The sequence below is a fragment of the Janthinobacterium sp. 344 genome, from assembly GCF_900112025.1.
Classification (GTDB): Bacteria; Pseudomonadota; Gammaproteobacteria; order Burkholderiales; family Burkholderiaceae_D; genus Janthinobacterium.
Genome location: NZ_FOKL01000012.1, coordinates 1 through 57,671, shown reverse-complemented (window position 1 = coordinate 57,671; position 57,671 = coordinate 1). Strand labels below are relative to the sequence as shown.

Annotated in this window: 48 protein-coding genes and 2 rRNA genes (1 of these 50 running past the window's edge); 10 read left to right on the top strand and 40 right to left on the bottom strand. The window is 63.4% G+C overall.

The features are described 5' to 3' along the window. The 4 genes from BM193_RS25000 to BM193_RS24985 all read right to left on the bottom strand — a co-directional run. A protein-coding gene (locus tag BM193_RS25000; RefSeq protein ID WP_092802953.1) for an amino acid permease crosses the window boundary here: on the bottom strand, positions 1-883 show its 5' portion. It extends 548 nt beyond the left edge of the window; only the first 883 of its 1,431 coding nucleotides appear in the window; it begins with the start codon at positions 881-883; its stop codon lies beyond the left edge, outside the window. A 115-nt stretch (positions 884-998) separates the two neighbouring features. Beyond that, positions 999-1,457: a RidA family protein gene (locus tag BM193_RS24995; RefSeq protein WP_092802956.1), complete on the bottom strand. Its 459-nt coding sequence runs from the start codon at positions 1,455-1,457 to the stop codon at positions 999-1,001. Between the two features lie 255 nt (positions 1,458-1,712). Continuing rightward, the gene (locus BM193_RS24990) at positions 1,713-3,296 is read right to left on the bottom strand and encodes an ABC-F family ATP-binding cassette domain-containing protein (RefSeq protein WP_092802959.1); all 1,584 of its coding nucleotides are present in this window, start codon (positions 3,294-3,296) and stop codon (positions 1,713-1,715) included. Positions 3,297-3,458: 162 nt separating this feature from the next. Then, positions 3,459-4,571, bottom strand: coding sequence for an NADH:flavin oxidoreductase/NADH oxidase (locus tag BM193_RS24985; RefSeq protein WP_092802962.1), 1,113 nt, complete (start codon positions 4,569-4,571; stop codon positions 3,459-3,461). Between the two features lie 166 nt (positions 4,572-4,737). On the opposite strand from BM193_RS24985, the gene BM193_RS24980 reads away from it, so the two are divergent. Further along, entirely contained in the window at positions 4,738-5,289 is a 552-nt protein-coding gene (locus tag BM193_RS24980; protein ID WP_092802965.1) for a glycine zipper 2TM domain-containing protein, read from the top strand. Positions 5,290-5,295: 6 nt separating this feature from the next. Here BM193_RS24980 and BM193_RS24975 read toward each other — a convergent pair whose 3' ends face one another. From BM193_RS24975 to BM193_RS24935, 9 genes are all read right to left on the bottom strand, one after another. Further along, on the bottom strand, positions 5,296-5,805 hold the full coding sequence (locus tag BM193_RS24975; RefSeq protein WP_092802968.1) for a DUF1993 domain-containing protein: 510 nt from the start codon (positions 5,803-5,805) through the stop codon (positions 5,296-5,298). A 137-nt stretch (positions 5,806-5,942) separates the two neighbouring features. Continuing rightward, complete coding sequence (locus BM193_RS24970; RefSeq protein ID WP_092802972.1) at positions 5,943-6,962, bottom strand: succinylglutamate desuccinylase; 1,020 nt, start codon at positions 6,960-6,962, stop codon at positions 5,943-5,945. After that, positions 6,962-11,674, bottom strand: a complete 4,713-nt coding sequence (locus tag BM193_RS24965; protein WP_092802975.1) for an NAD-glutamate dehydrogenase domain-containing protein — start codon at positions 11,672-11,674, stop codon at positions 6,962-6,964. Before BM193_RS24965 ends, BM193_RS24970 begins: the two co-directional genes overlap by 1 nt. Before the next feature lie 152 nt (positions 11,675-11,826). Then, positions 11,827-13,167 carry an N-succinylarginine dihydrolase gene (gene astB, locus BM193_RS24960; protein ID WP_092802978.1) on the bottom strand — a complete coding sequence of 447 codons (1,341 nt, stop codon included), beginning with the start codon at positions 13,165-13,167 and terminating at the stop codon, positions 11,827-11,829. A 25-nt stretch (positions 13,168-13,192) separates the two neighbouring features. Beyond that, positions 13,193-14,689, bottom strand: a complete 1,497-nt coding sequence (gene astD / locus BM193_RS24955) for a succinylglutamate-semialdehyde dehydrogenase (RefSeq protein ID WP_092802981.1) — start codon at positions 14,687-14,689, stop codon at positions 13,193-13,195. Further along, positions 14,682-15,734: an arginine N-succinyltransferase gene (gene astA / locus BM193_RS24950; protein WP_092802984.1), complete on the bottom strand. Its 1,053-nt coding sequence runs from the start codon at positions 15,732-15,734 to the stop codon at positions 14,682-14,684. The genes astD and astA overlap by 8 nt, the downstream gene beginning before the upstream one ends. 13 nt (positions 15,735-15,747) lie before the next feature. Next, positions 15,748-16,779, bottom strand: a complete 1,032-nt coding sequence (locus tag BM193_RS24945; RefSeq protein WP_092802987.1) for an arginine N-succinyltransferase — start codon at positions 16,777-16,779, stop codon at positions 15,748-15,750. A gap of 94 nt (positions 16,780-16,873) precedes the next feature. Then, the gene (gene astC / locus BM193_RS24940; RefSeq protein ID WP_092802990.1) at positions 16,874-18,115 is read right to left on the bottom strand and encodes an acetylornithine/succinylornithine family transaminase; all 1,242 of its coding nucleotides are present in this window, start codon (positions 18,113-18,115) and stop codon (positions 16,874-16,876) included. A gap of 140 nt (positions 18,116-18,255) precedes the next feature. Beyond that, positions 18,256-19,200, bottom strand: a complete 945-nt coding sequence (locus BM193_RS24935; protein ID WP_092802993.1) for a GlxA family transcriptional regulator — start codon at positions 19,198-19,200, stop codon at positions 18,256-18,258. A 131-nt stretch (positions 19,201-19,331) separates the two neighbouring features. Between BM193_RS24935 and BM193_RS24930 the strand changes: the two genes are divergently transcribed. The 3 genes from BM193_RS24930 to BM193_RS24920 all read left to right on the top strand — a co-directional run bounded on the left by BM193_RS24930 (position 19,332) and on the right by BM193_RS24920 (position 21,223). After that, positions 19,332-19,808, top strand: coding sequence for a MarR family winged helix-turn-helix transcriptional regulator (locus BM193_RS24930; protein WP_175533421.1), 477 nt, complete (start codon positions 19,332-19,334; stop codon positions 19,806-19,808). Further along, positions 19,805-20,089, top strand: a complete 285-nt coding sequence (locus tag BM193_RS24925; RefSeq protein WP_034778933.1) for a hypothetical protein — start codon at positions 19,805-19,807, stop codon at positions 20,087-20,089. Before BM193_RS24930 ends, BM193_RS24925 begins: the two co-directional genes overlap by 4 nt. A gap of 285 nt (positions 20,090-20,374) precedes the next feature. After that, positions 20,375-21,223, top strand: coding sequence for an HDOD domain-containing protein (locus tag BM193_RS24920; protein ID WP_092802996.1), 849 nt, complete (start codon positions 20,375-20,377; stop codon positions 21,221-21,223). 141 nt (positions 21,224-21,364) lie between these two features. Here BM193_RS24920 and BM193_RS24915 read toward each other — a convergent pair whose 3' ends face one another. The 8 genes from BM193_RS24915 to queA all read right to left on the bottom strand — a co-directional run bounded on the left by BM193_RS24915 (position 21,365) and on the right by queA (position 29,391). Next, complete coding sequence (locus BM193_RS24915) at positions 21,365-21,991, bottom strand: glutathione S-transferase family protein (protein WP_092802999.1); 627 nt, start codon at positions 21,989-21,991, stop codon at positions 21,365-21,367. Between the two features lie 74 nt (positions 21,992-22,065). After that, a complete protein-coding gene (locus BM193_RS24910) occupies positions 22,066-22,767 on the bottom strand; it encodes a helix-turn-helix transcriptional regulator (RefSeq protein WP_175533413.1) in 702 nt (233 codons plus the stop codon). Next, entirely contained in the window at positions 22,764-23,486 is a 723-nt protein-coding gene (locus BM193_RS24905) for a hypothetical protein (protein ID WP_217649400.1), read from the bottom strand. Before BM193_RS24905 ends, BM193_RS24910 begins: the two co-directional genes overlap by 4 nt. Positions 23,487-23,586: 100 nt before the next feature. Further along, complete coding sequence (gene secF / locus BM193_RS24900; RefSeq protein WP_092803005.1) at positions 23,587-24,609, bottom strand: protein translocase subunit SecF; 1,023 nt, start codon at positions 24,607-24,609, stop codon at positions 23,587-23,589. A 103-nt stretch (positions 24,610-24,712) separates the two neighbouring features. Continuing rightward, the gene (gene secD, locus BM193_RS24895; protein WP_092803008.1) at positions 24,713-26,578 is read right to left on the bottom strand and encodes a protein translocase subunit SecD; all 1,866 of its coding nucleotides are present in this window, start codon (positions 26,576-26,578) and stop codon (positions 24,713-24,715) included. A gap of 91 nt (positions 26,579-26,669) precedes the next feature. Continuing rightward, entirely contained in the window at positions 26,670-26,999 is a 330-nt protein-coding gene (yajC, locus tag BM193_RS24890; RefSeq protein ID WP_092803011.1) for a preprotein translocase subunit YajC, read from the bottom strand. A 195-nt stretch (positions 27,000-27,194) separates the two neighbouring features. Beyond that, entirely contained in the window at positions 27,195-28,334 is a 1,140-nt protein-coding gene (gene tgt / locus BM193_RS24885; protein ID WP_092803014.1) for a tRNA guanosine(34) transglycosylase Tgt, read from the bottom strand. 1 nt (position 28,335) lies between these two features. Further along, entirely contained in the window at positions 28,336-29,391 is a 1,056-nt protein-coding gene (queA, locus tag BM193_RS24880; protein ID WP_092803017.1) for a tRNA preQ1(34) S-adenosylmethionine ribosyltransferase-isomerase QueA, read from the bottom strand. A 199-nt stretch (positions 29,392-29,590) separates the two neighbouring features. On the opposite strand from queA, the gene recG reads away from it, so the two are divergent. Further along, positions 29,591-31,693, top strand: a complete 2,103-nt coding sequence (gene recG / locus BM193_RS24875) for an ATP-dependent DNA helicase RecG (RefSeq protein ID WP_092803019.1) — start codon at positions 29,591-29,593, stop codon at positions 31,691-31,693. Positions 31,694-31,704: 11 nt separating this feature from the next. Here the strand turns inward: recG and BM193_RS29315 are convergent, their stop codons facing one another. The 11 genes from BM193_RS29315 to BM193_RS24825 all read right to left on the bottom strand — a co-directional run bounded on the left by BM193_RS29315 (position 31,705) and on the right by BM193_RS24825 (position 42,886). Then, a complete protein-coding gene (locus tag BM193_RS29315) occupies positions 31,705-31,830 on the bottom strand; it encodes a hypothetical protein (RefSeq protein WP_257620246.1) in 126 nt (41 codons plus the stop codon). Then, on the bottom strand, positions 31,830-33,044 hold the full coding sequence (locus BM193_RS24870; protein ID WP_092803022.1) for an MFS transporter: 1,215 nt from the start codon (positions 33,042-33,044) through the stop codon (positions 31,830-31,832). Before BM193_RS24870 ends, BM193_RS29315 begins: the two co-directional genes overlap by 1 nt. A gap of 11 nt (positions 33,045-33,055) precedes the next feature. Further along, positions 33,056-34,057, bottom strand: coding sequence for a Gfo/Idh/MocA family protein (locus BM193_RS24865; protein ID WP_092803025.1), 1,002 nt, complete (start codon positions 34,055-34,057; stop codon positions 33,056-33,058). Further along, the gene (locus BM193_RS24860; RefSeq protein WP_092803029.1) at positions 34,050-34,898 is read right to left on the bottom strand and encodes a DUF3025 domain-containing protein; all 849 of its coding nucleotides are present in this window, start codon (positions 34,896-34,898) and stop codon (positions 34,050-34,052) included. The genes BM193_RS24865 and BM193_RS24860 overlap by 8 nt, the downstream gene beginning before the upstream one ends. 7 nt (positions 34,899-34,905) lie before the next feature. Next, positions 34,906-35,958 carry a dihydroorotase gene (gene pyrC / locus BM193_RS24855; RefSeq protein ID WP_092803032.1) on the bottom strand — a complete coding sequence of 351 codons (1,053 nt, stop codon included), beginning with the start codon at positions 35,956-35,958 and terminating at the stop codon, positions 34,906-34,908. Between the two features lie 149 nt (positions 35,959-36,107). Then, the gene (locus BM193_RS24850) at positions 36,108-37,556 is read right to left on the bottom strand and encodes an amidohydrolase family protein (RefSeq protein WP_254786409.1); all 1,449 of its coding nucleotides are present in this window, start codon (positions 37,554-37,556) and stop codon (positions 36,108-36,110) included. Positions 37,557-37,594: 38 nt separating this feature from the next. Further along, positions 37,595-38,320, bottom strand: a complete 726-nt coding sequence (locus tag BM193_RS24845) for an amino acid ABC transporter ATP-binding protein (protein ID WP_092803038.1) — start codon at positions 38,318-38,320, stop codon at positions 37,595-37,597. 19 nt (positions 38,321-38,339) lie between these two features. Then, entirely contained in the window at positions 38,340-39,032 is a 693-nt protein-coding gene (locus BM193_RS24840) for an amino acid ABC transporter permease (RefSeq protein WP_092803041.1), read from the bottom strand. A gap of 1 nt (position 39,033) precedes the next feature. Next, a complete protein-coding gene (locus BM193_RS24835; protein WP_092803044.1) occupies positions 39,034-39,783 on the bottom strand; it encodes an amino acid ABC transporter permease in 750 nt (249 codons plus the stop codon). Between the two features lie 100 nt (positions 39,784-39,883). After that, the gene (locus BM193_RS24830) at positions 39,884-40,840 is read right to left on the bottom strand and encodes an amino acid ABC transporter substrate-binding protein (RefSeq protein ID WP_092803047.1); all 957 of its coding nucleotides are present in this window, start codon (positions 40,838-40,840) and stop codon (positions 39,884-39,886) included. A 195-nt stretch (positions 40,841-41,035) separates the two neighbouring features. Further along, positions 41,036-42,886 (bottom strand): ABCB family ABC transporter ATP-binding protein/permease, encoded by a 1,851-nt coding sequence (locus tag BM193_RS24825; protein ID WP_092803118.1) that lies wholly within the window; start codon positions 42,884-42,886, stop codon positions 41,036-41,038. 61 nt (positions 42,887-42,947) lie between these two features. On the opposite strand from BM193_RS24825, the gene BM193_RS24820 reads away from it, so the two are divergent. Together BM193_RS24820 and BM193_RS24815 are read left to right on the top strand one after the other, a co-directional pair. After that, positions 42,948-43,388 carry an acyl-CoA thioesterase gene (locus BM193_RS24820; RefSeq protein ID WP_086138644.1) on the top strand — a complete coding sequence of 147 codons (441 nt, stop codon included), beginning with the start codon at positions 42,948-42,950 and terminating at the stop codon, positions 43,386-43,388. 21 nt (positions 43,389-43,409) lie between these two features. After that, on the top strand, positions 43,410-45,002 hold the full coding sequence (locus BM193_RS24815; RefSeq protein WP_092803050.1) for an alkaline phosphatase D family protein: 1,593 nt from the start codon (positions 43,410-43,412) through the stop codon (positions 45,000-45,002). Here BM193_RS24815 and BM193_RS24810 read toward each other — a convergent pair. After that, positions 44,999-45,865 carry a LytTR family DNA-binding domain-containing protein gene (locus BM193_RS24810; RefSeq protein ID WP_092803053.1) on the bottom strand — a complete coding sequence of 289 codons (867 nt, stop codon included), beginning with the start codon at positions 45,863-45,865 and terminating at the stop codon, positions 44,999-45,001. The genes BM193_RS24815 and BM193_RS24810 overlap by 4 nt on opposite strands. Before the next feature lie 156 nt (positions 45,866-46,021). Here BM193_RS24810 and BM193_RS24805 point away from each other — a divergent pair, with 156 nt between their 5' ends. Beyond that, positions 46,022-47,194, top strand: a complete 1,173-nt coding sequence (locus BM193_RS24805; RefSeq protein ID WP_092803056.1) for an acyltransferase family protein — start codon at positions 46,022-46,024, stop codon at positions 47,192-47,194. Here the strand turns inward: BM193_RS24805 and BM193_RS24800 are convergent. From BM193_RS24800 to BM193_RS24785, 4 genes are all read right to left on the bottom strand, one after another. After that, a complete protein-coding gene (locus BM193_RS24800) occupies positions 47,191-48,873 on the bottom strand; it encodes a long-chain fatty acid--CoA ligase (RefSeq protein ID WP_092803058.1) in 1,683 nt (560 codons plus the stop codon). The two genes, BM193_RS24805 and BM193_RS24800, sit on opposite strands and share 4 nt — an antisense overlap. A gap of 61 nt (positions 48,874-48,934) precedes the next feature. After that, positions 48,935-50,617, bottom strand: a complete 1,683-nt coding sequence (locus tag BM193_RS24795) for a long-chain fatty acid--CoA ligase (RefSeq protein ID WP_092803061.1) — start codon at positions 50,615-50,617, stop codon at positions 48,935-48,937. Between the two features lie 276 nt (positions 50,618-50,893). Further along, positions 50,894-51,952, bottom strand: coding sequence for an aminopeptidase (locus BM193_RS24790; RefSeq protein WP_254786408.1), 1,059 nt, complete (start codon positions 51,950-51,952; stop codon positions 50,894-50,896). A gap of 1 nt (position 51,953) precedes the next feature. Beyond that, entirely contained in the window at positions 51,954-54,029 is a 2,076-nt protein-coding gene (locus BM193_RS24785) for a molybdopterin-containing oxidoreductase family protein (RefSeq protein WP_092803064.1), read from the bottom strand. Between the two features lie 206 nt (positions 54,030-54,235). Between BM193_RS24785 and BM193_RS24780 the strand changes: the two genes are divergently transcribed. Further along, a complete protein-coding gene (locus BM193_RS24780) occupies positions 54,236-55,429 on the top strand; it encodes a M20 aminoacylase family protein (RefSeq protein WP_092803067.1) in 1,194 nt (397 codons plus the stop codon). 7 nt (positions 55,430-55,436) lie between these two features. Here the strand turns inward: BM193_RS24780 and BM193_RS24775 are convergent, their stop codons facing one another. Beyond that, positions 55,437-56,339 carry an NAD(P)-dependent oxidoreductase gene (locus BM193_RS24775; protein ID WP_302848138.1) on the bottom strand — a complete coding sequence of 301 codons (903 nt, stop codon included), beginning with the start codon at positions 56,337-56,339 and terminating at the stop codon, positions 55,437-55,439. Between the two features lie 131 nt (positions 56,340-56,470). Here BM193_RS24775 and BM193_RS24770 point away from each other — a divergent pair, with 131 nt between their 5' ends. Then, a complete protein-coding gene (locus tag BM193_RS24770; protein WP_092803124.1) occupies positions 56,471-57,031 on the top strand; it encodes an acyloxyacyl hydrolase in 561 nt (186 codons plus the stop codon). Between the two features lie 217 nt (positions 57,032-57,248). On the opposite strand, the gene rrf is transcribed toward BM193_RS24770, so the two are convergent. Beyond that, positions 57,249-57,361: ribosomal RNA gene (gene rrf / locus BM193_RS24765) — 5S ribosomal RNA — on the bottom strand. Positions 57,362-57,498: 137 nt separating this feature from the next. After that, positions 57,499-57,671 (bottom strand): 23S ribosomal RNA (locus BM193_RS24760); the annotation flags it as partial.

Sequence of the window (57,671 nt, the reverse complement as noted above, 5' to 3'; positions counted from 1 at the left end):
CCGCCGTCAGCACGACGAAGTTGATGATGCCGGCCGCCGTCTTGATGCCCAGGCGTTCGAACGTCATGACGAACGGGCTGCCCGTGGTGCCGATTTCATTCCATGGGTAGATCGAGAGGATGACGAACAGCGCGCCGACATAGAAAATCAGGATGCGCCAGAACACGGAATTGATCGCGTCCGGGATCGATTTCTTCGGGTTGGCCGCTTCGCCGGCCGTCAGGCCGATCATTTCCACGCCCAGGTAGGCAAACATCACCATCTGCAGCGACATCAGCACGCCTTGCGCGCCATTCGGGAAGAAGCCGCCATGCGTCCACAGGTTCGAAATGCCGATGGCCACGCCGTCGTTGCCAAAACCGAAGATGATCATGCCGGCGCCGCCGATGATCATCAGGATGATGGTGACGACCTTGATCAGGGCAAACCAGAACTCGAACTCGCCGTAGGCTTTCACGGCCAGCAGGTTGATGGCGCCCATGGAACCGAGGGCAGCCAAGGCCCAGATCCAGCGCGGCACGTCGGGGAACCAGATGCCCATGTAGATGGCAACGGCGGTAATTTCCGCCACGCATGTGACCAGCCACAGGAACCAGTAGTTCCAGCCCGTCAGGTAGCCTTGCAGGGGACCCAGATAGTCCTGGGCATAGCGGCTGAAGGAACCGGCGACGGGATTGTGCACGGCCATTTCGCCCAGCGCGCGCATGATCATGAAGATGACCGCGCCACCGATAATATACGACAGCATGATGCCGGGACCGGCCATCTTGATGGCGTTGCCGGAGCCCAGAAACAGGCCCACGCCAATCGCGGCGCCCAGCGCCATCAGGCGGATCTGCCGCTCGCCCAGGCCGCGGTGCAAGCCTTGTTCACTCGTTTTCATTACGTGTCTCCGTTTTTTCTAGAATGCACCCATCCCTCCACCCAATGGCGGTTCCGCTCTTGCTGGAAAGGAGGAAAGGGCTGGCCGGCGGGTGAGCGCCGGCATGCTCAGGTGGTCAGGCCAGTTCGGCGATCAGTTCGATCTCGACGCAAGCGCCCAGGGGGATTTGCGCCACGCCGAAGGCCGAACGGGCGTGCTTGCCGCTGTCGCCGAAAATGTCGACGAACAGTTCCGAGGCGCCGTTGGTGACCAGGTGCTGTTCCGTGAACTCGGAGGTGGAATTGACCAGGCTCATGACCTTGACGATGCGCTTGACCTTGTTCAGATCGCCGCCGCAGGCGTCTTGCAGGGTGGCGATCAGTTCGATGGCGATGCCGCGCGCGGCCACTTTGCCTTCTTCCGTGGTGACGTCCTTGCCCAGCTGGCCAACCCAGACCTTGCCATCCTTCTTGGCCAGGTGGCCGGACAGGAAGACGGTGTTGCCCGTGCGGGCGTGCATCACGTAGGCAGCGGCGGGCGCGGCAACGACTGGCAATTCGATGTTGAGGGCCTTGAGTTTTTCGTAAAACGACATGCTATTTCTCCAAGAAAACAATATAAACGAAACCGAAATTCATGAACGGCTGGGCTGGGATAACGCTGCCCTGGCCGCGCGGTCATGGACCGCCAACAGTGCCAGATTAAACGTCATCATATTGGTGAACCGGCAGTTTTAGTTCACAAATAGCCCCGGTTATTCAGTGGATTATACCGACAATCAAACAAAATTCAGCATCGTTTCATGAAGCATGCTCTACAAGCATGAAGCGTGACTTTTTTCATTAAATTGTCACTTTTGCAATGTCAAGCCCTCTGGGTCAAGGTTTATCGCCTGCAGAAATGCCTGGTCGTGCGACACCACAAGTAGCGCGCCCGCGTATTGCCGCAGCATCTGCTCGAGCGCCTGCAGGCTGGCCAGGTCCAGGTGATTGTCGGGCTCGTCGAGCAGCAGCAACTGCGGCGGCGCCTGCGCGTACAGCTCGGCGGCCAGCGCCACCTTCATGCGCTCGCCGCCGCTGAGCAAGCGGCTGGGCACGGTGGCGCGCGCACCGGCGATGCCCAGCAGCGCCAGCCGCGTGCGCAGCTCGCCTTCCGGCACAATGCTGTTGCGTGCCTGCAAGCGCTGCACGGCGCTCAGCTCGCCTTCGCGCCCGCCCGCGTGCTGGTCCAGCCAGGCCACCCTGGCATGGCAGCGCAGCTCGCCACTGGCGGGCGCCAGCTGCCCGGCGATCACGCGCAGCAGGGTCGACTTGCCGCTGCCATTGTTCCCCGTCACGGCCAGACGGCGCGGGCCGCTCACAACCAGCGTCAACGGCTGCGCCTGGCCATATGGCAAGACCAGGTCGCGCAGTTCCAGGATCAGCTTGCCGTTCGGCACGGCGCTGTCGGGCGCCAGCAGCAGGCGCTCCACCTCTGGCGCGCAGCGGGCGCCGGCCTCCATCACGCGCTGCTGGCGCGCCTGCTGCGCCTCGTGTGCGCGCAGGCGCAGCTTGCCCTGGCTATCCTGGCTTTTCTCTTTTTTCGCATCGAGCAGGAGCTTGCTCTGATTGCCTTCGCGGCCCTCCCGCTCACCGCGCGTCACCCGTTTCTGCTGGCGTTCGGCCTGCTGCTGCGCTGCGCGCTGTTCGCGCCTGGCGCCGGCCTTTTCCGCCTGCAGGGCCGACGCGAAGCCGGCCTGTTCCAGCGCCCGCTGCTGCGCATACGCGGTGTAGTTGCCGCCATAGCTGCGCACGCCCTGGGGCGATACTTCGACGATGTCATCGACGTGTTCCAGCAAGCCGCGGTCATGGCTGACCAGCAGCAAGCCGCCGGGCCAGCGCGCCATCTGCGCCACCAGCCGCGCGCGCTGCCGCGCATCGAGATGGTTGCTCGGCTCATCGAGCACCAGCCAGTCCGCCTGCGACAGCCAGGCGCCCTGCAGGGCGATGCGCTGGCGTTCGCCGCCGCTCAGGCCAGCCGTCGGCGTCTGCGCATCCACATGGGGCAAGTCGATGGCATCGAGCGCCTGGCGCAAGCGGGCCTGGGCATCCCAGCGCTCGCCCACGAGGGCGTAATCGGCTTCATCGTCGCTGCCCTGCGCGATGCGTTCCAGCGCGTCCAGCAAACCGCTTGCGCCAGCGAGCGCCGCCACCGTGGGATAGTGCTGCGGGTCCAGCTCCTGCGCCACGTAGTGCACGCGGCCGTGGCAGCGCACGGCGCCGCTGGAAGGCGGCAACTGGCCTGCCAGCAGGCGCGCCAGCACGCTCTTGCCCGCGCCGTTATCTCCGACGAGGCCGATATGCCGCGGGGCAAAGGACATCTGCACATCAGAAAACAGGGTGCGCCCATCGGGCAGCACGAAGGAAAGACGGTCGAGTTGTAGTAATGCGGGCATGGATACTCCTTGTACGTGCAGACAGGGCTGGCGAACCCGCGCGGCGCAATGATGCGCTGGCGGAATGGGCGAGGCCGTGCACAGCACGGCAGTATCAATGGCGCATGTCGAAGCGTCCTGGAGAATTGGAAGAAGAAGCGTCAGTGTAGCAGAGCAGGCTTCTTAGCGCTGGCCCAGGGTCGTGTCGCCGAACAGGTTCTTGTATTCACGCGGCTGCGAACGCCAGTACTGCGGCGGCGCCTGCACCTGCGCGCCCAGCTGGGCCGCCGCATGCCACGGCCAGCGCGGATCGAAGAGAATGGCGCGCGCCAGCGCCACCATGTCGGACTGGCCGTGGGCAATGATGTCTTCCGCCTGCTGCGCTTCGGTGATCAGGCCGACGCTGATGGTGGGCAAGCCGCTGTCGCGCTTGATGCGCTCGGCAAACGCCACCTGGTAGCCGGGCCCCACGGGAATCTGCTGCTGCGGCGAAATACCGCCGCTGGAAACGTGGATGAAGTCGGCGCCCAGCTGCTTGAGTTCCTGCGCGAAGCGCACGCTTTGCTCGATTTCCCAGCCGCCTTCGACCCAGTCGGTGGCGGAAATGCGCACGCCCACGGCCACCGTGGCCGGCACGGCGGCGCGCACGGCGGCATAGACTTCCAGCGGAAAGCGCATGCGGTTGTCCAGGCTGCCGCCATACGCATCCGTGCGGTGATTGGACAGGGGCGACAGGAACTGGTGCAGCAGATAACCGTGTGCCGCGTGCAATTCGATGCCCTCGATACCGAGCGCATGCACGCGTTGGGCGGCCGCGACAAAGGCGCCCTTCACTTGCAGCAAGCCCATCTCGTCGAGCGCGATCGGCACCGTCTCGCCCGGTGCATGGGCGATGGCCGATGGCGCCACCGTCTGCCAGCCGCCCTCGGCCAGGTGCACGCAGGAGCCGCCCTGCCACGGCGCGCGGCTCGATGCCTTGCGTCCCGCGTGGCCCAGCTGCACCACCAGGGGAATCGGCGCATGGCGGCGGATCGCCTGCACCACATTGGCCAGCGCTGCCTGATTCGCGTCCGACCACAGGCCCAGGTCTTCGGCCGAGATGCGCCCCTCGGGCGAGACGGCCGTCGCTTCCGTCATCAGCAAGCCCGCGCCGGACAGGGCCAGGTGGCCCAGGTGGATCATGTGCCAGTCGGTGGCGTTGCCATTGTCGGCCGAGTACTGGCACATGGGGGCGATGGCGATGCGGTTGGCCACCTGCAAGGGTCCCAGCGCATACGGCGTGAATAACTGGCTCATGGCGGACTTTCGGGTAAGGGGAAGCACCGATTCTACTGTGCTTTGGAAAGTGCGGCTTACACCTGCTTACGTTTGATACAGCGCAGCGTCTAGCCTTGCCCGGCCAACGCCGTTAATGTGAACACATCAACAACACAGCCGCAACACCTTGCCCCCAGGAGAACCCATGAACACGACGACCACCGCCAACCGCATCCACCCCTTGATGGCCGGCGCCGCCATTTCCGTCACGGTCCTGTGCCTGGTGGGCGCGGCATCGATCGCCGGCATCCTGCCCAATTCGCGGGCGAACGTGCCGGCCGCGGCGGCCATGCCTGCCGACGTGGCGGCCATGACGCCGGCCAGTGCCGCCGCGCTGGCCGCGCCAGTCGCCGCGCCGGTCGTGGCACAGGCTGCTCCGGCACCTACCCCGGCACCCGTCGTGCACAAGCGCGTCGTGCACCACACGCCAGTGGCGCAGGCGCGCCCTGCCTACAATGACAGCAACGATGGCTACCGCGAGACGGCCTACCGCGAACCCGCGCGCCAGCAGCAGCCGGCAGCGGCGCCCGCCCAGCCCAATTACGTGGGCATCGGCACGGGCGCCGTCATCGGCGGCTTGATCGGCAACCAGGTTGGTGGCGGCCGCGGCAAGGCGCTGGCGACGGTGGCCGGCGTGATCGGCGGCGGCATGCTGGGCAATGCGGTGCAGAACCAGGTACAGCAGCCACAGCGCTAATCAGTCTCAGTCGTACGGTCCCAGATAATCGAGCTTGCCCACGGCCACGCCATTGTTTCGCAGGATGGCGTGGACCATGGAAACGTGAAAATAGAAATTTGGCAGGGCAAAGCTGAGCAGGTAATCGTCGCCCGAGAATGTTGTCCCTTCGTCGGTCCAGTTCAAGACCACTTCCTTCTGCGCGCTGCCCGCCATCTGCCCCGCGCTGACGCCATCGATATACGCGATGGTATTGGCGATACGCTCCTGCAGTTGCTCGAACGACGCTTCGTTATCCTCGAACTTCGGCGCGGGGATGCCGCTCAGGCGCTCGATGGACATTTTCGACGTGTCGCTGGCGCGCTGCACCTGCGCCGTCAAGTCCAGCATGTCGGGCGCCAGCCGCGCACCGAGCACAATCTCCGGCACGATGCCATCCTGCTCGACGTGGGCCTGGGCTTTTTCCAGCAATGCTGAGACGACGCGCAAGCCGCGGATGAAAACGGGGACGCTGGCCTGGTACATGGACACGGACATGGGAAACTCCTCGATAGTGAACGATGAGCCAGTGTACCCGAGGCGCCGCCGGCGGGCGCGCACCAGATGCCGGCCAAAAAAATGGCGCCAGGCGGGTTTCCCCGGCTGGCGCCATGCTACGCGGTCACTTCACCCAATCAGGACACGCGCACCACCATCAGCCCCGCGCGCAAGCCCACCCGCACGTCCGGGTTCGGGAACACCACCAGCTCTTCCGCATGCCGCACCGTGTACACATGGTCGCCATCGCTGGCGATCACCGCGTGCTGCGGCAGGGACGTGAAATTTTGCGTGCCGCGGTCAAACGCCATGCGGAATTCCTCGCTGTGCTTGATGATTTCCTGCGCCACCTTGAACACGTGCGGTTGCGCCTTGACGGCTTGCGCCGGCAGCCCGCGCAACAGGCCATCGAGCGCCCGCGACACGTCGTCGAACAGCGATAAATCGTTCTGTCCCAGGGTGCCCACGCGGCCCAGTTCCACCGTGCTGGCGGCCGCGCCGCAATGCTCGGCCGAATAATAGCTGTAGGTGCCGGCCGACTGCGGGTTCATGATGATGGCGCCGATGGCCGCCTGGCCCAGCCAGGCGATCAGCCGCGCCTTGGCGTCGTCGGCCACCAGGTCCGGCACGATGGCAAACGTGGGGTACACGGAAGGCCGGATGGCCGTGTGCAGATCCAGGTGCCAGCGCACGGGGCCCGCCGCTGCAAAGAACGCCTTGGTCGCGGCGATCATGTCATCGGCGCGCGCGCTTTCCGCCGCTTGCGCCAGGCTGCCCCGCACGGGGCGGAACATGCGATTCAGGTCGGCGTCGATAAAGCGCTTGCCGGCGCGGATCGCGTCGACATTGCCGACGCACACGAGCAGGTCGACGGCCAGTGCCGACGCATCGCGCGACAAGGCGTCGAGCAGGTGCGCCAGCACTTCGATCGGCCCCGTCTCGTCGCCATGCACGCCCACCGAGACGACCACGCTGGCGCGGCCAGCATCGGCTTGCGGCTTGACGACTTGCAGCATGCCCGGCGCCGGCAAGGCCACCGTGAAGCCGGCGTTGGCGAACAGCTGCGCCACGGCGCTGAAATCGGCCTGCGCCAGCGCCTGCACCGCCGGCGGCAAGCCGCTGGCGCCCGGTACTACCTGTGGTGCTTCTTGCGTCATTACACCGCCGCTTCCGCTGTGGCTTGCGCCGTGATTTTATTCACGGCTTCCGACAAGGTCCACACATCCAGCATGGCTTGCTCCAGTTCCGTCGCCGCCGCGTAGGCCGACAGGCCCAGTGCGCCCGTCACGGCGTCGACGGCCTGGCCGGCATTGCCTTGCTCGGCGCGCGCCAGCACCTGCGTCAGCAAACGCTGTTGCGTGCGGCGCAGGGCTTGCTGCGCGTAGTTGCGCAGCTGTTCCTGCGACTTGCCTTGCGCGGCCAGCTTCAGGCCACGCTCCAGCGTATCGATGCCCGCCTGGCTGCGCAGGGCCAGGCCCACTTGCAGGAAGGACGCCAGGTCCATCGCCGCAGGACGCGGCACGGACAGGGCCGGGAACAGGAAGCCGGCCACCACTTCCAGCGCGTCGACCGCATCCCATGCCTGCGCAAAGGCCGGCGTCAAGCCGGCTACCTGCGCCGCTTCGGACTTGATGCCGACGGCCTTGAGCAGGTCGCGCTTCGATTCCGCGCCGAACAGGCCAGTCAGCTCGGCCAGGCCGGCGCCGCGCAACTGCTCGGCCGGCACGGATAGCACGCCGGCGATCATCGTCTGCTGCAGCACGCGCGTTTGCGCATCGACCTTGATCGACACTTCGCGTGGAATCGTCAAGGCATCCGCGTCGAGCGCGTCGAACACGGGCGCCAGGTTCAAGGCCACCCATGCCTGGCCCCAGGCCAGGATCACGCTCGATTCGTCCACGCCGTGTTCCGCCGCCAGGTCGCGGATCATCAACGGACCGCAGCGGTTGATCACTTCATTGGCCAGCACGGTCGCCAGGATGGCGTTGGCCAGCGGGTGATCGAGCGCCGAACGGGTTGCCACCAGCAGCGACGGGAAGTACGGTTTCAGCACCGGTTCGGCCCAGGTCTCGTCCGTCAATGGCAAGGCGGACAGGATGCGCTTGAAGCGGTTCTTCACGTTGGCGATCACCACCGCCAGTTCCGGCGTGGTCAGGCCACGGTTGTCCAGCTTGCGGCGTGCCAGTTCGGCCACCGTCGGCAGCTGCTCCAGCTCGCGCGACAGGGCGCCCTCTTCCTCCAGGCTGGCGATCAGGGCGGCGTAGCCGTCCTGCACGGCGCTCTCGCTTTGCGCCTGCAATTCGCGCACCAGCAAATGCGTCTGCTGCGTGTTGTCGCGCAAGACCAGGCGCTCGACGTCATCCGTCATCGCATACAGTTCGCGGTTGCGTTCTTCTTCCGTCAGCTTGCCCGCGTTGACTTCCACGTCCAGCCAGATTTTCACGTTGACTTCATGGTCCGAGCAATCCACGCCGGCCGAGTTGTCGATCGCATCGGTGAAGATGCGCCCGCCCGCCAGCGCGAACTCGATGCGGCCCGCCTGCGTCGCACCCAAATTCCCCCCTTCGGCCACGACCTTCACGCGCAGCTCATTGCCATTCACGCGGATATGGTCATTCGCGCGGTCCTTCACCTGTGCATGGCTTTCCGTCGAGGCCTTGATGTAGGTACCGATGCCGCCGTTGTAGAACAGGTCCACCGGGGATTTCAGGATGCGGTGCATCAACTCTTCCGGCGGCAGCGAAGTCTCCGTGATATCGAGCGCGGCGCGGATCTGCGGCGACAGCTCGATCGTGCGGGCGGTGCGCGGATACACGCCGCCGCCGGCCGAGATCAAGTCCTTGTTGTAGTCGTCCCACGAGGAGCGCGGCAAGGCGAACAGGCGCGCGCGCTCGTCGAACGAGACGGCGACGTCCGGTGTCGGATCGAGGAAGATGTGACGATGGTCGAATGCGGCCACCAGCTTGAGCTGGCGCGACAGCAGCACGCCATTGCCGAACACGTCGCCCGACATGTCGCCCACGCCGACCATGGTGATCGGCGTGGTGTTCAGGTCGTGGTCCATTTCATAAAAGTGGCGCTTCACGGCCTCGAAGGCGCCCTTGGCGGTGATGCCCAGTTTCTTGTGATCGTAGCCGTTCGAGCCGCCCGAGGCGAACGCGTCGCCGAGCCAGAAACCGCGCTGCACGGCGATGCCGTTGGCGATGTCCGAGAACGTGGCCGTGCCCTTGTCGGCAGCCACCACCAGGTAAGGATCGGCGTCGTCAAAGCAGACGGTGTCGACGGGCGGCACGATATTGCCCAGGGAACGGTTGTCCGTCACTTCCAGCAGGCTGGAAATGAACAGGCGGTAGACGGCTTCGCCTTCGGCCGCGATGGTTTCGCGCACGGCGTCCTGCGGCATCATCTTGCAGACAAAACCGCCCTTCGCGCCGGCCGGCACGATGACGGCGTTCTTGACCATCTGCGCCTTGACGAGGCCCAGCACTTCGGTGCGGTAGTCTTCCATGCGGTCCGACCAGCGCAAGCCGCCACGGGCGACAGGACCGCCGCGCAGGTGCACGCCTTCGAAGCGGCGCGAGAAGACGAAGATCTCGCGGTAAGGACGCGGTTCCGGCACCAGCGCCAGGCTGCTGGTATCGAACTTGAAGATGATCTTGTCACCCTGCTGCTTGTTCTGGAAGTAGCTGGTGCGCAGGGTGGCGGCCATCAGGTCGGCCAGCGCGCCGAGGATTTCCTCGGTATCGGCATGATTCACGGACGGCAGGCCGGCCTTGATGGCGGCGATGGACTCCAGCGCGGCGGCGTGCTGCGCGTCCGACAGCGACGGGTCGAAGCGCTGCAGGAATGCATCGACCAGCGATTTGACGTGGGCCGGCTGCTTGCGCAGGCTTTCGGCGATATAGCGCACCGAGAAGCGGCTGCCCGTCTGGCGCCAGTAGCTGGTGTAGGCGCGCACCAGCTGCACTTCGCGCGTCGACAAGCCGCCTTCGATGACCAGGCCATTCAGGCGGCCATCTTCGGCCGTGTCGTTGAACAGCGCGGCAAACAGTTCCTGCGCCACGGCGACGACGGATGGCTGCGCCAGTTTCGCGGCGCTGGCGGCATCGACCGTCAGGCTGGTGACGAAATAGCGCGTAGTGTCCAGCAGGGAAATCGAATACGCCTGTTCGCGGTCGATGGCCACGCCCGCATTGTGCAGGGCCGGCAGGATGGTCGACAGCGACGGCACCTTGTTGGCCGAATACAGGCGGATGGTGGTGGTGGCGCCCGTCTCGATGCGCACGGCCACGTGCGCCGGATCGGTGTTGCGCAGGATGGTGTCGAGGTCGCGGAAGGCGACGGCCGGCGCGGTGGCGGCCACGTAGTCGAGCGGCAAGGTCGCGCAGAGCTTGCGCAGGCTGGTGCGCAGGGCCACGTCGGGCACGGCGTCGGCGACGGCGGCGAAGCCGTTATGCCAGCCATCGAGCACGCCCAGCAGCGGCTGTTCGATATCCGTTTCCAGGTCCAGCGGGTAGCGCGCGGCGTGGGCGATCAGGTAGACGCGCGCCAGCGGGCCGTCGGCCACCAGGGTCTGCGTGCTCACATGCGTGGCGCCGGAACTCGCCTGCAGGGCTTTCGCCAGGCTCGATGCCACGCTGGCGCTGTAGCGCTCGCGCGGCAGGTAGACCAGCACGTTCAAATGGCGCGCATACACGTCGCGGCGCGCGAAGACCTTGGTGCGCGGCTGCTTGTACAGCGAGACGACGGCGCCGCACACTTGCGCCAGCCAGTCGAGGTCCGCTTCCAGCGCTTCGGTGCGCGGCAGCGATTCGAGGATTTCGCGGAATTTCTCGGCGCGGAAGCCCTGCTGGCGCACGCCGGCCAGGCTCAGTACCTTGGCCACGCGGCCGCGCGCAAAGGGCAGCGCCGCCAGCGGGGTGGAATTGCCGGCACGGGTAAACAAGCCGACGAAGCAATGCTCGCCCAGGATGGCGCCTTGCGCATCCGTATCGCGCACGCCGATGAAGTCCAGCTGCTGGTCGCGGTGCAGGGTGCCCGCCACGTCGGCCTTGACGATGGACAGCGCCGATTCGCGCTTGGCGAGGGTGTCGAAGTCGCCCGGAATATTCGCCAGGCAGGTGCCGTAGACGGGATGTGCCGTATCCTGCAGCACGCCGACGCGGCTGGGAATATCGCGTTCCAGTTCGCGCACGCCCGGCTTGACGCGGTAGTACGCGTAGCCAAACACTTCAAAGCCACCGCTGCGGGCCCACTCCAGGAAAGCCGCGACTTCCGCGCCTTCTTCGCCATGCTGCGATGCGGCCGTGGCGACGGCGGCCAGGCGCTCGCTCATGGCGGCACTGTCGCGGCGCACAACCAAGGCGTCGCGCGCCACCAGGTCGATGGCGGCGACCAGGGCGGCCAGGGCTTCCGGAGCCAGTTCTTCGTCCAGCAGCACCAGCACATACGATTCGAGCGGGTCGCCCGGCTGGCGCACCGCTTCCACGCTGCCGTCAGGGGCGCGGCGCACGGGCAGCACGGTATTCATCACGCCGCGCACGGCCAGGTGCTGGCGGCGCATCGCCATGACGATGGAGTCGACCAGGTAAGGCATGTCTTCGTTCAGGATCAGCAAGGCGCTCGCCATGCCGCCACGGCCATCCGCATAGCGCAGGGTGGCGATCTGGCAGCCGCTGCCCGTGCGCTTGGCCGCCTGCGTAAAGCCGTCGACCAGCACGGGCGCCAGGCTGTCGGGCGCGATATCGGCCAGGTCTTCGGCATCGAGCGAGGCGAGCCAGGCTTGCACCAGCTCGACGACAGGCGCTGCCGCCTTGTCCTTGATCAGCTCCAGCGTCTGTGTACGCAAATCTTGTGGCGTGTGATTCATCTTGCATCTCCATTACGGTAATGTGAATGTCCAACGCTGTCGTTCGGGCTTGTGGCTGGGCGGCAGCGGTGTCAAGAGACGGGGGTCGCCCGTCCAATTCTTTCGATACTGCAGATAGGGTGTCTCGGATTTTCTGTGTGTTTTTCTATCGCCTACAAGTCGTACAATCCCGGTAAGTTGAGGATGATCGTCAATTCTTCAAGCGCCGCGTGCACTTCCAGCGCCAGCTGCGGGTCGGCCAAGTCGCTCGGCTCCAGATGGTCGCGGTAGTGTTTCTCCACCCAGGCCACCAGGCGATGGTACAGCGTTTCCGTCATGATCACGCCCTGGTGCATGGCGCGCGCTTCATTTTCCGTCAAGGCCACGCGCAAGCGCAGGCAGGCGGGCCCGCCGCCGTTGCGCATGCTCTGGCGCAGGTCGAAATGAATCAGTTCATCGACCGGGCCGCCGCTGGCCACCAGGCCTTCCAGGTAGCGCGACACGGCGCGGTTTTCCTGGCATTCCTGCGGTATCACCAGCGCCATCTTGCCGCCCTCTTTCGTCAACAGCTGGCTGTTGAACAGATAGCTGCTGATGGCGTCCGCGATCGGCACCTGGCCCGTATCCACGCGCAAGGCCTGCAGTTCCGCCCCGGTGGCGGCGACGGCGCGGTGCAGCTGCGACAGGCTCGCGTCTTCATCGGCAAACGCCTGCTCGTGATAGAACAGCACATTGCCATTGCCGACGGCGATGACGTCGTTATGGAACACGCCCTGGTCGATCACGTCCGGGTTCTGCTGCACGTACACGGTGCGTTTCGCGTCCAGGCCATGCAGGCGCGCCACGGCTTGCGACGCTTCCAGGGTCTGGCGCGCCGGATAGCGCTTCGGCGATGGCGCCGATGGATCGAACTCCACGCGACCATACACGAACAATTCAACCGATGGCGCGCCATGGCCCGCGCCCAGGCGCGTGTGGTTGGCCGCGCCCTCGTCGCCGAAGGCGGGCGTCGACGGCAGCGCGTCGTGCACGTCGAAGTGCTTGGCGTCGCTGAAAATGGCGCGCAGGCTGCGCGCGGACTGCGCGTGCTCGAAAGCGCGGTGCAGCTTGTTATTCAGGTTGGCGGCCGTGAAATGCACGCGGCCATCCTGCGTGTCGGCCGACGGGCTGACGGTGGCGGCATTCGCCGTCCACATGGGCGAGGCGGAATACGCGCAAGCGAGGATCACCGGCGATTCTTTATATGCGCGCGCCAGCACCTCGGCGTCGCTGCCCGTGAAACCGATGGAGCGCAGCAGGCGGAAGTTCGGCCGGTCCTGCGGCGGCAGCAAGGCTTGCGCAAAGCCGCGCGCGGCCAGGGCGCGCATCTTGGCCAGGCCCTGCAAGGCGGCCTGCTTCGGATTCGAAGCGCTTTTCACATTGCTGAACGAGGCCACGTTGCCAAACGATAGTCCCGCATAGTTATGCGATGGGCCAACCAGGCCGTCAAAGTTGTATTCGCGCGTGCTGTGCATGGGGTTTCCTTGATAAACCTTGATCTTAAAAATTCAGGCCGGGCGACAGCTTGGCCGGCAATTCCAATACGCTGTTCTCGATCGACGCGACCGGATAGGCGCAGTAATCGGCCGCGTAATAGGCGCTCGGACGGTGGTTGCCCGACTTGCCGATGCCGCCAAATGGCGCCGTGCTGGCCGCGCCCGTGGTCGGACGGTTCCAGTTGATGATGCCGGCGCGCGCGCGCGTCTGGAACGTTTGCCACAGGGCCGGATCGTCGGACAAGAGCGCCGCGGCCAGGCCGAATTCGGTGGCGTTGGCAACCTTCAGGGCCGTATCGAAATCGGCCACGCGGATCACTTGCAGCAGGGGACCGAACCATTCCTCGTCGGGGATGCCGGTAGCAGCGGTGACATCGACGATGCCGGCCGTGACAAAGCCCGCCTCGGGATTCAACTGGCGCATCTGCAGCAGGACCGTGCCACCCTTGGCCACCATGTCGGCCTGCGCCTGCACCAGGCGCGCGGCCACGGCACTCGATACCACTGGGCCCATGAACGGCTGCGGCTGCGCGTCGGACGCGCCGATGCCCAGTTTCGCCGCCACCTCCACCAGGCGCGCCACAAACGCGGCACCAAAGGCGTTGTCCTGCACCACCAGGCGGCGCGCGCAGGTGCAGCGCTGGCCGGCCGAGACAAAGGCGGAGAAGATCGCGTGGTGCACGGCCGCATCCACGTCCTGCACATCCCACACCACCAGGGCGTTGTTGCCGCCCATTTCCAGCGCCAGCATCTTGCCCGGCTGGCCGCCGAACTGGCGGTGCAGGCTGATGCCCGTCTGGCAGGACCCCGTAAACAGCACGCCGTCGAGCAAGGCATTCGCGCCCAGCGCCACGCCCGTGTCGCGCCCGCCGTTGACGAGGTTGACGACGCCGTCCGGCAAGCCCGCCTGCTGCCACAGCTGCACGGTTTTCACGGCCGTGCGCGGCGCGTATTCGCTGGGCTTGAAGACGATGGTGTTACCAGCGATCAGGGCCGGCACGATGTGGCCGTTCGGCAGGTGGCCGGGGAAGTTATACGGGCCGAACACGCCGAACACGCCATGCGGGCGGTGGCGCAGCACGGCGTCGCCGTCGGCGATCTTGCTTTGCGTGATGCCCGTGCGCGCGTGGTACGACTGCACCGAGATATCGATCTTGTTGGCCATGGTGGCCACTTCCGTGCGCGCTTCCCACAAGGGTTTACCCACTTCTTCCGAGATCAGCAGCGCCAGCGCTTCGGCGTGTTCCTTCAGCAGCTCGCGAAAGCGCACGCAGATGGCGATGCGCTCGTCGACGGGCGTGTCAGCCCATGCCTCAAAGGCGGCGCGGGCGGCCTGGCAAGCCTGTTCGACCTGTGTTGGCGTCGCTTCCAGGCTGGCCCACGTCTGCTTGCCGTTCGACGGATCGATGGTGAGCAGTTCGCGGCCCGTGCCTGGCAGCCAGGCGCCGTTGATGAAGTTCGATGCTGCGGTAGATGCATTCAGATTGGACGATTTAGACATGGGGATGCTTCCTCGGGTTGAGTGACAAGGTGCGCACGGTATCGCCTTGATGGCAGCGCAGCAGATGCAGTTCAGCGTCATCGAGCGCGATCTTGCCGCCGTGCGGATTGGCGCTGGTGACGATCATGCGGAAATCTTTCAGGTCGGTGTTCGACACCAGGTAAGGCTCGGCCTGGGCGGCATCGCCGCAAGCGTCAGGAGCCGCCTCGGCATCAAGCACGGCCGGCATGCTGTCGCGCATGGCGCGCAGCTCGGAAACGCGTGCCTGCAGCACGGGCCCGGCGTCGAAAATGTCGACATAGCCCTCGAAGTGCAAGCCTTCCTGCTCCAGCAGGCGGCGCGCGGGCGCCGTGCTCAGATGCACCTTGCCGATCACTTCCTGCGCCTCGTCGGGCAGGTAGGCCACGTACATGGGCTGGCGCGGCATCAGTTCGGCGATGAAGGATTTTTTACCGAGGCTCGTCAAGTCGTCGACGTGGTGGAAATCCATCTTGAAGAAGTGGCGGCCCAGCCCCTCGTAGAACGGCGAACTGCCGTCCGGCGCCTGGTAGCCGCGCATCTCGGCGATCAGCTTTTCCGTGAACAGGTGCGGGAACTGCGCGATGAAGAGGAAGCGGCTTTTCGACAGCAGCTTGCCGTTGTTGCCGCTGCGGTAATCGGGGTGCAAGAACAGCGAGCACAGTTCCGTGCTGCCCGTCAGGTCGTTCGACAGGTACAGTGTTTCCATGCGCGTAAACACGTCGAGCTCGCGGCTCGAATGCACCAGGGTGCCAATGCGGTAGTTATAGAACGGTTCGTCCAGGCCCACGGCGCCCTTGATGGCGCACACGCCGGCCAGGCGGCCCGTGTCGGTATCCTCCATGACGAACATGTAGTCGCGCTTTTCGGGCGGGATGGTTTCGGCGAACGAGGCGCAGGCGATGGCCAGGCGGTCGCCCAGCATTTTCATGTCCGGCTTGAGGGTGGTCATGCCGGTGCCGACCTGGCTGGCCAGGCCATACAGGGCATCGAGGTCATTGGCGTTGATGGCGCGTACTACTAGCATAAAATGGACTCCCTTAGATACGCACGCAAATGACGCTGTCGCCTTCGGCCACGGCCAGCGCGTCGAGCAGCTCGGCCGGCAAGCCGACGCTGTCCTGCGCTTCGAGCGCATCGCAGACGAAGGTCACGGCGCGGAAATTGCGCTCGGCGCCGGAGGCGATCGCATAATTGACTTTCAGGCCCGTGCGGCTGGGCGTGACGCCGGCCACCACGCGGCGCGTGAGCGACCCCGTAAACGAGCGCAGCGCATGCTTGTGCGCCTGCAGGATCGGGCCGCCATCGAAGATGTCGATGTAGTCGTCGGCTTCAAAGCCTTCTTCCGTCAGCAGGTTGAAGGCCAGTTCGCCGCTCGGGTGGATCTGGCCCATGGCCGCCTGCGCATCGCCGGGCAAGAGCGGCACGTACACGGGGTAATGCGGCATCAGTTCGACGATCAGCGTGCGGTTGCGCGCGCCGCCGATGACTTTCTCGGCATCGAGGAAATCCATCTGGAAGAACTTGCGGCCCAGCGCATCCCAGAACGGCGACTGGCCGTTGGTATCCGTGATGCCGGCCAGCGGCACGAAGAAGCGGTCGCCGAAGCGGTGCGGCGCCAGCACGGCGAACAGCAGCCGCGCGCGCGACAGCAGGGCCGCTTCCAGGCCCGCCTGTTCCATGTTGCGCACATAGAAACCGGACAGCTGCGAGTACGCCGTCAGTTCCGAGCACAGGGTCAGCGCATGCACGCTGTGACTGATGTTCAGGTCGCGCGAGACTTGCTGGATGACGTCGTTGCGGAAGGAAAAATAGGTGCCGTTCGAGCCGGCCGAAGCGAAGATGGCGGCCGTACCAAAGATGCTCTTCTCGGGCAGGGATTCCAGCACGAAGAGGTAGGACTCTTCGCTGGGGATGTCGACATGGGCGGCAAACGAGGCGATGGAGCGCTCGACGGAGGCGGCGATCTTTTCGCGCGTCCTCGGCAGGGTATGGACACCCGGCATGGTTACCGCGGCCAGCGCTTCGAGGGCTGCAATATCCGCAATTTCTACCGGACGGACAACATACATGGGTACTCCTTCAATGCTGACAATGCTGGGGTAGAACCAAGCCGGCCCGCAGCAAAGCGGCGGGCCGGTGATCAAACAGGGAGTGAAACTAGCCTCAGGCTTTCAGCAAGCCGTCGATGGCCACGCGCAGCAGGCGGCCCGCTTCGGCAATCTGCTCGTCCGAGACGATCAGGGCCGGCGCCAGGCGCACCACGTCCATGCCGGCGATCAGCACCATCAAGCCTTGCGCTTCGGCGGCTTTCTGGATGTCTTTCGCGCGGCCCTTGTAGGCATCGCTGACGACCAGGCCCAGCAGCAAACCGCTGCCACGCACGGCGGAGAACACTTGCGGGTAATCCGTGATCAGGCCTTGCAGCATGGCGATGGTGTTGACGCTGGCTTCCTTGACGCGCGCCAGGAAGGCCGGCGTGTTGATCGTTTCGAGCACGCTCAGGGCCACGGTGGCGGCCAGCGGGTTGCCGCCGTAGGTGGTGCCGTGCGTGCCGACGGCCAGCGTTTGCGCCAGCGCGTCGGTGGTCAGCATGGCGCCGATCGGGTAGCCATTGCCCAGGGCCTTGGCGGCCGTCAGGATGTCCGGCGTGACGCCATAGCCCATGTACGCGAACAACGCGCCAGTGCGGCCCATGCCGCACTGGACTTCGTCGAAAATCAGCAAGGCGCCGGTCTTGTCGCACAGGGCGCGCAGTTCCTTGAGGAATTCCGGGTTGCCTGGCACGACGCCGCCTTCGCCTTGTACCGGCTCGACGATCACGGCGCACACGTCATCGCCGATGGCGGCGCGCGCCGCTTCGATGTCGTTGTAGGCGATATGGTCGATCGATGGCGGCAGCGGCTCGAAGCCTTCCGTGTACTTGGCCTGGCCGCCGACGGAGACCGTGAACAGCGTGCGGCCGTGGAAGGAGCTGAAGCAGGAAATGATGCGCGACTTGTGGGCGCCGAACTTGGTGTGCGCGTACTTGCGCGCCAGTTTCAGGGCCGCTTCATTGGCTTCCGCACCGGAGTTGCAGAAGAAAGCGCGGTCGGCGAAGGTCGCTTCCGTCAGGGCCAGCGCCAGACGCAGCACGGGTTCGTTGGTGTAGCCGTTGCCCAAATGCCACAGGCTGTTGATTTGCCGGGTCAGCACCTCGACCAGGGCCGGATGGCAGTGGCCCAGGCTGTTGACGGCGATGCCGGAGGTGAAATCGAGGTAATGCTTGCCGGACTGGTCCCACAGATCCAGGCCGGCACCGCGCACGGGTACCATGGCAGCGGGAGCGTAGGTCGGAACCAGGACCTGGTCAAAGGTTTCCCGGCTGACCGGGCGAGCGGTTACGGTCGAATCAAGCTTGGCATTCATAGCATTTCCCCATCAATATGTTAGGTACTCCGCAGCTACGACAGCTACGTGTGTACTGCATTATAAAAAGCGGGATGCTAAAACTCTTTTGAATCTGCGACAAGGATTTTCACAATTCATCACAGCCTGACTTGCCTTGATCAAGCTGGGGGCATGAGCTTTCTTTGCCGCTCTTCGCGCGGCGTATTGCCGAACAGGGTGCCAAACGCCGTGGAAAAGTGCGAACCGGAGGAAAAACCGCACATCAGGCCCACTTGCACGATGGAATAATGTGTATCAAGCAATAGTTGCCTGGAGCGTTGCAGGCGCAGCTCCAGGTAGTAGCGCGATGGCAGGCTGCCCAGGTATTGCTTGAACAGCCGCTCGAGCTGGCGCCGCGACAGGCCCACCAGGCTGGCGATATCATCGGTCGACAGCGGTTCCTCGATATTGGCCTCCATCAAGGTCACCGCTTCGGACAGCTTAGGCTGCAAGACGCCGAAACGCGCCTGCAGGGCCACCCGCTGGCGCTCCTCCTTGCCGCGCACCTTGTCCACGCACAGCGCTTCCTTGACGAGCGCCTGCACGTCGGCGCCAAAGATGGTCTCGATCAGGGTCAGCGAAAAGTCGATGCTGGCCGCGCCGCCGCAGCAGGTGACGTGGGGGCCGTCGATGTCGAACAGATGCGGCGTCAGGATGGCGCGCTCGGCCTTCGCTTCCGCGTCCGCATACAGGGCCCAGGGCAAGGCGATGCGCACGCCATCCATCACGCCCGCGTCGGCCAGCCACAGCACGGCCGCGCCCACGCCGCCCCAGAACGGCGCCGAGCGGCAGCGTTCGATCACGGCCCGGCACAGCTCGGCGCGCAGCGGCGCTTGCGTTTCATCGGCCACCAGCAGCGCGATATGCCAGTTGCCGCCCTGCTGCGCCACTTGTTCGGGCGTGCGCACCTCCAGCTGGAATGCCTGCGGCCCCAGCGCCCGCGCGCACAAACGCAGCGGCTGCACCAGTCCGGCCCAGGTGATCGACTCGGCATCGCCGGCGTGCACCAGCAGCAGGCGCAATGGTTTGTCGAGGCCGATACGGGAAAGATTAGCGAAAGACATCGGCGGGGCAGGAGGGGGACAAGGGCTGAGTTGCACACATGATACCGGACTTCCGCCCACTCCAGACCCTGCGGCGAGAACTCGCCGGGACGCGGCGGAAAAAAGCGGGGCGGAAGGATATAATCACCCCCATGGGTGAACGATATTTAAAAAGTATCCGGCTGCTGGCCGAATGCATGCAGGACTTCGAGCGGTTTTCTAGCGACTTCGTGCGCCAGTACGGCTTGACGCATGCGCAATTCGACATCATTGCCACGCTCGGCAATACCTCTGGCATGTCCTACAAGGAACTGGGACAGAGAACCCTGATCACCAAGGGCACGTTGACGGGCGTGGTGGATCGCCTGGAACAAAAAGGGCTGGTCATACGGGAACGTTGTCCACGCGACAAGCGCTCCTACTATGTTCGCCTGAGTACACAAGGGGAACAGGTGTTCCAGGACGTGTTCCCCAAGCTGACCAGGCAAGGCCAGCGCCTGTTTGCCAATTACACGGACGACGATTTCAATCACCTGGAAACGACGCTGGCAGGCTTGAAGCAAGCCATTGCCAGCGGTCCATCATCCAACACCGACTCAGATTCAAACAAGACAAAGGAAACAAGTTGAAAACCTCATTGCTCGAAGGCAAAAAGCCCGCTCATTTCGATAAACACATCATCGGCAACCTGTTGCTCAACGCTAGCACGCCGGAACTGGTGCGCCAGGAAAAGCTGATCATCGGCGTGCGCAACGAAGACGGTGAAATCTACCGCCTGATCGGCGCGACCAAGCACAACAGCTTCATGAACGCCGTCGAGGAACTCTTCGACCTGGGCCTGACGGATGAACTGGAAGACAGCGACGAACTGGTCGAAGGCTGCGACGCCATCTTCAGCGAATCGCTCTAACAACGCGTAACAAAACCTGCTGCGCGGTGCGCTTTGCGGCCTGCGATGCTCACCGGCTCGGCGCCCCCGTACTAAGGTACGGGGGCGCTTCTTAGCCACAAATCCCATCCGCTCGCAATGGTTTTGTCAAGCGTTCGGAATTTCGTCGTTCAAAATGGGCACGCGTCGACTGTACGCGTGCCCATTTTGCGTTTACGAGGCTTTGCTTGCCTTTTGCCAGGCTGTTTGCGAAAAGATCACGCTTAAAAAGTTCCGTACGGAAATATTGCGAGTATAATTTTTTCAATGAACAGACTCGACGCCTTTAAAAGTATCGCTGCACTTGCCGGTCGTGGCGAGCTGACTTTCCCTGCCAATGTGGACGCTTCGCTCAAGCTGCAGCAGGCGCTGTCCGATCCCGATTGCCATATCGAGGCGGCCGCCAAGCTGGTGCAGGCCGACCCGCTGCTGGCGGCGCGCACGGTGGCCATCGCCAATTCGGCGGCCTTCAACCGCTCCGGCAACGAAATCACCAGCGTGCGCAATGCCGTGCAGCGCCTTGGCGTGCGCACCCTGCAGTCCGTGGTGGCGTCGCTGATCGTGCGCCAGCTGGGCAGCACGATCACCGATCCCGTCGTGCAAGCCAAGGCCAACCAGCTGTGGGAGCATACGGCCCACGTGGCGGCGCTGGCACAGGTGATCGCGCGGCGCGTGACGAAGGTCGACCCCGATACGGCCCTGTTCGCGGGCATCATGCATGAAGTGGGCGGCTTTTACATGCTGTCGCGCGCGGCCGAGTTTCCCGGCATCCTGGACGGCGAACCGCAGGACTGGGTCGAGCATGGCGAGCAGGCCATCGGCCATGGCGTGCTGACGAAGCTGAAGGTGCCGGAAGCCGTGATGCAGGCTATCGCGTCCCTGTGGGAAGGCTTGCGCGCCATCCCGCCCGAATCGCTGGGCGACACCCTGCTGCTGGCGAACGACCTGGCGCCCGTCGCCTCGCCCCTCAACGAAAGCCCGGCCGCCATCGCCGTGCGCGCCGCGCGTGCCGCGCGCAGCATCGACTGCGTCATCGGCGACGATGCGACCCTGTCGAGCATCCTGGAAGAATCGGATGATGAAGTGCAATCGTTGCTGAAGGTGCTGGTGCACTAGCCTCCAGGCAAAACGCCAGGCAAAAAAAAACCCGCTCGAAAGCGGGTAAAGTCCAAAGCTAGGGATGTCCTGAAAGAGACAGCCCTATCTTAGGCGTACGGCGGCGCCGGCTCCGTGCGTTGACACACTTAGCAGCCATATTTATCCGACTGCCAGTTCCACTTCCGTTTCCTGCCAGGCGCGCAGCTGCCGCACGCGGGCAAACCAGGCCTGGATATGCGCATAGCGCGCCAGCGGCAGGCGCACCGCCTCGCTGTACATGAGCGGCGCGGCGACGGCGAAATCGGCCAGGGTCAAGGCATCGCCGCTGAGCCAGTCGCGCTGCGCCAGGTGCGCGTCCAGTACCACGGCGCAGGCATGCAGGTCGCGCTCGCCGCGCGCCTCCTCCTGCGGGTCGGCCGCGCCATTGCCCGTCATGCCCTTCCACGCCCGTTCCCAGGCCAGCACGGCAATGGCGGGCGAGAAATGCTGCGCGGCCCAGAACAGCCAGCGGTTGACGTCGGCGCGGGCTTGCGGCGCCGATGGATACAGGGTCTGGCCCGGCACCTGTTCGGCCAGGTATTGCATGATGGCGCACGATTCCCACAGCAGGAAATCGCCATCGGCCAGCACGGGCAGCTTGGCGTTCGGGTTCAGCTCGCCCAGGCGGCGGCGGTCATCGGCATTCATGAGGTCGACTTCGGCCAGCTCCAGGGGCAGGCCCAGGTGGATCGCCGTCATCAGGGCGCGGCGGGCATTCGAGGACATGGGGTGGTGGTACAGGCGCATGGTGCGTGGCTCCGGTGAGTGAAGAAGCCCCCATCGTAGAACCAGTCACTGACAGTTTTTGTCAGGAGCGCAAATTAGGATTCCGGGTCGATATCGTACATTGCGCGCCAGGCGTCCAGCAGCACATGGCGGCGCGTGGCATAGCGCTCCCCATGCTGCTGCACGCTGGCGATGCGGTCGATGCGGAAATGGCGGTAGTCGCCGCGCAGCTCGCACCAGGCCGCCAGCAGGCGCTTGCCCTCGAAAAAGGCCAGCGCGAAGGGCCAGACCGTGCGCGAGGTGGCGCTGCCGTGTTCATCCTGGTAGCCCAGGGTGAGTTTCTGTTCGTAGCGGATGGCCTCGCGCACCGGCTGCACATAGCGGTCGGCCGGCTGCGTGCCATCGGCGGGACGGCCCAGCGGCACCCACAGGCTGGTCTCGGCCATGCTGTCGCGCAGGTCGCGCGGCGAGGCGGCGGCGATCTTTGCCAGCGCCGCTTCCGCCGCCTGCGCCAGGCCCGCATCGCCCTGGCGGCGCACCCAGCGCGCGCCCAGCACCAGCGCTTCCAGTTCATCGGGGCCGAACATCAACGGCGGCAGGAAGGAGCCACGGCGCAGCACGTAGCCGATGCCGGCCTCGCCCTGCAGCGGCGCGCCCAGCTCGGCCAGGGTCTGGATATCGCGGTAGATCGTGCGTTCGGAGACGCCCAGCTGCTGCGCCAGCTGGGCCGCCGTGACGGGCACCCGTTTGGCGCGCATGGCGTCCATCAGCAGGAACAGCCGGCCGCTGCGGCTCATGGGCAGCCCGGCAAGGCCTGGTCGCCCATGACGAGGGCGGACAGGGCGGGCACGTACAGATAGCCGTCCGGCAGCATGCGCGCCGCGCGCGCACCTTCGTCCACGCCGGCGATGCCGTAGCAGCGCTGCAGGCGCGCCGCCGCGGGCCACCAGAAAGTGGCCGCCTCCTGGTCCGGGAAGCGCTGGCGCACGCGGTCCGCCTGCGCCGCCACCTGGCGGAAATCGCGGTAGAAGGCGGGGGCGATGCCCATGTCGGCGGCGAACGCCGCTTCCAGCGCCGCCATGTGGGCCAGCTGTTGCGCCAGCGCCGCCGTTTCAGCATCGAGGTCTTCCGCCGCCACGCCTGCCTCGACCAGAGTGCGGCGCATCTGTCCCTGGTCCGCCTGTGCGCGCAGGAAGGCCGAGGCTTGCAAGGCCAGCACGGCATCGGCGGGGATCAGCTTGTGCCGCGCGGCCGGGAAGACATACAGGGCACAGCTGCCCGCGCACACGGTATCGATGGCGACATCCCATTGCCGCTGGCGCAGGTAGCGCCCCAGCTGCATCGCCGCCTGCGCGTCGCCACCGTCGCTATTCACGCGCAGCACGGTCGTCGCCGGCGTGGCCAGCTGGCGCAGCTTGTCCACGTCGCCGTCGGCGATCGCACCGCGCAGGGCCAGGGTATCGCCGTCAACCCGGCTCACATCGGCCGCGCCGGCCAGCGCGCTTGCCCCCGCCAATACCGCCATCCATAAAAAACGCTTCATCATCATCCGTTACAAAAAAAAACGACCACCGCGGGGGTGATCGTTCTTCCATTCGTCATGCAACCGGCTGCGCTTACACCACGGCGCCGTCGGTTTCGTCTTTTTCCTTGACCGGCTTGATCAAGTCCTCGCGCTTCACGCCCAGCCACATGGCGATCGATGCCGCCACGAATACGGACGAGTAAATACCGAAGCAGATACCGATGGTCAGCGCCAGGGCGAAGTGGTGCAGGGTCTGGCCGCCGAAGATCAGCATCGACAGCACCATCATCTGGGTCGAGCCGTGGGTGATGATGGTACGCGAAATGGTGCTGGTAATCGCGCTGTCGATCACTTCATGCACGCTCGCCTTGCGCTGCTTGCGGAAGTTTTCGCGGATACGGTCAAAGATCACCACCGATTCGTTGACGGAGTAGCCCAGCACCGCCAGGATCGCCGCCAGCACCGTCAGCGAGAATTCCCACTGGAAGAAGGCGAAGAAGCCCAGGATGATCACCACGTCATGCAGGTTGGCGATGATGGCCGAGACGGCGTATTTCCACTCGAAGCGGATGGCCAGGTACACCATCACGCCCAGGATCACCATCACCAGCGCGTTCAGGCCGTTCTGCGCCAGTTCCTCGCCCACTTGCGGACCGACGAATTCGACTTTTTGCAGCACCAGCGCTTCGTTGCCGGCGGCGTCCATGCAGGCGCTCTTGATGACGTGCTCGCCCTTCTCGGTGACGGTATCGATGCCCTTGGTCGTGCCCTGCTCGACCTTGCACAGCGTTTCAAACACGCGCTGCGAGGTGTTCGCGGCGCTGACGCCCTTTTCCACCGGCAGGCGGATCATCACGTCGCGCGCCGTGTCGAAGCTGGTCACGCCCGGCTCTTCATAGCCCATGCCGATCAGGGTGCCGCGTATGCCTTCGAGGTTGGCCGCTTTCGGGTACTTCACCTCCATCACGGTGCCGCCCTTGAATTCCACGGACAGGTGCAAGCCCTTGTGGAACAGGAAGAAGACGGCGGCAATGAAGGTCACGGCCGAAATGACGTTGAAAATCAACGCATGGCGCATGAAGGGAATATCTTTTTTGATCCGGAAAAATTCCATGAAATCCTCTGAGTTCTGTTCTGTGCGTCCGGCGGCTGTGCCACCGGACGCTATCGCTATTGACGCTCGCTGTTGACGCTATCGGATAGGGCCGGGTCGTCGCTTACTTGCTCGTGCCCGGTACCCAGACCGTGCCGATCGACAAGGTCGTCAGCTTTTTCTTGCGGCCATACCAGAGGTTGACCACGCCGCGCGAAACGAAGACGGAGGAGAACATCGAGGTCAGGATGCCCAGGCAATGCACGACGGCAAAGCCGCGCACCGGACCGCTGCCGAAGGCCAGCAGCGCCAGGCCGACGATCAGGGTGGTCACGTTCGAGTCGAGAATCGTGGCCCATGCACGGTCGAAGCCGGCGGCGATCGCCGCTTGCGGCGTATTGCCGGCGCGCAGCTCTTCACGGATACGTTCGTTGATCAAGACGTTGGCGTCGATCGCCATGCCCAGCGCCAGCGCGATGGCGGCGATACCTGGCAAGGTCAGCGTCACCTGGATCATCGACAGCAGGCCGATCAGCAACAACAGGTTCGATGCCAGGGCCAGCACGCTGAAGGCGCCGAACAGCATGTAGTAGGCGATCATGAAGATGGCGATGGCGATGAAGCCGTACAGGGTCGAATGGAAGCCCTTGGCGATGTTTTCCGCGCCCAGCTGCGGTCCGATCGTGCGTTCCTCGATGACGGTCATCGGTGCCGACAGGGCGCCCGAGCGCAGCAGCAGCGCCAGTTCATTCGCGTTTTCCGCGCCGCCCATGCCCGTGATCTGGAAGCGCGAACCGAGTTCCTGCTGGATGGTGGCCACCGACAAGACTTCCGGCTTGCCTTTTTCAAACAGCACGATGGCCATGCGCTTGCCCACGCGTTCGCGCGTCGCTTCGCGCATCTTGCGGCCGCCGTCGCCGTTCAGGTCGATCGACACGGCCGCTTGCTGGTTCTGGTCGAAGCTGGCCGTGGCGCTGGAGATATAGTCGCCCGTCAGGATCACGTCTTTCGACAGCACGACAGGCACGCCCTTGCCCACAGTGAACAGTTCCGAGTTGAACGGAATGGCGCTCGACAGTTCCGTGCCGGGCACGATGGTTTCGTCGACCAGGCGCACTTCCAGGGTGGCCGTGCGGCCGATGATGGCTTTCGCGCGGGCCACGTCCTGCACGCCAGGCAATTGCACCACGATGCGGTCAGGACCTTGCTGCTGGATCAGCGGCTCGGTCAAGCCCAGCTCGTTGACGCGCTTGGACAGGGTGGAGATATTTTGTTTCACACCTTCATCGATGGTGGCTTTCAGGGCCGCCGGTTTCAGGGTGATGTTCAGTTTCAGGTCGCTGCCTTCGCCCGCATCGGCGAACGCCAGCTCCGCCATCTGGTCCGACAGCACATTCTTGGCCTTCAGGCGCGTTTCCGCGTCGCGGAAGTTGATCTGCACGCTGTCGCCCACGCGGTCGATGCCGGCGTGGCGGATATTCTTGTCGCGCAGCACGCTACGCGCGGCGGACTGGACGCCCTGGATTTTCTTGTTCAGTACGGCTTTCGCATCGACCTGCAGCAGGAAGTGCACGCCGCCGCGCAAGTCCAGGCCCAGGAACATCGGCAAGGCATGCATTTTCTGCATCCACATCGGGGTATTGGCTTGCAGGTTGACCGTCACGATATACGCAGGGTCGCTGGCATCCGTGTTCAGGTCCTTTTCCAGCACCAGTTTCGCCTTGAACTGGGTATCGGGATCGGCGAAGCGCACGCGCACGGAGGCGAGATTGCCGGCGCCGTCCATGGTGACACCTTCCGACTTGACGTTTTCTTTTGTCAATATTTGATCGACTTGCGTCATCAGCTCGCTCGTCACTTTGACGGTCGACTTGCCGCTGGTTACTTGCAGCGCCGGTGATTCACCGAAATAATTGGGCGCCGTATAGAGTGCGCCCAGCAATAAGGCGACGACGATGATGATGTATTTCCAGGCAGGATAGCGATTCATATTGATTCAGCGTTCAGTGTTGAGCGTCGGAGGCGTCGCGAGGGGCGGCGGATAGCCGCCCCGGTCGTCATGTGAGTATGACGGCGAGGAATTACAGCGCCTTCAGGGTGCCTTTAGGCAGCAAGGTGGTGATGGAGCTCTTTTGCACCGTGATTTCGGTGCCGCTGGCCACTTCGATGGTGACGTAAGCGTCCACTACCTTGACAACACGGCCCAGCATGCCGCCGGCGGTGACGACTTCGTCACCCTTGGCCAGCGCGTCCATCATCGCCCGTTGTTCTTTGGCGCGTTTTTGCTGTGGGCGGATCATCAGGAAATACATGACCACGAACATCAATACCAGCGGCAGGAAGCTGGTCAGGTTGCCGCCGAGGCCGAGGGCATCGGTCTGTTGCGCGTAAGCGTTGGAAATGAAAAACACGGTGACTCCAGTTCTAATCAGTTTGAAAAAACAGCGCTGTATTCTAGCATTGACAAAAGGCCATCCCGGCAATTGCAGGCATGGCAGCTTCAAATGGGGCTAAAAAAGCATTATGCAATGCTTTATCGCCCCGTCCAAGCACCAATCTCGAAAACATCGGCTCCGGGCCTCGCGGCCCGTGAACCTAAGCATTTCTTAAGTTCCCCGTGCGCGTTCCGCATGGAATTGCAGGGTGAACGCATGGAAACGGTCTTCGTCCAGCGCTACACGCATCTGGCGCATCAGGTCCAGGTAGTAATGCAGGTTATGGATGGTGTTCAGGCGCGCGCCGAGGATTTCCTTGGAGCGGTGCAGATGGTGCAGATAGGCGCGCGAGAAGTTGCGGCAGGCGTAGCAGCTGCACGTCTCGTCCAGCGGCGCCTGGTCTTCCTTGTACTTGGCGTTCTTGATCTTGATGTCGCCGAAACGCGTGAACAGCCAGCCATTGCGGGCATTGCGCGTTGGCATGACGCAATCGAACATGTCGATGCCGTTCGATACGCCCGCCACCAGGTCTTCCGGCGTGCCCACGCCCATCAGGTAATGCGGCTTGTTGGCCGGCAGGCGCGGGCCCACGTGGGCCAGCATGCGCATCATGTCTTCCTTCGGCTCGCCGACGGACAGGCCACCGATGGCGATGCCGGGGAAATCGATCTCTTCCAGCTTGGCCAGCGATTCGTCGCGCAACATTTCGAACATGCCGCCCTGCACGATGCCGAACAGCGCGTTCGGGTTTTCGCCGCGGTGGAACTCATCCTTCGAGCGCTGCGCCCAGCGCAAGGACATGCGCATCGACTTGGCCGCTTCCTCGATGGTGGCCGGGCGGCCCTGGATTTCGTACGGCGTGCACTCGTCGAACTGCATGACGATGTCGGAGTTCAGCACGCGCTGCACCTGCATCGACACTTCCGGCGAGAGGAACAGTTTATCGCCGTTGATGGGCGAATTGAAATGCACGCCCTCTTCCGTGATCTTGCGCATGGCGCCCAGCGAAAACACCTGGAAGCCGCCCGAATCCGTCAGGATCGGCTTGTTCCAGCCCATGAAACCGTGCAAGCCGCCGAATTTCTCCATGACGGTGTTGCCTGGACGCAACCACAAATGAAACGTGTTGCCCAGGATGATCTGCGCGTCGATCTCGTTGAGTTCCAGCGGCGACATGGCTTTCACGGAGCCGTAAGTGCCCACTGGCATGAAGATCGGCGTCTGCACGACGCCATGGTTGAGTTTCAAGGTGCCGCGGCGCGCCTTGGTCAGGCCGCTCGTGTCGGTCTTGAGTAGGGTAAATTCCAGCATGTCAGTCTTTCACGGGAGTATCAAGGTTCAGCGCGGCGCGCGACTGCGTGGTCAGCAGCATCGCGTCGCCATAGCTGAAGAAACGGTAGTTCTGCGCGATCGCGTGCGCGTAGGCGCTGCGGATCGGTTCATAGCCGGCAAAGGCCGACACCAGCATCAGCAGGGTCGACTTCGGCAAATGGAAGTTGGTGATCAGGCGCGTCACCGTTTTGAAGGCATAGCCGGGCGTGATGAACAGGGCCGTATCGGCGCTGCCGGCCACCAGCTGGCCGCTTTGCGAGGCCGATTCCAGCGCGCGCAGGCTGGTGGTGCCGACGGCCACCACGTCGCGCCCGGCAAGTTGGGCGGCGCGCACGGCGTCGACGGTTTCCTGCGGCATGGTGTACCACTCGGTATGCATCTTGTGTTCGCTCAGCACTTCCGTGCGCACGGGCTGGAAGGTGCCGGCGCCCACGTGCAGGGTGACATAGGCGAAATTGACGCCCTTGGCCTTCAATTGGTCGAGCAGGGCCTGGTCGAAATGCAGGCCCGCCGTCGGCGCCGCCACGGCGCCCGGCACCTTGTTGAAGACCGTCTGGTAGCGCGTTTCGTCGAATTCGTCCGCATCGTGCTCGATGTAGGGCGGCAGCGGCAAACGGCCATGCGCCTCGATCAGCTCGAACACGTCGGCCTCGAAGTGCAAGGTAAAAAATTCGCCCGCGCGCTGGCCCACCGTGACGTCAAAGGCGTCGGCCAGGCGGATGCGGCAGCCGGGCGGCGGCGACTTCGAGGCGCGCACCTGGGCCAGCACGGTACGGTCGTCGAGCACGCGCTCGACCAGCGCCTCGATCTTGCCGCCGCTTTCCTTGACGCCGAAGAAGCGCGCCTTGAGCACGCGCGTATCGTTCATCACCAGCAGGTCGCCCGCGGCTAGCTGCCCGACGATGTCGGCGAACTGGCGGTCGACCAGGGTCTCGCCGTCCAGATGCAACAGGCGCGAGGCGCTGCGCTCGGCCAACGGAGTTTGCGCAATGTTTTCTTGCGGCAAATTAAAATCGAAATCGGAAAGCGAATACATGCGTTTTGCTTCAAAAGTACGTCAAAAATGATTAGGAGTGCGCAATGGAACATCTGGCACTATACTGTGCGCCTATACAGGCATTACAATAATCCGCCGCAACGATTTACGACTGCGGTACGCACAGGGTGTGCCGGACAACCCTCTATTTTACGCTAGCGGCATAAAAACCTGCGCTAATGGCACCAAAACCTTGCTTATGCCTGATCCAAAGCCTGATCTTCCACCTGCCGCCAAGCCCGCCGCGAAGCCGAAAGCCGCCAAAAAGGTGGTCAGCACGGAAAGCCGGCTGGCCAAGCTGGGCTTGCGCACGGACATGGACCTGGTGCTGCACCTGCCGATGCGCTACGAGGATGAAACCAAGGTCTACACCATCCGCGACGCCTGCCTGCGCGGCGGCGAGTCGTGGCAAGTGGAAGGTGTCGTCACCAAGTGCGAAGTCAATTTCAAGCCGCGCAAGCAGTTGCTGGTGACGATCGCCGACGAGACGGGCAATTTGCTGCTGCGCTTCATGAATTTCTACGGCAGCCAGGTCAAGCAGCTGGCCGAAGGCACGCGCGTGCGCGCGCGCGCCGAACTCAAACACGGATTCTTTGGCGCCGAGATGGTGCACCCGACGTACAAGGTGGTCAACGAGGGCGCGCCGCTGCCCACGGCCCTCACCCCCGTGTATCCGTCCGGCGAAGGCCTGTCGCAGCACGTGCTGCGGCGCGAGATCGCCGACGCCATGCGCCGCGTCGACTGGCAGGATACGCTGCCCGATCCCCTGCTGCGCGAGATGCGGCTGTCGCCATTCCGCGCCGCCGTGCACCTGCTGCACTATCCGCCGCAGGACATCGATGAAAGCGCGCTGATGGACCGCTCGCACCCGGCCTGGGTGCGCATGAAGTTCGATGAACTGCTGGCGCAGCAGCTGTCGCTGAAACGCGCCCAGCGCGCGCGCCGCTCGAAAGGCGCCGCCTCGCTGCCCATCGTCGGCACGCTATCGGAAGCCTTCGGCGCCGCCCTGCCCTTCAAGCTGACGGGGGCGCAGGCGCGCGTGCTCGACGAAATCCGCGCCGACCTGCGCCAGCCGTATCCGATGCAGCGCCTGCTGCAGGGCGATGTCGGCAGCGGCAAGACGGTGGTGGCGGCGCTGTCCGCCACGCAGGCGATCGACAGCGGCTACCAGGCCGCGCTGATGGCGCCCACGGAGATCCTCGCGGAGCAGCACTTCCGCAAGATCGCCGCCTGGATGGAGCCGCTGGGCGTGAAGGTGGCGTGGCTGACGGGCAGCCTGAAGAAAAAGGAAAAGACGGCGGCGCTGGCCCTGATCGAATCGGGCGAGGCGCAGCTGGTGATCGGCACGCATGCGCTGATCCAGGACAACGTGCTGTTTGCCAAACTGGGCCTGGTGATCGTCGACGAGCAGCACCGCTTCGGCGTGGGCCAGCGCCTGACCCTGCGCAACAAGGGCGACAGCGCGGCCGTGCCGCACCAGCTGATGATGTCGGCCACGCCCATCCCGCGCACCCTGGCCATGACGTATTACGCCGACCTGGAAGTGTCGGTGATCGACGAGCTGCCGCCCGGGCGCAGCCCCATCGTCACGCGCGCCATCGACCAGAACCGGCGCGACGAAGTCATCGCCCGCGTGTATGCGGCCGCGCTGGAAGGCCGGCAGGTGTACTGGGTCTGCCCGCTGATCGAGGAATCGGAGGCGCTGCAGCTGCAGACGGCCACCGACACCTACATGATGCTGGCCGATGCCCTGCCCGCGCTGCAGGTGGGCCTGGTGCATGGCCGCCTGAAGCCGGCGGAAAAGCAGGAAGTGATGGACGCCTTTATCGCCGGGCATATCCACGTCCTGGTGGCCACCACCGTCATCGAGGTGGGCGTCGACGTGCCGAACGCTTCGCTGATGGTGATCGAACACGCCGAGCGTTTCGGCTTGTCGCAGCTGCACCAGCTGCGCGGCCGCGTGGGACGCGGATCGGCGGCCAGCGTCTGCCTGCTGCTGTACCAAGGCCCGCTGGGCGGCGTGGCGCGCCAGCGCCTGATGACCATGCGCGAAACGACGGACGGTTTTGAAATCGCCCGCCGCGACCTGGAAATCCGCGGCCCCGGCGAATTCCTCGGCGCGCGCCAGTCCGGCCAGGCCATGCTGCGCTTCGCCGACCTGGAAACGGATCAATGGCTGGTCGACCAGGCGCGCGACGTGGCGCACGACCTGCTGCACGCCACCACAGCCGCCGCCGCCACCACCGTGGAAGCGCACCTGGCGCGCTGGCTGGGAGGGAAAGAGGAATTTTTGAAGGTGTAAGGTCCTGCGCCCTACATGCACATCCAGAAGCGGTTCGCCAGGTCGAGCATGAAGTCGGGCCGCAGATAGGCCAGGAAGACGATGGCCAGCAGCGCGGCGCCAGCCAGGCGCCACAGCCACGTGCGCCAGCTGGCCATTACGCGGCCACCGCCGTGCGCTTGACGGCGCGCTCGTCGATCGGCAGGTTGATCAGCGCGGCCATCAGGCCCAGGCCGATGGTGATCATCCACACGATGTGGTAACTGCCCTGGTGTTCATACAGATAACCGCCCAGCCAGGCCCCCAGGAAACTGCCCACCTGGTGCGAGAAGAACACCAGCCCGGCCAGCATCGACAGGTGCTTGACGCCGAAGATGCCGGCGATGATGCCGTTCGTCAGCGGCACGGTCGACAGCCACAACACGCCCATGCCGGCGGCGAACAGGTACACCGACCATGCGGACAGGGGCGCCAGCAGGAACAGCGTGATGACCACCGCGCGCGCCACGTAAATGGCCGACAACAGATGGCGTTTGGCGATCTTGCCACCGAGCTTGCCCGCGTAGTAGGAGCCGACGATGTTGAACAGGCCGATCAGCGCCAGCGCCGTGACGGCGACGTTCGGATTCATCAGCCCCTGGTCCTTCAGGTAGGCGGGCAGGTGCACGCCGATGAAGACCAGCTGGAAGCCGCAGACGAAATACCCCGCCAGCAGCAGCCAGAAAGAACGGTTGCCGACGGCCTCGCTGAAGGCGGCGCCGACGCTTTGCTGCGGGCCGCCGGCATGCGTGACGGGCGGTTCGCGCAGATAAAACGCCATCGGGATCATCGCCAGCAGCACCAGCGCGGCCAGCACATAAAAGGCGTTTTGCCAGCCCACGGCGGAAATGAGCTGCTGCTCCACCGGCATCATGAGGAACTGGCCGAACGAACCGGCCGCCGACGAAATGCCGAAGGCCCACGAGCGCTGCTCGGGTGGCGCGCTGCGGCCGATGATGCCGCTGATGGCGCCAAACGCCGTGCAGGCCAGCGCCAGGCCGATGAAGATGCCGGAGCCGACGATAAACAGGGTCGGCTGCGTTACCAGCGCCATCCACACCAGGCCCGCCATGTAGCTGATGGCGCCGATGATGACGACGCGCATGGTGCCGAAACGGTCGGCCGCCATGCCGGCGAACGGGCCGAAGACACCCCACATCAGGTTTTGCATGGCCAGCGCCAGCGAATAGGTTTCGCGCGTCCAGCCATTGGCTTGCGAGATCGGCTGCATCCAGAAGCCCAGGCCGTGGCGCACGCCCATCGCCAGGGTCAGGACGACGCCACTGGCGATGAGGACGGTTTTCAGGCTGGGGCGGGAAGTGGGCAATGTCATGGGATTCCTGATTACGCCGGATCGGCGCCATGGTCGGCACGATACACCAGGCCGATCTGGCCGCGCATGGTGTCGAGATGCGTCATCAGCGCCACGCTGTCCGCGTGCGGCATGACGGGGCTTTCCAGCAGGCCGGCGCGGATGCAGCGCATCGCTTCGAGCGCTTCGTGCGTGTAGCCGTTGCCCAGGTAAGGCGCCGACACGACGCGGCGCTCGCCGTCCATCGGTTCGACGACCAGGTGATCGGGCTTGTAAAAACGGTTCGGCAGGCGGATGCGCCCCAGGCTGCCGGAAATCGTCATTTCCGTCGGCGTCAGCGCGCGCAGGCTGCAGGCGCACGATGAGGTGCCGCCACCGGCATGCAGCAGCGAGAACGCGACCTGCTCATCGACGCCGGTGGGACCCATTTCGGCCAGCGCCTGCACCTGCGCCACAGGGCCGAGGAAAAAGGCGGCCAGCGACAGCGGATAGATGCCCACGTCGAGCAGCGCGCCGCCGCCGAGGTCAGGATTGAACAGGCGGTGCTCGGGCGGGAAATTGGCGGCGAAGCCGATATCGGCCTGCACCTGCCGCGGCACGCCGATCCCGCCACTGGCGATGATGCGTTTGGCCTCCTGCACGGCGGGCAGGAAACGGCTCCACATGGCCTCCATCAGGAACAGCTTTTTTTCGCGTGCCAGCTCGACCACGGCCCGCGCTTCGCGCGCATTCATGGTGAACGGTTTTTCGCAGACGACGTGCTTGCCGGCGGCCAGGCACATGAGAGCGTTTTCCGCGTGCAGGGTGTGCGGCGTGGCGATGTAGATGACGTCCACGCCCGCATCATCGGCCAGCGCCTGGTAGGAGCCATGGCAGGTGTCGATGCCGAATTCGGCGCCGAAGGCCTGCGCGCCGGCGCTGCTGCGCGAGGCCACCGCCACCAGTTGCGCGCCGGGCGCATCGCGCAAGCCATGGGCCATCGCGCGGGCGATTTTTCCGGTGCCAAGGATGCCCCAGCGGATCACTTTATCCATGCGTCGCCTCTCCCGCAGTGCCTGTGGCCTGCTGTGGTGGTTTTGACGGCTGGCGTTTCGGGCGAAACACCGCCGCGTCATTATAGAAATCGTCGTCCTGATTGTCGCTCCAGCCGGGCAGGCCCAGCACGGGCAGCGGCGTGAAGTCGGCCGTGCTCAAGCCCTGCTCCACCAGGTCTTGCGCCACGCGCGCATCGAGCCAGGCGCGCCGCGCCGCGTCATCGAGCGCAAAATAGGCATCGTCCGCGAAGATCACGCGCGTATGCGCCGTGATGGCCTTGCGCGGCGCCACCAGTTTTTCCATCAGCGCGTGGCCGAACAGCCAGACTTCGGCATCGCCGCCGGCGGCAAATTTCTCGCGCTGCGCGATGAACGCGCTGCGCCAGTCATGTCCGCGCAGCGCCGCTTCCAGCGCGCGCCCGGCATCGCTGTCGCGCAGCACCAGCAGGGCGGAATTCTCATCGAAAATCGTCGCGCCATCGCGCGCCGGTCCGCGCGATTTCCCCACGCCGGACAAGGCGATCTGCGCCGCCTGCAGCGCGTTCAGCTGCCGCTTGATGCGCGGGAAGGTCAGCCACACGAGCGCGTTGAAAAAGTCGTGCAGATTGTCGCGCGTGGGCACGCCGCCCGTGGCGCCGATGAACTCTTCATAGGCCACGCCTTCGGGCAGGTCCGCTTGCGGCACGAAGGCCAGCGGCAAACCGGACGGATTGCGCAAGTCCAGCGCCCGCGCCCGCCCATTGAGCGCGGCAATCACCGTGTCGCGCTGCAGGTCCAGTTGCCGCCGCGCTGGCAGCACCGTGGCGTACCAGGGGCGGCTCCAGTCTATCGATGGCAGCATGCGGTAATTACACCATCTTCCAGTTGATCTGCTCACCCGCGTTGAGCGGAATCACATGGCTGTCGCCCAGCGGCAGCGAAGCTGGCAAGGTCCAGCTTTCGCGCTTCAAGGTGATGGTGTCCGTGTTGCGCGGCACGCCGTAGAAGGCCGGGCCGTGGAAGCTGGCAAACGCTTCCAGTTTATCGAGTGCGCCGGCGCGCTCGAACGCTTCGGCATACATTTCCATCGCGTGCAGGGCCGTGTAGCAGCCAGCGCAGCCGCAGGCCATTTCCTTGGCGCCTTGCGCGTGCGGCGCCGAATCCGTGCCGAGGAAGAAGCGCTCGTCGCCGCTGGCGGCCGCCGTCATCAGCGCCAGGCGGTGCTCTTCGCGCTTGAGGATGGGCAGGCAGTAGTAATGGGGACGGATGCCGCCCTTGAAAATCTCGTTGCGGTTGTACAGCAAATGATGCGCCGTGATGGTGGCGGCGATCGGACCTTCCGCCTCGGCCACGTATTGCGCCGCATCCTTGGTGGTGATGTGCTCGAACACGACGGACAGGGCCGGGAAAGCGCTGCGCAGGGGACGCATCACGCGCTCGATGAAGACGGCTTCGCGGTCGAAAATGTCGATTTCCGGGTCCGTCACTTCGCCGTGCACGAGGAAGGGCATGCCCACTTCCTGCATCACTTCCAGCACCTTGTAGCAGTTCTTCAAATCCGTCACGCCCAGGTCGGAGTTCGTCGTGGCGCCGGCTGGATACAATTTGACGGCTTGCACGATGCCGCTGTCCTGCGCGCGGCGGATTTCGTCGGGCGAGGTGTTGTTCGTCAGGTACAGCACCATCAGCGGATCGAAGTTCACGCCTGGCGGCACGGCGGCCAGGATGCGCTCGCGGTAGGCGGCGGCGTCCGCCGTGGTGGTGACGGGCGGTTTTAAATTCGGCATGACGATGGCGCGGCCGAACTGGCGCGCGCTGTGCGGCAGCACGCTGGCCATGACGGCGCCGTCGCGCAGGTGCAAATGCCAGTCGTCGGGACGGGTGATGGTGATGGAGTGTGGGATGTGATCGAGTGTGGACATGGCGGCTGCTTTCAGGCGGTCATTGCGAATAGCGCCATTTTACCAGCCGCGGGGCGGCATCGCAGGCGATGCAAGCTGGCCCCTGTTGTCCGCCTGACAGCAAAACGGCCGGTATCACCCGGCCGCTTTTTCCATGAAGGCGATGAAAATCAGGACTTGGCGGGCGCCGCCTCTTCCTTGGCCACCCAGGCGCGGATCTCGGCCAGCATCTGGTCCAGCTTGGCGCGGTCATACACGTGGCCCCGGCTGACCACCAGGCGGATCTGGCGCGTGGCGCCGATGTCCTGCAGCGGATTGGCGTCGAGCACCAGCAGGTCGGCCGCCTTGCCGGCCGCCACGCTGCCGTAACGGTCCAGCTTGCCCAGGAAGCGGGGGCCGTTGATGACGGCCGACTGCAAGGCTTGCTGCGGCGTCAGGCCGTACTGCACGTACAGGCCGATTTCATCATGCAGGGCCTGGCCCGGATAGTCGAAGGAATTCAAAAAGCCCGCGTCGGTGCCGGCGATGATGCTCACGCCCTGCTGCTGCAGGATCGGCAGCAGCTTGGCCGACTGCTCGAACTGCGCATGGCGCTGGGCGATCGCTTCCGGGCCATCCTTGGCGGCGCGCTGCACGCGCCAGTCGTAGGTGGCGCGCAGACCCTTGCCGATGTATTGCAGGGCCGGATCGTGCGTATGGTCTTCACGGTCCAGGTAAGCCGTCACGCGCGAACCCCACAGGGTCGGCACGATGGCCGTGCCGCGCGCGGCCAGGTAGCTGAAGGCCTTGCGCGCCGTCGGCTCGTCGTAGCTTTGCAGGCTCTCGCGCATGGCTTCGCGGCCGCTCAAGGTACCGGCGGCCACCTTGGCCGTCAGTTCCTGTTCGCGCGGCGTGGCGGCGCGCAGCAAATACGACTGGTGCTCGATCGTGCCCAGGCCTGCGTCGGCCATCTGCTCCAAGGTCAGCTGCACGGGGATATGGCCCGAAGTGCGCATGCCCCGCTCGCGCGCCTGGCGCAGCGCTTCCAGGTACAGCTCCGGCTTCAGGGTGTTTTCCGTGATCTTCACGAAGTCCACTTGCTGCGCCTGCAGGCCGTCGAGCGCGCGCGTGACTTCCTGCGGCGTGCCCACTTCGATGGTGCCCTTCCACAGGGGTTTGATGCCTTCGAGCTTGGCGCCGGACGTGAAGATCGTCGGGCCTTGCAGCTGGCCCGCGTTGATCTGCTGGCGCCATGCCAGCACCGTGTCGGGCAAGTCGCCCGAGCAGTCGCGCACCGTGGTGATGCCGTGCGCCAGGTACAGGGGCAACAGCTGCTTGTTTTCGTCGATCAGCTCGGGGCCACCGCCGAAATGCACGTGCGTATCCCACAGGCCCGGCATCAGGTATTTGCCGGGCAGGCGGATGGTTTGCTTGGGCGCGTAGTCGCGCAGCTGCGCGTCATCGACGACGGCGACGATGCTGTCGCCCTTGAGCAGCACGGATTGTCCCGTGACGGCGCGACCGCCGGCAACGTCGATCAGGGTGGCGTCGCGCAGGGCGATATCGACGGCGATCTTGTCCGCCGCGTGGGCCTGGCCCAGGAAACCCAGTGCCAGCATCGCGCCGGCTATTTTTTTCATGACAGGCATTGGTACTCAACTTCAAAGGTAAAGGAAAATTAATGGATGATCTTGGCGAGGAAATCGCGCGCGCGGTCCGAGCGCGTGGTGTTGAAAAACTCATCCTTGCTGCAATCCTCGATGATCTTGCCCTGGTCCATGAAGACGATGCGGTTGGCGACGCGTTTGGCAAAACCCATTTCGTGGGTGACGACCATCATCGTCATGCCTTCCTGCGCCAGGCCCACCATCACGTCGAGCACTTCGTTGATCATCTCCGGGTCGAGCGCCGATGTCGGCTCGTCGAACAGCATGGCGATCGGGTCCATCGACAGCGCGCGGGCGATCGCCACCCTCTGCTGCTGGCCGCCCGACAGCTGGCCGGGGAATTTGTCCTGCTGCGACAGCAGGCCCACGCGGTCCAGGTATTTCAAGCCCTTGGCATTGGCTTCGTCGGCGCTGCGTTTCAACACCTTGATCTGGCCTATCGTCAGATTTTCGCGGATCGACAGGTGCGGGAACAGCTCGAAATTCTGGAACACCATGCCGATGCGCGCGCGCAGTTTGGACAAATTCGTTTTCGGGTCGTTGACGGTGATGCCGTCGACGACGATCTGCCCTTGCTGGATCGGTTCCAGGCCGTTGACGGTCTTGATCAGGGTCGACTTGCCGGAACCGGAAGGACCGCAAATGACCATCACATCGCCCTTGGCAACCTTGGTGGTGCAATCGGTCAGTACCTGGAACTGGCCATACCATTTGCTGACGTTATTGAGTTCAATCATCTTGTTCTTTCTATTGCGGTTAGCGAATGATGGCGACGCGTTTCTGCAGGCGCTTGACGAGGAACGACAAGGCATAGCACAGCACGAAATACACGACGGCGACAAACACGTACATCTCCACCAGGCGGCCGTCGCGCTGCGCGATCTTCGAGGCGGCGCCGACGAAATCGGGGATCGACAGCACGTACACGAGCGACACGTCCTGGAACAGCACGATGGTTTGCGTCAGCAGCACGGGGATCATGTTGCGGAAGGCCTGCGGCAGCACGATGCTGCCCATGGTCTGCCGGTAGTTCATGCCCAGCGCCTGGCCCGCCCACACCTGGCCGCGGGGAATCGACTGTATGCCGCTGCGCATGATCTCGCAATAGTAGGCCGCCTCGAACATGATGAAGGTGATCAGCGCGGACGAGAACGCGCCCACTTTCACGGGCTCGTTGGCGCCGATGATCCAGGCGGCGATATACGGCACCAGAAAATAAAACCAGAAGATCACCAGCACCAGCGGGATCGAGCGTATCAGGTTGACGTAGCTCGACGCCACGCCGGAAATGATGCGGTTGCCGGACAGGCGCATCAGCGCCAGCACGGTGCCCAGCACGATGCCGCCCACCATGGCCAGCGCCGTCAGTTTCAGGGTAAACACCATGCCGGTCTGGAACAGGTAGACCCAGGAACGGGAGATGACATCGAAGTCGAAATTACCGAACATATCAGTGTCCTCCCGTCTTGGCGCCGGCGACGATGAAGCCGGGGATGGCGACCTTTTTCTCGATCAGGTGCATCAGCACGACCACCAGCAGGTTGACGACGATGTAGATGATGGTGGCGGCCGAAAACGCCTCGAATACCTGGAACGAGAATTCCTGGATGGCGCGCGCGCTGGCCGTCAGTTCGATCAGGCCGATCGTCAATGCCACGGAACTGTTTTTGATGATGTTCAAGAACTCGCTGGTCAGCGGCGGCATGATGACGCGCGCGGCCATCGGCAGCAAAATGTAGCGGTAGGTTTGCGGCAGGGTCAGGCCCAGCGCCGTGCCGGCCAGTTTCTGCCCGCGCGGCAGCGCCTCGATGCCCGTCGTCACCTGCACGGCCACGCGCGAGGAAGTGAAAAATCCCAGGCACAAGACAGCGGTGACGAACGGCGCGTTCGGCAGCGACTTGACCCAGGCGCCGAGGTCGGGCGGCAGCAGTTCCGGCATGACGAAATACCAGAGGAACATCTGCACCAGCAACGGCACGTTGCGGAACAATTCGACATACGCATTGGCCACGCCCACCAGCCATTTATTCGGCAGGGTGCGCACCGTGCCGATCACCAGGCCCAGGATCAGGGCCATGATCCACGCCGCGCCGGCCGTGGCCAGGGTCCAGATCAAGCCGGACCACAGGGTGTCCATGTACGTGCCGACGCCATCGGGAGACATCTCCCAGAAGATGCGCCAATTCCAGTTGTAATTCATGATCTTCCTTCCCGTGCAGCCCGAGGACGGCGGCCAGCCGGCCGCCCGCCCCGCAAATGAAACGGGAGGCTTGCGCCCCCCGGTTTGTTACGCAGTCTTGTTACTTTTTCCGTTTGTCCGATGTCTTCTGCGCTTCGGGCACGGCCGCATACGCGGCCGGATCACCGGAGTCGGTCGGGTTCATGAACACGGCCTTCAGTTGCGGCGGCATGGGGAATTTCAGGTTGATGTTTTTCGGCGGGATCGGCGAGGTAAACCATTTCGCGTAGATGCGGTTGATGTCTTCGCTCTTGTACAGGCGGATCAGCGCGTCGTCGACGACCTTCTTGAAGGCCGGGTCGCCCTTGCGCAGCATGATGCCATACGGCTCGACGGACAGCGCTTCCTTGGTGATTTCGTAGTCGTTCGGATTCTTCGAATTGGCCACCTGCGAGGCCAGCAGGATGTCGTCGTTGGCTTCCGCCACCGCGCGGCCCGTTTCCAGCATCAGGAACGATTCGGGATGGTCCTTGCCGACGGCAATCGTCATGCCCAGGTTCTTTTCCTTGTTCAGGATGGTCATCTGCTTGATGGTGGAGGTGCCGGCCGTGGCGACGAGGGTCTTGCCGCGCAAGTCTTCCAGGGTCTTGATGTTCGAGGATTTTTTCGACAGCACGCGGTTGCCGATGACGAACATGGTCGGGGCGAATGCCACCTGCTGCTGGCGCTCCAGGTTGTTCGTGGTGGAGCCGCATTCGAGGTCGATGGTGCCGTTGGCCATCAGTGGAATGCGGTTGGCCGAGGTGACGGGGCTCATCACCACTTTCAGTTCGCTCATGCCCAGGTGCTTTTGCAGGGCCGTGACGACTTTCATGCACAGGTCGATCGAATAGCCTTGATATTGCTGCTTGTCATCGAGATAGGAGAAGGGCACGGAGCCGTCGCGCACGCCGAGGGTGACGGAACCGGCTTTCTTGATCTTGGCCAAGGTGCCCGTCAATTCCTGGGCCTGGACGGGCGCCATGCTGCCGATGACGCCGACGCTGAGCAGTGTGGCGATGATTTTGGTCAATTTCATAAATTCTCCTGGGCGGACAAACCGGATAGATTCCGAACGAAACAACTGTGGTGCAAACGCCACCAATGGAATTAATTTTATTTCATTTTCAGCGCCGGACTAGCCGTTTTCTGTGATTGCCCGCAAATAGGCGCTATCCGCGCGCCGGAATCGGCTTGCCTGTAGCATTTTTCCTACTGATTTCCCCTTGCCGATTTATTTTGCCGGCGCCAAGCCCGCCAAGGCGTCCTCTTGCGCCTCGTCATCCATGTTTGCCTGCTGGCGTTGCCACATCTGCGCGTACAAGCCGTCGGCCGCCAGCAGTTGCGGATGCGTGCCCCGCTCGACGATGCGGCCATGGTCGAGCACCAGGATTTGCTGGGCGTCGGCCACCGTCGACAGCCGGTGCGCAATCACCAAAGTGGTGCGGTTCTTGGCGATTTCCTTCAGCTGCGACTGGATGGCCTGCTCGGCCTTCGAATCGAGCGCCGACGTGGCTTCGTCGAAGATCAGGATGGCCGGATCTTTCAGCAGGGTGCGGGCGATGGCCACGCGCTGCTTTTCGCCGCCCGACAGTTTCAAGCCCCGCTCGCCCACCATGGAGTTATAACCATCCGGCAAGCTTTCAATAAAGTCATGGATCGACGCGGCCTTGGCCGCCGCCACGATGGCGTCCTTACTGGCGCCCGGCTTGCCGTAGGCGATGTTGTATTCGATGGTGTCGTTGAACAGCACCGTATCCTGCGGCACGATGCCGATGGCCGCACGCAGGGAATCCTGCGTGATTGCCCGCAAGTCCTGGCCATCGATGGTGATGCCGCCGCCATCGACTTCATAGAAGCGGAACAGCAAACGCGACAGGGTCGACTTGCCCGAGCCGCTATGCCCCACCACGGCCGTGGTAGTGCCGGCGGGTATCTGGAAATCCACGTCGAACAGGATTTGCCGCTTGGCTTCATAGCTGAAATCCACGTGCGCAAAACGCACGGCCGCGCCCCGCGTGACGAGCGGTTTGGCGTCCGGCGTATCGGCGATTTCGCGGTTTTCGTTCAGCAGGGAAAACAATCGCTCCATGTCGGCCAGGCTTTGCTTGATTTCGCGGTAGATCACCCCCAGGAAATTGAGGGGAATATACAGCTGGATCATGAACGCGTTCACCAGCACCAGGTCGCCCAGGGTCATCGTGCCGGCGATCACGCCCACGGTGGCGCGCCACAGGATCAAGGTGACGGCCGTGGCGATGATCAGCGACTGGCCCGTATTGAGCAGGGACAGGGAAGTCTGCGATTTGACGGCGGCCGATTCATAGCGCTGCAAGCCCTCGTCATAACGCTTGGCTTCGTAATCCTCGTTGCCGAAATATTTTACGGTTTCATAGTTGATCAGCGAATCGATGGCCTTGGTATTCGCCTTCGAATCGAGGTCGTTCATGGTGCGGCGGAAATGCGTGCGCCAGTTCGTCACCAGCACGGTAAACGCGATGTAGGACACCAGTGCCACCGCCGTGATCACGGTGAACCAGATATCGTAATGCAAGACCAGATAGCCGAGCACGAGGGTGATTTCCACCAGGGTCGGCAAGATGTTGAACAGGGTATAGGAAATGAGCGAACCGACACTGCGCGTGCCCCGTTCGATATCGCGCGTCATGCCGCCCGTCTGGCGGTTCAGGTGGAACCGCAGCGACAAGGCATGCAGGTGGCGGAACACTTGCAGGGCGATGGTGCGCACGGCGCGCTGCGTCACCCTGGCGAACAGGAATTCGCGCAATTCCGTAAACAAGGTCGTCGACAGGCGCAGCAAGCCGTAGGCCACCAGCAAGCCGACGGGCAGCACCAGCAGCGCTTGCGGATGCGCCGCCGTGATGGTCATGGCGTCGACGAGTTTTTTCAGGATCAGGGGCACGCCGACGTTGGCCAGCTTGGCGCCCACCAGGCATAGCAGCGCCAGCAATACTCGCCATTTGTAGACCCACAGGTACGGCAGCAAGGTCTTGATGGTGGCGAAATCGCTGTGGCTGGCGGAAGCGGGCGAGCGGGGTGGGGGGGGAGTCTGGGAACGGCGCATGGCGAAGGTCGGCTTTTTATGGTTCAATCGCAGCAATTGTAGCCTTTCATGAGAATAAAAGATGAGCACCTCCCCCGCCCGCCCCGACAACTGCCTCGCCTCCGGCCTGCCCGCCGGGAAAATGCCCGAACTGCGCATGATGCCCGCGCCGTCGGACGCCAATGTGTACGGCGACGTCTTCGGCGGCTGGATCATGGCGCAAGTCGATATCGCCGGTTCCCTGCCGGCCACGCGGCGCGCCAACGGCCGTGTCGCCACCATCGCCGTCAACTCCTTCGTCTTTAAAAACCCTGTCTTCGTCGGCGATCTGCTCTCCTTCTACGCCGACATTGTCAAGGTCGGCAATACATCCATCACCGTCAACGTGGAAGTGTATGCCGAGCGCAACCGGCTGCAGGCATGCATCGTGAAGGTCACGGAAGCGACCCTGATCTACGTGGCGACGGATTCCGACCGCAAGCCGCGCAAGGTGCCGCCGATCGAGACCTTGTTGGCGTCTTGATTGTCGTAATCACTCCACACCATGGATAGCCAGCGCCGCATCTTCTTGCTGAGCGCTGCGCGCATCACGGCGCTGGCCGCGGCCGGCGCCGTGCTGTCCGGTTCCAGCGCCGGTGCCGCCACGCGCCTGAACGGCACGGCGTACCCGTTTGCGCTCGGCGTCGCCTCCGGTTCGCCGCTGCCCGATGCGGTGGTGCTGTGGACGCGCATCTGCTACGACCCGCTGCAGGCCGGCGCCACGCCGCCCATCGCCCTGAACCTGCGCTGGGAAGTGGCCGATGACGAGGCGTTCCGGCGCATCGTCGCCAAGGGGCAGGCGACGGCCACGCCGGCCCTGGCGCACAGCGTGCACGTCGACGTGGGCGGCCTGGCGCCCGGACGCTGGTACTGGTACCGTTTTCTCTTTGGCGACGCCGTCAGTCCCGTGGGCCGCACGCGCACGGCGCCCGCCGCCGATACCTTGCCTGCCTCGCTGAAGCTGGCCGTCGCTTCATGCCAGCACTGGGAATTCGGCGCCTACGCGGCGCACCGGCATATCGCGGCGGCCGCGCCCGACCTGGTGGCCTTCCTCGGCGACTACATTTACGAGTGGGGACCGTACCAGCTGCAGCATCCGGGCCGGGCCACGCGCACGCATGAAAGTTTTACGCTGGACGAGTACCGCGCCCGCTACGCGCAATACAAGAGCGACCCGGACTTGCAGGGCGCGCACCTGGCCGCGCCGTGGATCGTCACCTGGGACGATCATGAAGTGGCCAACGATTATGCCAACGACCGCGACGAACTGCTGACACCCTCGTTCCTTGCGCGCCGCGCGGCCGCCTACCAGGCGTTTTATGAGCACATGCCGCTGCGCCTGCTGCCGCTGGGGCGACGGGGCTTTGTCGACATGCGCATCTACCAGCGCTACGACTGGGGCCGCCTGGCGCGCTTCCACGTGCTGGACGACCGGCAATACCGCGCCCACCACGCGTGTGCCAAACCGGGCCGCGGCGGCTCGAACTCCGTCACCACGCGCCACTGTCCCGACCTGCTGCAGCCGCAGCGCACGATGCTGGGCGAGGAACAGCAGCGCTGGCTGCAGGACGGTCTCGACAAGTCCCCCGCGCGCTGGAATATCCTGGCCCAGCAAACCCTGATGGCGCAATCGAGCCAGGTGCCCATCCTGCGGCCAGGTGACGAGCGCATCTGGACAGACGGCTGGGATGGCTATCCGCTGGCGCGCCAGCGCCTGCTCGACGCCGTGCAAAGCAGCCAGGCCAGCAATCCCCTGGTGCTGTCGGGCGACGTGCACACGTTTTATGCGACCGAATTGAGCCGCAATGCCATGCGCCCCGCCAGCAAGGACAATCCCGTGCTGGCCACGGAATTTTGCGGCACGTCCATCACCTCGAGTTCACGCCCGCAGGCGCGCACGGCCGAGTACGTGGCGATGAACCCGCACATCCGCTACGGCCGCAGCGACAAGCGCGGCTACATGCTGCTGGAAATCACGCCAGAGAAAACGACGACCCTGTTCCAGGGCCTGGAGAATGTGCGCGACAGCGCGTCCCCCATCGCGACACTGGCCAGCTTTACCGTGCAGGACGGCAAGGCTGGCGTGCAGCCAGGCTAGCAAATGCTTTTCAAGGCATCGCGGTAGCGCCGGCTGACGGGCACTTCACCGCCCGTGGCCAGCACGGCGCGCGCATCGCCCGATTCCAGCGGCACGATGCTCCGCACAAAGTCCAGGTTGACGATGTAGCTGCGGTGCACGCGCACGTAGCGCCTGCCGTCCAGGCGGCGCTCGATGGCGGCCATGGTCGAGCGCAGCGGGTAGTCGTGGCCGCGCACGTGCAGATTCACATAATTGCCCCAGGCCTGTATCCATTCGATGTCGGCGGCCGGCAGCAGGAAATCCTTGCCCAGCTTGCGTACCAGGAAGCGCTCGGGCTGCTCCACCGGTTCCACGGCCGGCCCTTCGTCCGGTTCACCCAGCAAAGTCGCCTCGCCTTGCCAGCGCATCAGCAGCAACTGGTAAAAGCCCACGACCAGCAGGACGAGGAAGTAAGCGCGCACATCTTTCACATATTCATACGGCAGTTCGCGCCACCAGGCGCCGAAATCGTAGTGGCCGCCCTGGCTCCAGTACGCCAGCTTGCGCAAGGCCACCATGGCCGCCACGTGCACCAGGCTGTACACGACCGAGGCGGCCAGGTGCCAGCGCAGGTTTTGCCGCTGGAACACCAGGTGCAGGGGCCGGACCTGGCCCGCCACGATCACCACGGGCACCAGCGCCAGCAAGACCAGGTTGCTGCTCCACTCCCACACCGCCACTTCCCAGAACGGCGTGGCGAGCCCGGCGCGCCGCAGGTCCAGCCACACCAGCCAGCTGTTCACGCCGGCCTGCAGCAGATACAGCACGATCCAGAATCCCGGCTCGGCCACGCGGCGCCAGCGTTGATAACGTTGCAACAGGTCGGTGGAAGAAACGTGCATGGATTCAAAGGGTGGATTAGTTGCATGATTGTAACGTCCCACGCCCGTCCCGGGCCGGCCATTTGTCCCAGCCAGCCGTCCGCTGGTCCCATTTCGCTGGCAGCCAGGCCCGCCGCTGCCTATGCTGGGCCTTCCTTCACCCTACCCTCACCCATCATGAGCCTAGCTTCCCGCCGTCACGATATCGACGCCCTGCGCTTTCTCGTCTTCAGCCTGCTGATTGTCTATCACACCGCCCTGGTGTACATGGATGGCTGGAATTTTCATCTGCACAGCAGCTACGCCACCGATGCCTTGAACATGCCGCTGGTCTTCCTCAACCGCTGGCGCATGGAAATCGTCTTCCTCGTTTCCGGCGTCTCGTGCGCCATGATGACGCAGCACACACGCGGCGCCTTCCTGTGGCGCCGGCTCAAGCGCCTGCTGCTGCCACTGCTGTTCGGCATGGCCGTCATCATTCCCATCCAGCCCTACTGCGAAGGCGTCAGCAAGGGCCTGGTCGAGCCTGGCTATGGGCAGTTTCTGCTGCATTACTTTGGCGGTTATGCCTGGCCGGCGGGCGCCTTCGATGGCTGGCAATATGGTTTTACCTGGAACCATCTGTGGTACCTCGTGTACTTGCTGCTATACACCATCGTCCTGGTGGCGGTGCAACCGCTGCTGGGGGCCCTGCGTCCCCTGTTCCTGCGCCTGCGCGGATGGCGTTTGCTGGTCTTGCCGGCCCTGCCCGCCCTGGCGGCCATGGTCTTCCTGAAGCTGCGCTATCCGGAAACCCATGCGGTGGTGCGCGACTGGTATGCACACGCCATGTATTTCACGATGTTCGTGTATGGCTGGTGGCTGGGCAATGACAAGGGGCTGTGGGCGGAACTGGCGCGCCTGCGCTGGCATGCACTGTGGCTGGGCCTGGCTGCGTTTGCCGTGTACATGGTGTTCGATCAGATCTATTCGGAGAATTTGCTGACCTGGGCGTCGGCCGGCTCCTGGCCCATGCGCAACCTGTACATGTGGCTGGCCATTTGCGCCATCCTGGGCTGGGCGCACACCTTGCTGAATCAACCTTTTACCTGGCTGCCATGGGCGCGCCAGGCGGTCTTTCCCTGGTACATCTTGCACCAGAGCGCCATCATTGTGCTGGCCTATTGGCTGGTGCCGCTGCGACTGGGCCCGGTGCTCGAACCCTTGCTGATCCTGACCGGCACGGTGGCCATCTGCTGGCTGGGCACCTCGCTGGTGATCAGCAAGGTCCACTGGCTGCGTCCCTGCTTCGGCTTGCCCGCCCAGCCGAGGAAAGTCTTGGCGGGGGGCACGGCCTTGCCGGCGAATTAAGCGACTTTCTTTTCGTCGCGTAACTGACGGCGCAAGATCTTGCCGACGTTGGTTTTCGGCAATTCGTCGCGGAACTCGATGTATTTCGGTTTCTTATATGCCGTCAGTTCATGCTTGCAATGCTCGCGGATCTGTTCCACCGTCAAGTTCGGATCCTTGCGCACGACAAACACCTTCACGGCTTCGCCGGAGTTGGCGTCCGGCACGCCGATGCATGCGCATTCCAGCACGCCAGGGCACGAAGCGACCACGTCTTCCACCTCGTTCGGATAGACATTGAAGCCGGAAACGATGATCATGTCTTTCTTGCGGTCGACGATCTTCACATAGCCGCGCTCGTCCATGATGCCCACGTCGCCCGTCTTGAAGAAGCCGTCGGCCGTCATCGACTTGGCCGTCTCGTCCGGACGCTGCCAGTAGCCGGCCATGACTTGCGGGCCACGTACGGCGATTTCGCCCGGTTCGCCCAGCGGCACTTCGACGCCGTCGTCGTTCAGGATCGCCACCTCGGTCGACGGGAAAGGCAAGCCGATGGTACCCGTGAATTCCGTGATATCGACGCGGTTGCCCGTCACCACGGGCGACGTTTCCGACATGCCATAGCCTTCGATCAGCGGGCAACCCGTGAGTTTCAGCCAGCGTTCGGCGACACTGCGCTGCAAGGCCATGCCGCCGCCATTGCACACCTTGTAGCTGGAGAAATCGAGCTTGGCGAAGTCCGCATTGTTCAGCAGCGCGTTGTACAAGGTATTGACGGCCGGGAAGACAACGATCTTGTGCTTGGCCAGCTCCTTGACGAAGCCGGGAATGTCGCGCGGGTTCGGGATCAGCACGCTCATGCCGCCCAGGCGCATGCCCATCAGGGCGCTGACCGTCAGCGAATAGATGTGATACAGGGGCAGCGCGCACATGAAGCCCATCGAGGTGGCGCGCATTTCAGGCGTCATCACGGGCGACATCCACGCCTCGTTTTGCAGCACGTTGGCGATCACGTTACGGTGCAACAACATGGCGCCTTTCGACACGCCCGTCGTGCCGCCCGTGTATTGCAGGAAGACGATGTCGTCATGCCCCTGCTGCACGGGTGTCAGGGTCAGGCGCGCGCCTTCGGCCAGCACCTTGTTGAAACTGATGGCGCTTGGCAAGGAAAACGCGGGCACCATTTTCTTGATCTTGCGCACGACGAAGTTGACGATAGCCCCCTTCAAACCGCCCAGCATGTCGCCCATGCTGGCAACGATCACATGCTTGACCTGCGTGTGCGGCAACACCTGCTCGACCGTCGTGGCGAAGTTTTCCAGCACGATGATCGCTTCGCTGCCTGAATCGATCAGCTGATGCTGCAGTTCGCGCGGCGTGTACAGCGGATTGACGTTGACCACCGTGTAGCCGGCACGCAAGATCGCCGCCATGGCCACCGGATATTGCAGCACGTTCGGCAGCATGATCGCCACGCGTGCGCCCGTCTTCAAGCCACGGCTTTGCAGCCAAGCGCCCATCTGCCGCGACAGCTGGTCGAGCTCGCGGTAGGTGAGGAATTTATCCATGCACACGAAAGCGTTGCGGTCCGCATACTTCTGGAACGACTCTTCCAGCAAATGCGTGACAGAACGGTATTGCGTGCAGTCAATCTCTGCGGGAACGCTGTCCGGGTACGACTTCAACCAAATCTTGTCCATCTATGCCTCATCTTTATCTGTATGAAAGGGTGCGCAGCCTGGTGCGCGCACCCTGCACTGTTTATGCTGCTATCTTCGTTTCGTCACGCAGGGCGCGACGCAAAATCTTGCCGACATTGGTCTTCGGCAGTTCATCACGGAACTCGATATATTTCGGCCGCTTGTAGCCCGTGAATTGTTCCTTGCAATACGCCATCAATGTTTCCGTTGTCAGGTTCGGATCCTTGCGCACGATAAACACTTTCACGGCTTCACCCGAATGTTCGTCCGGCACCCCCACGCAGGCGCACTCGAGCACGCCCGGATGGGCCGCGATGACGGCCTCGACCTCGTTCGGATACACATTGAAGCCGGAGACGAGAATCATGTCTTTCTTGCGATCGACGATCTTCACGTAGCCGCGTTCATCCATGATGCCCACGTCGCCCGACTTGAAATAACCGTCCGGTGTCATGACCTTGGCCGTTTCATCGGGACGGTTCCAGTAGCCGCTCATCACTTGCGGGCCGCGGATGGCGATCTCGCCCGTTTGTCCCAGCGGCACCTCCTTGCCGTCGTCATCGAGGATGGCGATATCGGTCGATGGCACGGGCAAGCCGATGGTGCCGGAAAACGCCGTGCTGTCGGCGCGGTTGCAGGTGGCGACGGGCGACGTTTCCGACAGGCCATAGCCTTCGATGATGGACACGCCCGTCACTTGCAGCCACTTGTCGTTGACGGCTTGCTGCACTGCCATGCCGCCGCCATTGGCGATCTTCAGGCCCGAGAAATCCAGCTTGGCGAAATCGGGGTGATTGACCAGCGCGTTATACAGGGTATTTACCGCTGGCAACAGATTGAATTTGTATTTGCCCAGCTCCTTGATCAGGCCCGGGATATCGCGCGGATTCGGAATCAGGACATTCAAGGCGCCCACGCGCGTGCCCCACAGCGCGCACGCCGTCAGGGCAAAGATATGGTACAGCGGCAAGGCGCACACGACGATCAGCTGTTCCTTGCTGTTCTGGTCCAGCGCCGCGCCCGACCATGCTTCGCCCTGCAGCACGTTGGCGATCACGTTGCGGTGGCTCAGCGTGGCGCCCTTCGACACGCCCGTGGTGCCGCCCGTGTATTGCAGGAAAGCGGGATCGGTGATGCTCAGCTCGACGGGCGTGAGCTTCATGCGGCCGCCCAGCGACAAGGCTTGCTTGAAGCGCATGGCATTCGGCAAGGAATACGCGGGCACCATCTTCTTGACGTTGCGCACGACAAAATTGACGATCATGCCTTTCAAGCCGCCCAGCATTTCGCCCATGCTGGCAACGATGATGTGCTTGACGGCCGTCTTGCTCAGCACTTGCTCCAGGGTATGGGCGAAGTTTTCCAGCACGATGATGGCTTCGCTGCCCGAGTCGTTGAGCTGGTGTTCCAGTTCGCGCGGCGTATATAAAGGGTTGACGTTGACCACCGTGTAGCCGGCACGCAGCACGGCGGCGATGGCGACCGGATACTGCAGCACATTGGGCATCATCAGGGCGACGCGCGCGCCCTTCTTCAAGCCACGGCTTTGCAGCCAGGCGCCCAGCTGGCGCGAATAGGTATCGAGTTCGGCGTAGGTGAGAAATTTGTCCATGCAGACATACGCATTGCGGTCCGCATATTTTTGAAACGCTTCTTCCAGCAAATGCACCAGCGAACGATATTGATCAGGATCGATGTCGGCGGGGACGCCGGGAGGATACGACTTCAGCCAAATTTTTTCCATCCTGTGCCTCTTGTCTCGAATAATCGTGGGGGAGCCGACGCACCTTGCCGGCACGGATCATTGCTGCGGATTCTGTCGTCCGGCAGTCAGTTTGAGCATTCTGACGAGCAATTGCTCTATGCTACTAACGCGATGCTATCGGTCGCCGCGCTTCCATGCAAGCGCTTTCAACAGTATTCGAGCGGCAACTCTAGGGGCATTTTATGCTGCATCGCAACATGATAAATACGCTGTTGCAGGATCGCTCGCCCCGGTGTACGGGACAAACTTTACGGGTCAGGGGCTGGACAATTGTTCCAGCACGCGCCTGCGCTCAGGCTTCTTGATCTGAGCCATTGTGTGCACTGCAGCATAAAAAGCACGAAAGTTCTTTTTTTCTTCCAGCAATTTTTTGAAGGCAGGCAAAAATTCATTGTAAGTGGACACGGACGCCAGGTGCGCATTGCTCAACGGCTGCTCGAACCAGCGGTCATAACCGGCGAAACCACCCCAGTTTTGCTTGAGTACCTGATACGCTGCTTTCAGCGCGGCAAACACCTGCGCCTTGCGCGCGCGCTTGTCCGCATCGCTGGCGTCGCTGGCATACACGGCGTCCAGTTCGCCCCGGTAATGCAGCAGCAGGGCGAGGAAATCCTGGCGCCGTGCCGCGTACTGGGCGTAGGCCGCGCGCATCGCCTCATTGCCCTCGCGCGCCAGCCAGCGCTGCACGCCCGCTTCTTCCACGGCGCTGGCAAACGATTCATTGAAGGCCGAATCGCCGGGCACGTACACGACCTGATGCGCCAGTTCGTGAAAGATCAGGCGGGCCAGTTCCGCATCGTTGTAATTGATAAAGGTGGACAGCAAGGGATCGTCGAACCAGCCCAGGGTGGAATACGCGGGCACGCCGCCCACTTGCACGTCGTAGTGCTGGGCGCGCAACTCCTCGGCATAGGCCAGCGCCTCATCCTTGCTGTAATAGCCGCGGTAATTCACGCAGCCGGCGATGGGGAAACACCATTGCAGGGGCTGCAGCGACAGTTCCGGCGTGGCCACCACGTTCCACAGCACGTAGGGACGGTGCAGCGAGGCATAGTTCTTGTAGCTGCCATTGTCGGGCAAGTCCAGCTCGCTGACGGCGAAGCGGCGGATCTGCTGCGCCTTGGCCAGGCGCACCTTCAGGCGCGGCTCCGTGGCCGGGTCATTCAACCAGTCATCGACGGGACGCGCGCCCGACCACAAGGCATATTGCCCCTGCGCCGCCTGCGTGTAGTAGCGCAACTGCGTGCAGCCGCCCAGCAGCAGGCACAAGGTGCCGACAAGCAGGCGGGCGGGCCAGCGCACCGGGGACGTCACGTCAGGCAACCTTTTCCACTTCGACCAGCGTGTCGTAGAAGGTCGGCGCGCGGCCCATGTCCGTCAGGCGCTGGCTGGTCACTTCATTGGCGTTCTTGCCGTCGCTGGCGAGTTTCTTCCACCACACGGACAGGCCCACCACCAGGCCAGGACGGGCCTTGTCCGTGACCCTGGCCTTGGCCACGAAGCTGCCGCGGTCATTGAAGATGCGCACCATGTCGCCGGCCGCGATGCCGCGCGCGGCGCAATCGTCAGGATGGATATCGAGGTGCGGCTCGCCCTCGGCCGCGCGCAGGCTTTTCACGTTCACAAAAGTGGAATTCAAGAAATTGCGCGCCGGCGGGGAAATCATCGCCAGCGGGAAGCGCGCCGCCAGGGTGGGATTGCTGGCCTGCGATTCATACGGTGCAATATACGCGGGCAAGGGGTCGAGTCCCGCCTGCGCCATGGCGCTGGAATACAACTCGCACTTGCCCGATGGCGTGGGAAAGCCGCCCGTGGCGAACGGCGCATCGGGCATGGCCAGTTTTTGCCAGCCCGTGCGTTTCAGCGATTCCCAGTCGAAATGCACGGCGCGCGCATCCTTGTTGTCGAATGCCTGTGCAGCCAGCGCGTCGTCGCTTTCCTGGAAGCACGGATCGTCAAAGCCCATGTGCTGCGCCAGCAGGCGGAAGATTTCCGTATTCGCCTTCGCTTCGCCCAGCGGCGCCACGGCCGCGTTGTTCGCCATCATGTACAGATGGCCGTAGGTGGCATGCGCATCGACGTGTTCCAGCTGCGTGGTGGCGGGCAGCACGATGTCGGCGTAGTCGACGGTGTCCGTCTGGAAGTGCTCGAGCACGACGGTAAACAAATCCTCGCGGGCAAAACCTTGCGCCACTTTCGAGGAGTCGGGCGCCACCGCAAGCGGATTCGCGTTGTAGACGATCACGGCTTCCACTTGCGGACCGAACGCGGGCGAGCTGGCTTTCAATAAATCATCGCCGATGGTGCTCATGTTGATCGTGCGCGGCGTGCCTTTGAGCAAATCGGGACGCTGCAAGGCCTTGCGGTTGATGGGGAAAGAACCCGAGCTCGACAGCTGCATGCCGCCGGCCGCATGGCGCCAGGCGCCCGTCAGGGCCGGCAGGCAGGCGATATTACGCACGGCCATGCCGCCGCCATGCACGCGCTGCACGCCGTAGTTGGCGCGGATGGCTGCGCCGTCGCCGTTGCGGCAGGTCTGGCCATACAGGCACGCCAGCGCCACCACTTCCGCGGACGTGATACCGCACACTTCGGCCACGCGCTCGGGCGGCCATTCCAGGGCCCGCTGTTTCAGTTCAGCATAACCTATGGTGTACTGCGCAATATAGTCATGGTCGACCAGCTCTTCCGTGATCAAGACATGCATCAGGCCCAGCGCCAGGGCCGCATCGGTACCGGGCAGCAAGGCGATGTGCTGATGGCATTTCTCGGCCGTCAGCGAGCGGTAGGGATCGATGGCGATCAGGGTCGCGCCATTGCGCTTGGCTTCCTGCGCGCGCATCCAGAAGTGCAAATTCGAAGCGATCGGATTGCCGCCCCAGATGATGATCAATTTCGCGTTCTGGAACTGCTCCAGGTCCGTGCCGATGCTGGCGCCCACCGTGTAGCGGTAGCCCGTGGCGCCGGCCGAGGCGCAGATGGTGCGGTCCAGCAGGGACGCACCCAGCTGGTTGAAAAAACGCGAGGACATCGATTCGCCCTGCACCAGGCCCATGGTGCCGCAGTAGCTGTATGGCAAGATCGCCTGCGGATCGCGCGCGGCGATCGGTTTCAAGCGGGCCGCGATGGTCGCCAGCGCCTCATCCCAGCTGATGCGCTCGAACTTGCCTTCGCCCTTCTTGCCCACGCGGCGCAGCGGGGTCAGCAAGCGGTCCGCATGGTAGGTGCGCTCCGTGAAGCGCGAGACCTTGGTGCACAGCACGCCCGCCGTGGTCGGATGGTCGGGATCGCCCTTGACCGCCGTGGCGACCCCATCGGTCACCGTGACCAGCAGGGCACACGTATCGGGGCAATCGAGCGGGCAGGCGGCCCGCACTTGGGTGGTGGTCATGGGTCATCCAGAAAACGGTGGCGGAAGGCGATACTGTAAACCATTCCGCCTGCTTGCTGTTGCTGGCAGGGCAAGCTCGGCCGTGCGCTGGATTTACCCGGCGAACAAGGGCTACAATGCATCATTAGCCGCACCTGTTTTTGATCAAACATGGGCGGTCCGGCGCGCCCTACATGGCTGCGCGCCAGCATCCACAGGAGAGTCCGATGAAACTAGTTGATCCCATCTTGGCGTTTCAATCCGAGCTGCAAGGCATACGCCGCGACCTGCACGCGCATCCCGAGCTGTGCTACGAAGAACAGCGCACCTCGGACGTGGTCGCCGCCAAACTGACGGAATGGGGCATTCCCGTGGTACGCGGCCTGGGCCGCACTGGCGTGGTCGGCATCATCCAGAATGGCACATCGCAGCGCGCCATCGGCTTGCGCGCCGACATGGATGCCTTGCCCATGCAGGAAATGAATACTTTCGAGCACGCCTCGCGCCATCCAGGCAAGATGCACGCCTGCGGCCATGATGGCCACACTGCCATGCTGCTCGGTGCCGCCCATTACCTGTCGCAGCACCGCCATTTCGACGGTACCGTGTACCTGGTGTTCCAGCCGGCCGAAGAAGGCGGCGCCGGCGCGCGTGAAATGATAGCGGATGGCCTGTTCACACGCTTTCCCATGGATGCCATCTACGGCATGCACAACTGGCCAGGCGCGGAAACGGGCACGCTGAGCGTGGTGGAAGGCCCGATGATGGCTTCCAGCAATGAATTCCACGTCACCGTCAAAGGCAAGGGCGCGCATGCGGCCCAGCCCCACAAGGGCATCGATCCCGTGATGGTGGCCGTGCAGATCGCGCAAAGCTGGCAAACCGTCATCACGCGCAACAAGAGCCCGCTCGATACAGCCGTGCTGTCGATCACGCAAATCCACGCGGGCAGCGCCACCAATGTGATTCCCGACGACGCCAGCCTGGTCGGCACCGTGCGCACCTTCACGACGCCCGTGCTGGACTTGATCGAAGAGCGCATGCGCGACATCGCCGTGCACACGGCCGCCGCCTTTGGCGCGGAAGTCGAGTTTCATTTCAAGCGCAACTATCCGCCGCTGGTCAACCATGCGAAGGAAACGGCGTTTGCTGTGGAAGTTATGAAGAGCGTGGTGGGCGCCGACAAGGTCAACGCCAACGTCGAACCGACCATGGGTGCGGAAGACTTCGCCTTTTTCCTGCAAGAAAAGGCCGGCTGCTATATTTTCATCGGCAATGGCGATGGCGATCACCGCGACGGCGGCCATGGCCTGGGGCCGTGCGTCTTGCACAACGGCAGCTACGACTTCAACGACAATCTGCTGCCGATCGGCGCCAGTTTCTGGGTCAAGCTGGCAGAGGCCAGCCTGCCCTCCGCTTAACCGGAAGTCAACTGAGCTGGTCCGGGCCGTCACCCAGGCGCCGGCCCGGATTCAGCGCTTCCAGGGCCAGCAAGGCAGCCGCGTGGTCCGCCGTCGGATACGTCCCGGCGATGCTTTCATAGCGCTGCGTCACCAGCTGCGTCACCGGCAAGGTGACGTGCGCCGCCTCGGCGGCCGCGAGGATATTGTGCATGTCCTTGATCTGGCTCTTCACCTGGCCACCGGCCACAAAGTTCCGCTCCAGCATGCGCTGGCCATGCACGTCCAAAATCTTGCTCTCGGCAAAGCCACCGCGGATCGCCGCGCGCACGGCCGCCGCGTCGGCACCGGCGGCCTGGGCCAGCAGCAAGGCCTCGGCGACGATATTCAAGGTCCCGCCCACGATCAATTGATTGCACAGTTTGGCCACCTGGCCGCTGCCGGCAGGTCCCACGAGGGTCGGGCGTCCCATTGCCGACAATATCGGTTCCACGCGGGCGTAATCCTTGGCGCTGGCGCCGGCCATGATGGCCAGGGTGCCCGCCTGAGCCCCGCCGACGCCGCCTGATACGGGCGCGTCAATGAAACCGTGGCCAGCATTCGACAGCCGGACGTGGAATTGCAACGCCTCAGCTTGCTGGGTGGAACTCATGTCGACCCAGATGGCATTGGCCTTTAATGCGGGCAAGGCATCGGCGATGAGCTGTGCGACAACGGGGCCGGCTTCCAGCATCGAGATCACGATATCCGCGTCGAAGACGGCCTCAGGTAATGTGGTGGCGACCCGTGCACCCACCGTTTTCAATACATGGGCCTTGCTTAGCGTGCGATTCCAAACTGTGACAAAATACCCAGCTTGCAGCAAACGGCGCGCCATCGGGTCGCCCATCAGGCCTATACCAAGGAAGGCGATCTTTGTAGAGAATGTCACTGCAGCTCCTATTGCCAAAAATTAAGTTATTGTAAGAATTGGTTCTATGTTCGGCAATTCCACTACAATCAGCCGCGCACTACCGATGGCTAGTGCGTATACCGTTGGCTAATTTTACGATGAAAGAAGATATGTCCTATCAGAATCAAGTATTAAAATCCCTGGCGCTTGCCGCCGCATTGCTGGCCAGCCACTCGGCCTTCGCAGCGGACGACAAACTGATCGACTCCGTCTACGGCGAGTATGCCAAAGGGGTGAAGGTGCAAATGGTGCGCGCGGGCGTCACCTCAAACTGGGATAAAGCCTGGTTTGTATCGAATGGCACGCAACTGAGCGGTTACTGGGATGCCAGCATCGGCGGCTGGGATGGCAAGAGTTATCGCAATGTCCCTGGCCAGCATCAAAAACTGTGGGATCTGGGCTTTACGCCTGTATTCCGCTTTGAAAATACGAACAAGCTGGGCTTTTATGCGGAAGGCGGCATTGGCGTGCACATGCTGTCGAAACTGTACGATAACGATGATAACCGTTTGTCGACGCACTTCCAGTTCGGCGACCACATCGGCGTCGGCTATATCTTCAATAACAAATGGGAAGTCGCTGCGAAGATCCAGCATTTCTCGAACGGCGGCTACAAGAAACCGAATAGCGGCGTCAATTACATGAACGTCAAAGTCGCTTACCATTTCTAATGGGCCAGCGAATCAGCACAAGCACCGCCTAGCGGTGCTTTTTTTTCGGCTGCTGAACAGCCGGGGTCAGCCCCTCCATGCCGCAAACGCAGGGGCTTGCGCGCTCGCCCATGGGGGTCTGCCCCCAGCCTTTGCCGTTGGGTGGCCCCGACAAATCACCAGACGAAAAAAAACCCGACCATTGCTGATCGGGTTTTTCTCTTACTGCGAATAACAAGCCTGACGATAACCTACTTTCACACTGGTTGCAGCACTATCATCGGCGCAAAGTTGTTTCACGGTCCTGTTCGGGATGGGAAGGGGTGGGACCAACTTGCTATGGTCATCAGGCATAACTTGTAATGACGCTTGTTCTCAGTTGAGCAACAAGGCCATGAATCTGGAAGAAGCAAAGATTGGGGGTAATGAATGGTATCAACACACACGCAACGTTGTACTGTCTTATCCTCTGTACCTGCTAAGGTTATAGGGACAAGCCGTACGGGCAATTAGTACTGGTTAGCTTAATGCATTACTGCACTTCCACACCCAGCCTATCAACGTCCTGGTCTCGAACGACCCTTCAAAGAGCTCAAGGCTCTGGGAAATCTCATCTCAAGGCAAGTTTCCCGCTTAGATGCTTTCAGCGGTTATCTCTTCC

What these genes read in the sequence shown, in the direction of transcription:
- BM193_RS24845 (WP_092803038.1), bottom strand. Translation starts at nt 38,320, where the DNA reads ATGATTGAACTCAATAACGTCAGCAAATGGTATGGCCAGTTCCAGGTA.
- BM193_RS24915 (WP_092802999.1), bottom strand. Translation starts at nt 21,991, where the DNA reads ATGCGCCTGTACCACCACCCCATGTCCTCGAATGCCCGCCGCGCCCTG.
- BM193_RS24865 (WP_092803025.1), bottom strand. Translation starts at nt 34,057, where the DNA reads ATGGATAAAGTGATCCGCTGGGGCATCCTTGGCACCGGAAAAATCGCC.
- BM193_RS24805 (WP_092803056.1), top strand. Translation starts at nt 46,022, where the DNA reads ATGAGCCTAGCTTCCCGCCGTCACGATATCGACGCCCTGCGCTTTCTC.
- BM193_RS24840 (WP_092803041.1), bottom strand. Translation starts at nt 39,032, where the DNA reads ATGTTCGGTAATTTCGACTTCGATGTCATCTCCCGTTCCTGGGTCTAC.
- BM193_RS24810 (WP_092803053.1), bottom strand. Translation starts at nt 45,865, where the DNA reads ATGCACGTTTCTTCCACCGACCTGTTGCAACGTTATCAACGCTGGCGC.
- astA (WP_092802984.1), bottom strand. Translation starts at nt 15,734, where the DNA reads ATGCTAGTAGTACGCGCCATCAACGCCAATGACCTCGATGCCCTGTAT.
- BM193_RS24780 (WP_092803067.1), top strand. Translation starts at nt 54,236, where the DNA reads ATGAAACTAGTTGATCCCATCTTGGCGTTTCAATCCGAGCTGCAAGGC.
- BM193_RS24815 (WP_092803050.1), top strand. Translation starts at nt 43,410, where the DNA reads ATGGATAGCCAGCGCCGCATCTTCTTGCTGAGCGCTGCGCGCATCACG.
- BM193_RS24835 (WP_092803044.1), bottom strand. Translation starts at nt 39,783, where the DNA reads ATGAATTACAACTGGAATTGGCGCATCTTCTGGGAGATGTCTCCCGAT.
- tgt (WP_092803014.1), bottom strand. Translation starts at nt 28,334, where the DNA reads ATGCTGGAATTTACCCTACTCAAGACCGACACGAGCGGCCTGACCAAG.
- BM193_RS24770 (WP_092803124.1), top strand. Translation starts at nt 56,471, where the DNA reads ATGTCCTATCAGAATCAAGTATTAAAATCCCTGGCGCTTGCCGCCGCA.
- BM193_RS24860 (WP_092803029.1), bottom strand. Translation starts at nt 34,898, where the DNA reads ATGCTGCCATCGATAGACTGGAGCCGCCCCTGGTACGCCACGGTGCTG.
- BM193_RS24995 (WP_092802956.1), bottom strand. Translation starts at nt 1,457, where the DNA reads ATGTCGTTTTACGAAAAACTCAAGGCCCTCAACATCGAATTGCCAGTC.
- BM193_RS29315 (WP_257620246.1), bottom strand. Translation starts at nt 31,830, where the DNA reads ATGGCCAGCTGGCGCACGTGGCTGTGGCGCCTGGCTGGCGCCGCGCTG.
- BM193_RS24930 (WP_175533421.1), top strand. Translation starts at nt 19,332, where the DNA reads ATGGGTGAACGATATTTAAAAAGTATCCGGCTGCTGGCCGAATGCATG.
- BM193_RS24870 (WP_092803022.1), bottom strand. Translation starts at nt 33,044, where the DNA reads ATGACATTGCCCACTTCCCGCCCCAGCCTGAAAACCGTCCTCATCGCC.
- BM193_RS24820 (WP_086138644.1), top strand. Translation starts at nt 42,948, where the DNA reads ATGAGCACCTCCCCCGCCCGCCCCGACAACTGCCTCGCCTCCGGCCTG.
- BM193_RS24910 (WP_175533413.1), bottom strand. Translation starts at nt 22,767, where the DNA reads ATGAGCCGCAGCGGCCGGCTGTTCCTGCTGATGGACGCCATGCGCGCC.
- BM193_RS24920 (WP_092802996.1), top strand. Translation starts at nt 20,375, where the DNA reads ATGAACAGACTCGACGCCTTTAAAAGTATCGCTGCACTTGCCGGTCGT.
- queA (WP_092803017.1), bottom strand. Translation starts at nt 29,391, where the DNA reads ATGTATTCGCTTTCCGATTTCGATTTTAATTTGCCGCAAGAAAACATT.
- astB (WP_092802978.1), bottom strand. Translation starts at nt 13,167, where the DNA reads ATGCACAGCACGCGCGAATACAACTTTGACGGCCTGGTTGGCCCATCG.
- BM193_RS24830 (WP_092803047.1), bottom strand. Translation starts at nt 40,840, where the DNA reads ATGAAATTGACCAAAATCATCGCCACACTGCTCAGCGTCGGCGTCATC.
- BM193_RS24990 (WP_092802959.1), bottom strand. Translation starts at nt 3,296, where the DNA reads ATGCCCGCATTACTACAACTCGACCGTCTTTCCTTCGTGCTGCCCGAT.
- BM193_RS24945 (WP_092802987.1), bottom strand. Translation starts at nt 16,779, where the DNA reads ATGTATGTTGTCCGTCCGGTAGAAATTGCGGATATTGCAGCCCTCGAA.
- astC (WP_092802990.1), bottom strand. Translation starts at nt 18,115, where the DNA reads ATGAATGCCAAGCTTGATTCGACCGTAACCGCTCGCCCGGTCAGCCGG.
- BM193_RS24970 (WP_092802972.1), bottom strand. Translation starts at nt 6,962, where the DNA reads ATGACGCAAGAAGCACCACAGGTAGTACCGGGCGCCAGCGGCTTGCCG.
- recG (WP_092803019.1), top strand. Translation starts at nt 29,591, where the DNA reads ATGCCTGATCCAAAGCCTGATCTTCCACCTGCCGCCAAGCCCGCCGCG.
- BM193_RS24795 (WP_092803061.1), bottom strand. Translation starts at nt 50,617, where the DNA reads ATGGAAAAAATTTGGCTGAAGTCGTATCCTCCCGGCGTCCCCGCCGAC.
- BM193_RS24965 (WP_092802975.1), bottom strand. Translation starts at nt 11,674, where the DNA reads ATGAATCACACGCCACAAGATTTGCGTACACAGACGCTGGAGCTGATC.
- BM193_RS24975 (WP_092802968.1), bottom strand. Translation starts at nt 5,805, where the DNA reads ATGTCCGTGTCCATGTACCAGGCCAGCGTCCCCGTTTTCATCCGCGGC.
- secD (WP_092803008.1), bottom strand. Translation starts at nt 26,578, where the DNA reads ATGAATCGCTATCCTGCCTGGAAATACATCATCATCGTCGTCGCCTTA.
- BM193_RS24800 (WP_092803058.1), bottom strand. Translation starts at nt 48,873, where the DNA reads ATGGACAAGATTTGGTTGAAGTCGTACCCGGACAGCGTTCCCGCAGAG.
- BM193_RS24785 (WP_092803064.1), bottom strand. Translation starts at nt 54,029, where the DNA reads ATGACCACCACCCAAGTGCGGGCCGCCTGCCCGCTCGATTGCCCCGAT.
- BM193_RS24985 (WP_092802962.1), bottom strand. Translation starts at nt 4,571, where the DNA reads ATGAGCCAGTTATTCACGCCGTATGCGCTGGGACCCTTGCAGGTGGCC.
- secF (WP_092803005.1), bottom strand. Translation starts at nt 24,609, where the DNA reads ATGGAATTTTTCCGGATCAAAAAAGATATTCCCTTCATGCGCCATGCG.
- BM193_RS24825 (WP_092803118.1), bottom strand. Translation starts at nt 42,886, where the DNA reads ATGCGCCGTTCCCAGACTCCCCCCCCACCCCGCTCGCCCGCTTCCGCC.
- BM193_RS24980 (WP_092802965.1), top strand. Translation starts at nt 4,738, where the DNA reads ATGAACACGACGACCACCGCCAACCGCATCCACCCCTTGATGGCCGGC.
- BM193_RS24935 (WP_092802993.1), bottom strand. Translation starts at nt 19,200, where the DNA reads ATGTCTTTCGCTAATCTTTCCCGTATCGGCCTCGACAAACCATTGCGC.
- pyrC (WP_092803032.1), bottom strand. Translation starts at nt 35,958, where the DNA reads ATGTCCACACTCGATCACATCCCACACTCCATCACCATCACCCGTCCC.
- BM193_RS24850 (WP_254786409.1), bottom strand. Translation starts at nt 37,556, where the DNA reads ATGAAAAAAATAGCCGGCGCGATGCTGGCACTGGGTTTCCTGGGCCAG.
- astD (WP_092802981.1), bottom strand. Translation starts at nt 14,689, where the DNA reads ATGTCTAAATCGTCCAATCTGAATGCATCTACCGCAGCATCGAACTTC.